Below are 53,355 nucleotides of genomic sequence, written 5' to 3' on the forward strand. Positions count from 1 at the left end.
CCTCCACTCCTTCCCTACACGACGCTCTTCCGACATCATGCGCGGGCTCGGCACATAGCCAGTCACGCTCAGGATAATGCCGTCCGGCCCCAACTGGCTGAAGCGCACGTAAGGCGCCGGCGTCTCCAGAATGGTTTCGTACTCGTTGTAAGCACTCAGCAGGATATTGCGCACCTGCTCCGGATCGATCGAGGTCGGGAACGTCAGCGCAATGGTCACCACGCCTTGCGCGTTGCCCATGGTGGCGTTACGCACGTTCTGTGAGATCAGCTGCGAGTTCGGTACGATCATGGTGGAACGGTCGCTGAGCTGAATTTCGGTGGCGCGTACGTTGATGCGCCGCACGTCGCCTTCCACGCCGCCGATGCCGATCATATCCCCGACCTTCACCGGGCGTTCGGTCAGCAGGATCAGGCCGGAAATAAAGTTCTTCACAATCTCCTGCAAACCGAAACCGATACCGACCGACAGGGCGCTGACGATCCACGCCAGGTTGCTCCACTGGATGCCCAGCGCCGCCAGGGTGATCAGAATGACCAGCACATAGCCGATATTGCTGAACAGCGTCACCAGCGAGGCGCGAATGCCGACGTCCGAAATGGTCTTCGGCAGCAGCTCAGAGCCCAGCCAGCGCCGCACCGCGCGCAGGATGTAGATGCCGATCGCCAGGCAGATCACGGCGTTGAGCAGGTTGCCTGGCACGATGTTGAAACGCTGCAACCCTTCGCCGGTCAGGATCGAGACGATTTTCTCCATCAGCGAGCCCGGCGTGGTGCTGCCGAACGAGCCGTTGAACAACGCGACGATCATCAACAGCAACAGTGAACATTTGGCCAGCGCGGTGGTGATGATCGCCACCTGCTCCAGATGGCGATCCTTGAAGCTGAGCGTTTTCTTCAGCATCTTGCCGCTGACGGTCTGCGGCGAAAACAGCGCGGCGCACAGGTCAGTGGCGAACAGCACCATGAAGTAGAACGCCATCAGCACCAGCACCACCCAGATGAGCTGGTAGGTCAGGAAGCGGGCAAAAGCGATATAGCCCACGAGCAGTGAAAGCAGGATCACCACCGAACACACCAGGGTGACGATATGCACCAGCCCGCCGACCAGCGTGCGTTTTTCCAGGTGCGCGCCCTGCTGCTCCAGACGGCGACGAATGCGCTGGCCGCGCAGCGGCGCCGCCAGCAGCACCATACCGATCAGCCCCGCCACCAGGCCGTTACCGAAGATGGTGGTGGCCAATGAGGCGCTGACGACGTTGTTGATCAGCTCCACGGTGCCGAACGCCAGCGCCAGACCGGCCAGCAGCGGCGAGAAGTAACGCAGCCCGGCGGCCACTTCATTGTCCAGCGAAGCCAAACGCCAGGACGGGCGATTCAGCGACAGCGCCGCACGCCCCAGCCCGGCGATCAGCGCGCAGAAAATCCCCAGACGGTTAAAGCCTTCGGCGAAGTCTTCCAGCATGACCGGCAGCGGCTGCACGCGGATAAAGACGTAATACAGCAGATTCAGCGCAATCGAGGTGGTGATCACCGTCACCGCCACGGTGATGATGGCCATAAAGCTGCGGCGCAGGCGCCCGTCCGGCAGGAAGCGAATGCTGACCCAGGCGAGGAAACGCTCGGACAAATAGCGCCCCCAGGACCAGACGATCACCGCCAGCGCCAGCAACGCCAGCGTGCCGTACCGCCATTCGTCCTGCCAACTGGCGTCCCAGGCCGCTTTCATCTCGGCGTTGAACTGGTCCAGCCGCTGCACGTCATCCGCTGACGGCTGCACGACCGGCGTCCAGAATTTGACGCCCAAAATGCTGCCGGTGTTCAGCGCCAGCTGGGTTTTGAACGCCACCCGACGCAGATCGCTGATCTGCTGGCCCAGGTCGAAGGCGCTGGTCTTGATGGCCTGCGCGCGTTTTACCGCATCGTCCAACTGCTTCTTGCTGCTGTTCAGCGCATTGCGCTGCTGGGCGACGGCCGGGGTTTCCGGCAGCGCACCGGCCGCCGGGGCCGGCCCCAGCACGTCCAGCTGCGCCTGCAGTTTTTCCTGAACCGGCTGCAGATCGGCGGACAATTTATCCATGCTGGCGACCAGATCGTCCGTCGCCAACCGCAGCTTGCTGAGCTGGGTGTCGGTCGTCGCTTTGGAAACCAGCTGCTTCATGCTGTCCAACTGCTTTTGCGCGGCTTTCAACTGCGTAGCGGGATCGGGCGCGCTTTCGGCGGCGGGATCATCCTGGGTGGCGGCGACGGCGGCGAACGGCGTCAGTTGCATACCCAACAGCAATAATAACAACAGCAGGAACGGGCGAGGCTTTAACATAAATTCAGTGCTCAGCATCATTATCTGATAGACAGACGAACAGGCGGCGGATGAACCGTCGCTTAACCATAAACGCTAATTATAATAGCTGCTTAATGTCGGCCGAAATACAGTAATTATTCCCATTGTGTGCCACGCGCCCGCGCTCGCCTTAGCTTGCTGATTATTCAGGCGCTTTTACACTGGCGATACGGCATGAAGCGCTCTATAATCCAGCCACCGATTAACCTGCAACCAATAAAAGGAGACTTACTATGCTGACGTGTGAATTGGTTTTTCACTCACACTTCTTTGGTAATCGTCGCCGCTCAAGCATTACCGGTATCGCGCTGCGATAACCCAGCTTGAGCGAAGCTTACTAAAATCCAGGATCTTCCCTCCGGCTTACCGGGTTATCGTCAGCAATGTTTGACGATAGGCATTGTCATGCCTGTAACTCTTGAGTAAGCAATGAGCACATTACTGTCTGCACAATCTGTCGGTTACGACAACGCGTTCGGCATCCTGCTGAGCGAGATTTCCTTCAGCCTGAAAAAAGGCGACCGCATCGGTTTGATCGGCGATAACGGCTGCGGCAAAAGCACCCTGCTGCAAATTCTCAGCGGCGACCTGCCTGCGCACACCGGAACGGTGACATTGTCACATCAATGTCTGATGGCGCGCATCGAGCAGCACCTGCCGCCGGAACTGCACGCCAGCACCCTGCTGGATGCGGTTCTGGCGCGGCTGCCTGCGGGCCAACACCTCAGCGAACGCTGGCGCTGCGAAGCGCTACTGGCCGAGCTGGGGTTTGAACCGGCGAGCTGGACGCTGACCGCCGGCACCCTCAGCGGCGGCCAGCATACGCGGCTGTTGTTGGCGCGCGCGCTGATCCGCCAGCCCGATCTGCTGCTGCTCGACGAACCCAGCAACCACCTGGATCTGCCCACGCTGCTGTGGCTGGAACAGTTCTTGCGTAACTGGATCGGCAGCTTCGTGCTGGTGTCGCACGATCGCTACCTGCTCGACCAGGTAACCAACTGCACCTGGATCCTGCGCGACAAAACGCTGCAGTTCTTCCGTTTGCCCTGCTCTGCGGCGCGCACCGCGCTGGCGGAACAGGACGCCGCGGACGAACAGCGGCGCCACGCCGAGCAAAAGGAAATCGACCGGGTGGAAAAAAGCGCCAAGCGCCTGGCGACCTGGGGCAAGGTCTACGACAACGAAGATCTGGCGCGCAAGGCCAAGCAAATGGAGAAGCGCGTCGATCGGTTGAAGGAAGAACAGACCACCCTGACCGCCGGCAGTCCATGGCGGCTGCGGCTGCAGGGAGAAGCGCTGGACGCCGATCGCCTGCTGGCGCTGCCGCACTGGGCGGTGCGCCCGGCACCGGATGCACCGGTGCTGTTCAGCCTGGAACATCTGCGCGTGAAAAGCGGCGATCGCATCGCCATCGTCGGGCGCAACGGCTGCGGAAAATCGTCGCTGTTGCGCCTGCTGTGGCGCGAGTATCAGCAACAAACGCAGCGCCCGGCGCTGTTCCATCCGCGCGTGCGTATCGGCTATTACGATCAGAGCCTGCAACAGCTGCGCGATGAAGATACGTTGAGCGAAGCGCTGGCGCAGTTTGCGCCGCTGACCGAGGAACAGCGGAAAATGGCGCTGATCGGCGCCGGGTTCCCTTACCTGCGCCACCATCAGCAGATCCGTTCGTTGAGCGGCGGCGAGCGTTCACGGCTGCTGTTTGTCGGCCTGACGCTGGCCAACCATTCGTTGCTGCTGCTGGACGAGCCCACCAACCACCTGGATATGGCGGGCAAAGAGGAGCTGGCGGAAACGCTGCGTCAGTTCCCCGGCGCCGTCATGCTGGTCACCCACGATCGGATGCTGATCGAACAGAGCTGCAACCGCTTTTGGCTGATAGACCAACAAAAACTGGAGGAGTGGCACGATCTGGCGCCGGTGTACCAGCGTCTGGCGGGCGAAACGCCGGCGCTGCCGACGGCGCACGAGGCCAACGCAGACGCCCCGACGCCAAACCCGCAGTTGGAAGGCGAAGAGGCGTTGCTGACCGCCCTGTTTGCCCTCGAAAGCAAACTGGAGGCCGACCTGGCGCGTAAACCGAAGCATCAAAAACCGGAGCTTCAGGCGCGTTGGCGCCGCGAGATTGCCGACATCACCGCCCGGTTGCATCTGGGCTAATCCCACAGGCCGCCGCCCGACGGCCTGTCAGGCTATTGACAAAGAGGGGAAAAAGCGTGGTTTTTCCCCTCTTTGTGGTGATCAGCCGAAAATCAATAAATTGATTTTCCTTGTTTTTTATTCGGTGCTCTCTGCCAACCCGGCAAGGGTATAAGGTTTGTCATCAATCTCACAGGCCGCCCGGCGGCCTGAGGCGCGACACGCAGCGCTTTTGTTATCCGCAGCGCTGAGCGACACATTACTTTCATCATTCTCTGGCAGGCTATTGCCATTCCTTTTTTTCGTTATCAGGCACTCCATGACGTCACTCTCTCCACGGGACATCGAGGCGCGCTACCGCTTCGCGCGTGAGATCGCCCGCGCCGCCGCCGATCTCGCCTTCAGCTTTTACCAACGCCGGCAAAGCCTGGCCGTCGAGTTTAAACAGGGCCTGCAGGACGTGGTCAGCGAGGCCGACCGCCGCGTCGAGGCGCTGATCCGCCGCATGATTAACCGGCGCTTTCCCCTGGATGGGTTTCTCGGCGAAGAGAGCGGCAGCACCAACGATAGCGCGGCCTGCCTTTGGGTCGTCGATCCGATCGACGGCACCGCCTGCTTCCTGAACGGGCTGCATACCTGGTGTATCGCGATAAGCGTGGTGATCGACGGTGAGCCGACGATCGGCGTGGTTTACGATCCCAATCACCGCGAGATGTTCCGCGCCTGCCGCGGCCAAGGCGCTTTCCTCAACGGGGAACCGATCGGCGTGCATGCCGGGCGCAGCGTCGCGGATGGCGTGATGGGCGTCGGGATATCACCGCGCGCCTCGGCGGCGGAATTCAGCGGTTTTCTCTGTCGCCTGCTGCAGGCGGGCGGCATGTTCGTGCGCAGCGGTTCCGGCGCGTTGATGACCGCCCAGGTGGCCGCCGGTCGGCTGCTGGGCTATTACGAACCGCACATGAATGCCTGGGACAGCCTGCCTGGGCTGGTGCTGACGCGCGAAGCCGGCGGCGTGGCGAATGACTTTATGCACCACAACGGGCTGCGACGCGGCAACCCGCTGCTGCTGGCCAACGCGGCGCTCTATCCGCAATTGGCCGAGCTGATTCAAACGCCGGGCTTGATCGGCTCGACGTGCCCTATCGCGCGTGAGATGGCCGGATAAAGCGCGCGCAGCCGCCGCTCGACCCGATCGACCGCATCGTGCGCGGCGGCGATGGTTACCGCCGGCGACACCCGGCAGTGGAAGTTGACGATGATGCCACCGTTGGTTCTGCGCGCCCGGATGTTGTGCACGTCTTGCACCTTATCCCCCTGCTCCAGCGCCGACTGCAAAATCAGCCTGATATCGGCCAGCTCGGCGGCGGAAACATCCTCGCTGGCCAGCCAGTGCGGCGTCTGCGGCTCCAGATGGGTCTCTATCTCGGTGTCCTCGCCGATCGCCTGACGCAGGATCCCTTCTATCTCCGTGGCGATATCATGCGCCTGCGCCACGCTGGCGTTGGCCGGCACCGCCAGATCCATGCCGATCGCCATGTGCGTCGGCAACTGCTGCAAGGTGACGTTCTGCACCTGCGCGCCGTGATTGGCGGCGATCGCCCGAATGCGCGTCGCCATGTCTTCGTCGCTGCGGGTCTGCGGCACCGCGATGACGGTAAACTCCGCCTTGGCATACTGCTGCCGCAGCCGTTCGACGATTTCTCGCTTCAACGCATCGATGCGCTCCAGCGGCAAGGTGCGGCACACCGCCACCGTGATCTCGACAAACAGTACGGCGCCGGCGTTGCGAATACGCACGCTGTCGCAGGCCAGCACCGCCGGGAAGCTGTCCAGCGTGGCGCGAATCGCCTCGGTGGCCCCGGCGGGCGCAGCATCCATCAGCGAGTCGAAGGAACGTTTACCCAGTTTGATTGCCGCGACAAAGATAAAACCGGCGACGATCAGCGCGGCGATGGCGTCCGCACGGCCAAAGCCCAGCAGCACAAACACCATGCCCAGCAGCACCACGCCGGACGAAAGCATGTCGGAGAAGAAATGCAGCGCATCCGCCTCCAGCGCCGCGCTGTCGGTCGCCTTGGCGACGCGGTTGAGCGCCCGCACGCGGAAAAAATCGACGCAGATGGAAATCAGCAGCACCGCGATCACCACCGGCGCCGCGACTATCTCATGCGGTTGTCCGAGCAGGCTGCCGCCCGCCTCGTAGACGATCCAACCGGCGGCGCCGAGCAACAGCAACACCTCGAACAGCGCCGCCAGGTTTTCCACCTTGCCGTGGCCGAAGTGGTGATCGTCATCGGCGGGTTTATCGCTGATGCGCACCGCCAGCCAGGTGATGCTGGTGGCGATAAAATCGGTGAAAGAGTGGATCCCTTCGGATATCAGGCCAATACTGCCGGTAAAAATGCCGGCGACGAATTTGCCCGTGGCCAGTAACCCGCTGGCGATCATCGAGTTTCTGGCCACGGCCTGTTTTTCATTTTGCATTATGCTGCTCACATTCGGACGGTGATTTATTTTTTTACTTTAGAGGATAATTGCCAGACAAAGGCGATCAGCAGCATACTGCCAGAGAAAGTCAGCATGAGGCTAGTAAGAAAATTGGATTTTCCGGTGGAATAAAAATAAATCTCATTCACCCCCACCGAAATCATTAAAATGGCGTAGAGCAATCCCAGAATAAGAATCGTCATTATTATCAACTCCCGTATCAGGCCGCGCGTTCAGCGCGCCGCTAAATCCTCCCCATAATAAATCGCGGTTACGGGGAGGATGCATCTAGGCGGATCTTTAGCGTTCATCAATCATCCCATTTGGTGCTCATATAGGCCGCCAACAGGCCCAGTGAGCTGATCATTGCCAGGAATCCCATAAAAATAGTCATGTTTCCCATTGTTTTGTCCTCAAGTTAAATGTTATCGATAAAATCCCCTTGCGTTAAATATCGGGGTTGGTCGGTATCCATGGTTTTTTAACGTCCTCCTCTTTTTTCAACATTCCCGCGCTTTCAAGCGCGGGACCCGTTTAAATTCCCAGGACGTGCTGGGCAATTTTGAAATAGATAATCAGGCCGGTGCCGTCGATAAAGGTGGCGATAAACGGCGCCGACACCACCGCAGGATCGATACCGAGCCGTTTCAGCAGCATCGGGATGATCGACGAAACAATGGCGCTCCATACGGTGATCGCCACCAGCGACAGGCTGACCACCAGCGTCACCTCCATGCCGACGCCCATGATCCAGGCGCGCACCCAGGCCGCCAGACCAATGGTGACGGCGATCAGCAGCGAGGTCGTGACCTCTTTGCGGATCACCGCGCCCAGATTGCGCAGGCTGACCTCGCCCAGCGCCATGGCGCGCACCAGCGTCGAGGTGATCTGGGTGCCGCTGTTGCCGCCGGTGCCGATCAGCAGCGGGATGAAGAACGCCAGCGCAATCGCCGCTTCGAGCTGATCTTCAAACGCTTTCAGCACGTTGCCGGTGTATGCTTCGGCCACGAACAGCATCAGCAGCCACACCGAGCGTTTGCGCCACAGCGCCCACGGGCTGGTCTCCAGATAAGGCTTGTCCAGCGGCAGGCTCGCGCCCTGACGCTGCGCGTCTTCGGTGTTTTCATCTTCGACCAGCCGAGCGATCTCACGCTCGCCCAGCACGCCGACCAGCGTGTTGTTCGCCACGACCGGCACCACGTCCAAACCGCCTTTGCCCAGCAGATGCGCCACGTCGTTGCGATCGTCGTCCGGTGAAACCTGGAAATAGCTGTAATCCATCATTACGCCGACCGCTTTATCCTGTTCTTCGCACTGCAGCAGTTTTTTCACCGACAGCGTGCCGCGCAAATGATAATCGTCTGCGGTAATAAAGACCCGGGTGGGAATTTCGTCCGTTTTTAGCTGTGAAAGTAAATATTCCCGGGCATGCGTGACCGTCATCGTCGCGGGAACGGTAATAAAATCGGCGTTCATATAACCGGCGACCGAAGTTTCATCGAGAGTTTCAGTCGCGCGCAGCGCCGGAGAAGAAGAGTATTGATGTGACTTGATCATTTTGTCAGTCCCTATTTCTGTTGTGAACTTCAACAGCGAATCGCATAGGGGCGTAACCACAGAGGGAGTGCAGACTGCCTATCTCCGCGTCCAGGTTTTAGCACTATACAACGTATCCGAATTGTTGCTCGGAAGTTACTTTGGGCTGAACCTTAATCCGATAAAGCCTGTCTTAACCTTGGGCATCTCTCGATGTCGTCAGATCAGTAACCTGTGTTTGTATAGGAGCCTCGCCAAACGAGATACTGCATATAAACTACCGGCGCAGTATAGGCGTTGTTTTATCCGGCGGGAAGAAAAGATTGCCCGTCGTTTATGGAGTATTTAGGATATTTTTATTAAACGCGAATCTATAAAAACGGCTGATATAAATCAGCCGTTTTTTATTTATCAGTGCGCGAGAATGTAGACGTTTTTATCGTATAGGGCGCCCTGCCGGGTGAAGTCGATCCCCTTGACGTAGGGTTTGATGAGCGTGGCGTTGGCTTCGTAGTACACCGGCGCGACCGGCGTATCGACGGCCAGCACCGCCTCGGCCTGCTGGAAATACTGCTGCACCTGCTGCGGTGTCGGCGCCGCCGTCGCCTGATGCAGAATGCGATCGTATTCCGGGTTGCGGTATTTGGGGCTGTTCTCACTGCTGTCGGCGCGGAACACATTCAGGAAGGTAGAAGGATCGTCGTAATCCGCCAGCCAGCGGGTAAAGGCTACGCTGTACTGGCCGCGGTTGATATTATCCAGCGTCACTTTGCGCTCCTGGCTTTGCAAGCCGGCCTCCACCCCGAGGTTCTTTTTCCACATGGCGGCGGCGGCGATGACGATCTTCTTGATGGTGGCGTCATTGCTGTACAACACGGTAAAGCGCAGCGGATGCTCGGCGTTGAAACCGGCCTCCGCCAACAACTTTTTCGCCTGGGCGTGGCGTTGTTCCGGCGTCAAACCGGCCGCGGCGCCGGCCTGCAGGCGATAGCCCCCCGCCCCCGTTGGAGTAAAGGTCCAGGCCGGCTGCTGGCCGTATCCCAGCACCTTGCCGGCGATAATCTCTTTGTCCAGCGCCAGGTTCAGCGCCTGGCGCACCCGCACGTCGTTAAACGGCGTCTGGCGGTTGTTGAAGGCGAAATAGCTGGTGGAGAGCAGCGGATAGGTCACCAACTGTTGATCCCCGAGCGTTTTTTTCAGCTGCTGATACAGTTCCGGCGGCGTGGTATAGCCCAATTCCACCTCGCCGGCGCGGAAACGCGCCACCTCCGGGAACCCCTGAATCGGCAGGAAGGTCACCTTGTTGAGCACGGTGTTGGCGTTATCCCAATACTGCGGATTGCGTTCCACCACCACTTTTTCGTTCACCACCCACTCGCTGAGACGAAACGCGCCGTTGCCGACAAAATGCGCCGGTTGAGTCCAGTTTTTGCCGTATTGCTCAACCACCTTGCGGTTGACCGGCAGAACCGGAAAATGCACCAGTTGTTTGAGCAGGTAGGCGTTGGGCTCAGACAGCGTCACCTGCAAGGTGTGCGCGTCCAGCGCTTTAACGCCCAGCTCGCTCGGCGGTTTGCTGCCGGCGTTGATCGCCGCCGCATTCAGCACATAGGCCGAGGCCAGATAGCTGCCGTAAGGCGACGCGGTTTTCGGATCGGTGAGGCGCCGCCAGCTGTAAACGAAATCGTCGGCGGTCACCGGATCGCCGTTCGACCATTTGGCCTGCGGCCGCAGATGGAAAGTCCAGACGTTGCCCTGGTGCTCCCATTTCTGCGCCAGCGCCGGGATCACTTCGCCCTCTTTTCCGACTCGCAGCAGACCTTCGAACAGATCGTTGAAGATGTAGAACTCCACATTGCTCTCGGCCAGGTTCGGATCCAGCGTCGCCGGTTCATACCCGTTGGCGCGCACCAATTCCTGTACCGGCGCCAGTTTAGCGCCCGTTGGCACCTCCGCCGCCTGAGCGATCGTTGCGTTTAAAGCCAGGAGGATTAAACCAGCCAGTTTCTTGCCATTGAATGAATATTTCACGTCGATATCCCTGATGAGTGTTTTATCGTGTTCAATATGCAATGTGGCAGTGGAATAAATTAAATCATTAATTGCTATGAGTCATAACCAAAAGCGGTGTTGAATTTCTTTCATTATCAAAGAAGTACTGGATAAAGGATGGCGATAAACAACAGAGCGGGTGCAAAGGCCGGCATGGCCGAACCAACATCTTGAAAGCAGGGAGAGAAATAATGCGGGCAATCAGTACAGATTATTCCAGCCGAAGCTTAACGTATCCTTAGGGCAATTCATTTTGTGAGCGATCGTCAAAAATAATTTAATACGAATCGTTTTCACTATCATTATGGATGTTCTTGGCTAAAATCGGGCTGCTTGCGCTTGCCAGGCGATATTCGTTTTCCTCATTCGAACGCTAAAAAGGATAACTGCATGAAGCTGCGTATTTCATCCCTCGGCCCCGTGGCCCTGCTCGCCTCCTCGATGATGCTGGCCTTCGGCGCTCAGGCGGCCCCCGCCGACCAGGGCATCGTTATTTACAACGCCCAGCACGAAAATCTGGTGAAATCCTGGGTCGACGGTTTTACCAAAGACACCGGCATCAAAGTCACGCTGCGCAACGGCGGCGACAGCGAACTGGGCAATCAGCTGGTGCAGGAAGGCAGCGCCTCGCCTGCCGACGTGTTCCTGACGGAAAACTCCCCGGCGATGGTGTTGGTGGATAACGCCAAGCTGTTCGCCCCGCTCGACGCCGCCACGCTGGCCCAGGTAGAGCCGCAATATCGCCCAAGCCACGGCCGCTGGATCGGCATCGCCGCCCGCTCTACCGTATTCGTCTATAACCCGGCCAAACTGACCGACGCGCAGTTGCCGAAGTCGCTGCTGGATCTGGCCAAGCCGGAATGGAAAGGCCGCTGGGCCGCTTCGCCATCGGGCGCCGATTTCCAGGCGATCGTCAGCGCGCTGCTGGCGCTGAAAGGCGAGCAAGCAACGCTGGACTGGCTGAAAGCGATGAAAGCCAACTTTACCGCCTATAAAGGCAACAGCACGGTGATGAAAGCGGTCAATGCCGGCCAGATCGACAGCGGCGTGATCTATCATTACTACCCGTTCGTCGACGGCGCTAAAACCGGCGAGAACAGCAAAAACATCAAGCTATATTACTTCAAACATCAGGATCCGGGCGCATTCGTCAGCATCTCCGGCGGCGGCGTGCTGGCTTCCAGCAAGCATCAGCAGCAGGCGCAGGCGTTCATCAAGTGGATCACCGGCAAACAGGGCCAGGAGATCTTGCGCACCAATAATGCCTTCGAATACGCCGTCGGCGTCGGTGCGGCTTCCAACCCGAAACTGGTGCCGCTGAAAGATCTGGACGCGCCGAAGGTAGACGCCGCGCAGTTGAACAGTAAGAAAGTTGTCGAACTGATGACCGAGGCCGGCCTGCTGTAAGGCCCGCCGGCAAACCGAGAGTTTTTGATCGTTATGTCAAACCTGAGTACCCACGCCGCGCAGACCGCGCGGCGTTATTCCACTATCCCTCGTCACCCGCGGCCGGGGCCGATCGTGGTGGCCTGCGCCGTGTTGCTGTCGTTGCTGGCGCTGCTGCCGCTGGGATTCGTTATCGGCGTGGCGTTTGAAACCGGCTGGCAAACGGTCAAAGCTCTGGTTTTCCGCCCGCGCGTGGCGGAACTGCTGTTGAATACCCTGCTGTTGGTGGTGCTGACACTGCCGATCTGCGCCGTGCTGGGGGTGGCCCTGGCCTGGTTGACCGAACGCACCACGCTGCCGGGCCGCCGTCTCTGGGCGGTATTGGCGACCGCGCCGCTGGCGGTGCCGGCCTTTGTGCAAAGCTATGCCTGGATCAGTCTGGTGCCGTCGATGCACGGCCTGGGCGCCGGCGTTTTCATCTCGGTGCTCGCCTATTTTCCGTTTATCTACCTGCCGGCCGCCGCGGTCTTGCGCCGTCTGGATCCCGGTATCGAAGACGTCGCCACCTCGCTCGGCTCCCGGCCGCCGGCGGTGTTTTTCCGCGTGGTGTTGCCGCAGCTGAAGCTGGCGGTCTGGGGCGGTTCGCTGCTGATCGCGCTGCACCTGCTGGCGGAGTACGGCCTGTACGCCATGATCCGTTTCGATACCTTCACCACCGCCATCTTCGATCAGTACCAGTCGACCTTCAACGGCCCGGCGGCCAACATGCTGGCCGGCGTATTGGTGCTGTGCTGCCTGGGGCTGCTGTTGCTTGAGGCGATAAGCCGCGGCCGCGCGCGCTATGCCCGCGTCGGTTCCGGCAGCGCCCGCAGCCAAACGCCGCGTCGCCTGTCAGCGCCGCTCGCCGCGCTGGCGCTGCTGCTGCCTATCGCGCTGACCGCGCTGGCGCTGGGCGTGCCTTTCATCACCCTGGTCCGCTGGCTATGGCTGGGCGGCCTCGACGTATGGCGCAACGCCGATCTGTGGCCCGCGCTGTGGCAAACGCTGTCGCTGTCCGCCTCTGGCGCGCTGCTGATTACGCTGTGCGCCATTCCGATGGCCTGGCTGTCGGTGCGCTATCCGGCCCGCCTGTACCGGGTGCTGGAAGGCTGCAACTACGTGACCAGTTCGCTGCCCGGCATCGTGGTGGCGCTGGCGCTGGTGACCATCACCATTCACAGCTTCCGGCCGATTTACCAAACCGAGATCACCCTGCTGCTGGCGTATCTGCTGATGTTTATGCCGCGAGCGTTGATCAACCTGCGCGCCGGCATCGCGCAGGCGCCGGTGGAATTGGAAAACGTGGCGCGCAGCCTGGGCAAATCGCCGGCGCAGGCGCTGTGGAGCACCACGTTGCGGCTGGCGGCACCGGGCGCCGCCGCAGGCGCCGCGCTGGTGTTCCTGGCGATCGCCAATGAATTGACCGCCACGCTGCTGCTGGCGCCGAACGGCACCCGCACGCTGGCCACCGGTTTCTGGGCGCTGACCAGCGAGATAGACTATGTCGCCGCCGCGCCTTATGCGCTGATTATGGTGGCGCTGTCGCTGCCGCTCACCTGGCTTCTTTACTCTCAATCTAAACGTACGGCGGGACTATGAGCACGCTCGAACTGCACGGTATCGGAAAATCTTACAATGCCATCAGGGTGCTGGAACACATCGACCTGCAGGTTGCCGCCGGCAGCCGCACGGCGATCGTCGGCCCTTCCGGCTCCGGCAAAACCACCCTGCTGCGCATCATCGCCGGTTTTGAAATCCCCGACGGCGGACAAATTCTGCTGCAGGGGCAAGCGATGGGCAACGGCGGCGGCTGGGTGCCGGCGCACCTGCGCGGCATCGGCTTCGTCCCGCAGGATGGCGCGCTGTTCCCGCATTTTACCGTCGCCGGCAACATCGGTTTTGGCCTCAAAGGCAGCAAGCGCGAGAAACAGCGTCGCATCGATGCGCTGATGGAGATGGTGGCGCTGGATCGTCGCCTGGCCGCCCTGTGGCCGCACGAGCTGTCCGGCGGACAGCAACAGCGGGTCGCATTGGCGCGCGCCTTGTCGCAGCAACCGCGGCTGATGTTGCTGGATGAGCCGTTCTCGGCGCTGGATACCGGCCTGCGCGCCGCCACCCGCAAAGCGGTGGCCGAACTGCTGACGGAGGCCAAAGTCGCGTCGATCCTGGTCACCCACGATCAGAGCGAGGCGCTGTCGTTCGCCGATCAGGTGGCGGTCATGCGCAACGGTCGGCTGGCGCAGGTGGGCGCGCCGCAGGATCTTTATCTGCGCCCGGTCGATGAACCGACCGCCAGTTTCCTTGGCGAAACGCTGGTGCTGACCGCCGAGCTGGCGCACGGCTGGGCCGACTGCGCATTGGGGCGCATCGCCGTCGACGATCGCCAACGCAGCGGCTCGGCGCGCATCATGCTGCGTCCGGAGCAGATTCAAATCGGTTTGTCCGATCCGGCGCAGCACGGCCAGGCGGTGATCACCGGCATCGATTTCGCCGGCTTCGTCTCCACCCTCAATCTGCAAATGGCCGCCGACGGCGCGCAGCTCGAGATCAAAACCGTCAGCCGCGAAGGCCTGCGGCCCGGGGCGCAGGTCAGTCTCAACGTGATGGGGCAAGCGCATATTTTCACCGGCTGAGAGTGTGGGGAGCGACCCTTGACGTTCCCCTCGCCACCGCGCATTATCAATGGCATGAATCGCATCGCGCACGCCCTCACCACCACCACCGCAACCGCCACGCAATGGCGGGCTGCACGGGTGCGCAACAGCTAACGACGTATCCCCAAGCCCCGCCAGCCATGGCCGGGGTTTTTTATTTCTCCGTGCCCGCCGGCAATTTCATTACGGAGAAGACCTATGCCAACTATCCCCGCACCGCGCAGCGCCCTGCTGGTTATCGACATGCAAGTCGGCCTGTTCGCCTCGCCGGACGATCCCCCGTTCGCCGCCGAAACCCTTCTGGCGAAGACCCATGCGTTGATACGCGCCGCACGCGTGGCGAATGCGCTCGTGGTGTTTATTCGCCACACCGGCCCGGCAGGTTCACCTATCGCCGTAAACAGTCCGCTGTGGCAAGTTCACCCCGATCTCGACACCGATGCGCAAGCCGACTGGTTCATCGATAAAACCCATCCCAGCTGTTTTTACCGGACTGGCCTGGCGGAGCGGCTTAAGCAAGCCGGCATCGGTCGGTTGGTGATTTCGGGAATGAAAACGCAATACTGCGTAGACACCGCGTGTCGGCGCGGCGCGGAGTTGGGATTTGACCTGGTGTTGGCCGCCGATGCCCATAGCTGTTCGGACACGGCGGCGCTCGGCGCCGACGCCATTATTCGTCACCATAACCAGACCCTGTCGGGGCCGTTCGTGACGCTGGCGCTGGCGGAAGAGGTGAAATTCTAAAACACGCGCGATTTGCCTGTCAGGCCGGGCCAACGCCCGGCCTCCTCAGCGGCAAACCTTGTCGCGGCGCGGCTTTTTCGGCGCCAGCAGATACTCCACCACGCTTTCGTCGACGCAGCTGTCGATGCCGTTCAGCGCCAACGTATGTCCGTCGCGTTCGCGGGTGATCAGCGGGCTTTTAAAGGCCGAGGCCATCACCTGGGCATTGCGGTACGGCGTGGTTGGATCGTAGCGCTGGGCGACGAACAGCAGCGGCGGCAGCGCGGCGGACGCCACCGGCATGTGCGGCCGATCTTTGCCGCGGTACGGCCACAGATCGCACATTTCCAGCGGATACTCGTGCAGCGGCAGATAGTGGGCATATAAAGCGGCGGTATTGATCTCCTGCCGCTGCCTGCGCAACAGCTGCGGATCGGCCGTTGGGTTGGCGACGTCGGCGCAGGTGATGACGTTCAGGGCATCATCGGCATCCGGAGAATAGCTTTCGTCGATCAGATCGGAAACCTGTTGCCCGGCGATGCCGGCATCGAGCTGACGCAGTACGGTGGCCAGTTCATGCCAGCGCTCCGGCCACAACAGCAGCGAACGCGTCACCGTCAGCACATCGGCGGCGGAGATCTCATAGCCCGCCGCAGTGACGAACGGCTGCTCATGCAGCTTGCGCAGCAAAGCGTGATAACGCTGAAGCGCCTGATTGGCGCCGCCGCCAAGCTGGCAGCTGTCGGTTTTTCCGCAATAGGCGGCGAAACGCAGGAAACTTTGCTGGAAGCCTCGCTCCTGATTCATGCGCTGGGTGAAATCGTCCTCCGCCAGATCCACCACCCCGTCCAGCACCAGCGCGCGCGTTTTCTTCGGAAAACGTTCGGCATACAGCGCCGCCACCTTGGTGCCGTACGAGTACGCCACCGCCGTCAGCCCCGGTTCGCCCAGCGCATGGCGGATCGCGTTCAGATCGTTGACCGCCTCGTCGGTGCCGATGTGTTGCAGCACGTCCGCGCCGGTCTGTTTGATGCAGGCGGCGATCAGGGTGCGCGTCTGGTTCTCCGCGCCGGCCACGTCGTTGTCGTCCGGTTCAGGGAGTTCGTCACCTTCGGCCACCTGGCAGGAAATTTTTGGCGTCGATTGACCGACGCCGCGCGGATCGTAACCGATGATGTCGTAGGATTTACGCAGTTTGGCGACGTGGGCGTCGTTGCCGAGATAAGGGTTGATCCCCGGCAGGCCCGGCCCGCCGCTGATCACCACGACGCTGCCCTTTTTCGGCCCGGTGGCGGGCAGCAGGGTCAGCGCCAGACGCACGGTCGGTTCCCCCGCCTGCGCCGAATGGGCGGGAGGCGTAGCGTAAACCAACGGCACGTCGAGGTAGCCGCAGCGCAGCCCCGCCGGCGGCGCTTCATCGAACCAACGCTGAAAGCCGCTGTTGAGACAAGATTGCCAACGAACGCCGTTCTCGGGCGCCGCGCCGTGAGCCGCAGGTTTGGCCTGGGCGGGCAACGCGGCGGCGGTCGCGGCGAGCAGCGCCAGAATACGCAGTACTGACATGGGGAGTCCTTTCAACTCAACGAATCGGTCAAAGGGTAACGATACTCGGTTAAACCGCTAGCCAATAGAACATAAAAAAACGCGCGGGTGAAGCCGACGCCGTGCGTATGGAAAGACTTTTCTTTGCTCGGATTGATCTTATAACGCACAGAATGCTGCAAAAAACGCCGTTCACCTGCTAGGCTTAGAGTTCGTTAACCCACAAGGAACAGGAGAGCAGCATGTTTGGTAAAGCGGAAGACAAAGCCAATGAAGCCGCAGGCGCGGTAGAAGAAGCGTTTGGTAAAGCCGTCGATTCGCCGGAGCATCAGGTACGCGGCGCGGCGCGCAAGTACGCCTCCCAGGCCAGCTATGCCGCCCGTGACGCAGCGGACAGCGTAAGAACGCAGGTGGAAGCCAACCCGCTGGCCGGCGTGGCCGTTGCGGCGGCAGTCGGCATCGTTTTCGGCTTCCTGCTGGGACGCAAATAAGCGGCGGATGCGCCGTTCGACAATAGGCCCGTTACGGGCCTTTTTTTCGCCCTTTTCTGCGCCAGCGCCGTTGTGCGTGCAAACTTTCATCTATCACAACCATCGCTTAAAAAAACCAACGCCTTCAACTACGATTAGTTTGTGACCAGAGCAAGGCTCTGCGATCCGGCGGATAACCCTATGAGGATTATCATCATTATCCATGCTGTTTAAGCCGCTCTCCTTCACGCGGCTAAGAAAGGTTGATTATGGCTCGCACCACCCCTATCGAACGTTACCGCAATATCGGCATCTCCGCGCATATCGATGCCGGCAAGACCACCACCACCGAGCGGATTCTGTTTTACACCGGGGTCAGCCACAAGCTGGGCGAAGTGCATGACGGCGCGGCGACCATGGACTGGATGGCGCAGGAACAAGAGCGCGGCATCACCATCACCTCGGCGGCCACTACCTGCTTCTGGAACGGCATGCAGCATAATTATCCACAGCATCGCATCAATATCATCGACACCCCCGGGCACGTCGATTTCACCATTGAAGTGGAGCGCTCGATGCGCGTGCTGGACGGCGCCGTCATGGTCTATGACTCTGTGGGCGGCGTCCAGCCGCAGTCGGAAACCGTCTGGCGCCAGGCCAACAAATACAAAGTGCCGCGGCTGGCGTTCGTCAACAAGATGGACCGCATCGGCGCGGATTTTTTCCGCGTGCGCAAAATGATGATCGAGCGCCTCAAAGCCAACCCGGTGCCGATCGTTATTCCTATCGGCGCCGAAGACCGCTTCAGCGGCGTGGTGGATCTGGTGCGGATGAAAGCCATTCTGTGGGACGAAGCCTCGCAGGGCATGAACTTCAGCTTCGAAGAGATCCCGGCCGACCTGCGCGAATCGGCGCAGGAGTGGCGTGAAAACATGATTGAAGCGGCCGCCGAAGCGTCGGAAGAACTGATGGAGAAATACCTCAATCAGGTGCCGCTGAGCGAAGAGGAGATCGTTCACGGGCTGCGGGTGCGCACCGTCGCCGGCGAAATCCAGCCGATGCTGTGCGGATCGGCGTTCCGCAACAAAGGCGTGCAGCGCATGCTGGACGCGGTGATCGAGCTGATGCCCTCGCCGCTCGACGTGCCGCCGATGGAGGGCCACGGCGAACACGATGAAATCATCACTCGCAAAGCCGACGACAACGAAAAATTCTCGGCGCTGGCGTTTAAGCTGATGACCGACCCGTTCGTCGGCCAACTCACCTTCGTGCGCGTCTATTCCGGGGTGCTGGCCAAAGGCAGCAGCGTTTATAACCCAATCAAGGGCAAAAAGGAGCGCATCGGCCGCATCGTGCAGATGCACGCCAACGATCGTAAGGACATCGACGAACTGCACGCAGGCGACATTGCCGCCTGCGTCGGCCTGAAGGACGTCACCACCGGCGATACGCTGTGCGATCCCGGCGCCATCATTACGCTGGAGCGCATGACCTTCCCCGAACCGGTGATCGCCCAGGCGATCGAGCCGAAGACCAAGGGCGATCAGGAGAAAATGGGCATCGCGCTGCAGCGGCTCTCTTCGGAAGATCCGTCGTTCCGCGTGCGCACCGATGAAGAATCCGGCCAAACCATTATCTACGGCATGGGCGAGCTGCACCTGGAGATTATCGTCGATCGCATGCGCCGCGAGTTCGGGGTGGAGACCACCACCGGCAAACCGCAGGTGTCTTACCGCGAAACCATCCGCAAACAGGTGGCCGACGTGGAAGGCAAGTTCGTGCGCCAATCCGGCGGTAAAGGGCAATACGGCCACGTGGTGCTGACCGTCGAGCCGAACGAACCCGGCAAAGGCTTCGAGTTCTTCGATGAGATCAAGGGCGGCGTCATTCCCGGCGAGTTTATCCCGGCGGTGAAAAAAGGCGTGCTCGAGGCGCTGAATAACGGCGTGCTGGCCGGTTATCAGGTGGTGGACGTCAAGGTGCACCTGACCTTCGGTTCTTACCATGACGTCGACTCGTCGGAACAGGCGTTCCGCATGGCGGCGATCTTCGGCTTCAAGGACGCCTGCCGCCTGGCGGATCCGGTGATCCTCGAGCCGATCATGTCGGTGGAAGTGGAAACGCCGGAGGATTACGCCGGCAACGTGATGGGCGATCTCTCCTCACGCCGCGGTCTGGTGCAGGGCATGGAAGAGATCCCGGGCGGCGGCGGCAAGGAAATTCGCGCCAAGGTGCCGCTGTCCGAGATGTTCGGCTACTCGACCACCCTGCGTTCGATGTCGCAGGGCCGCGCCACCTACACCATGGAATTCAGCCACTACGCCGAAGCGCCGCACAACGTGGCCGAAGAGATCATTCACCACAGCAAGCGTTAACCCTCACGCCCGCCGCCACGGCGGGCGTCACCTCGGCTTGTCCTCCAGCGCCACCACCACCGGCTGCGGTTTGATGCGCATGGCGTACACCACGCCGGCAATCAGACAGACGATGCCCGCCAGCGTCAGCAGCGGCGGCCAGGCCTGGCGCAACAGAAAGGTATACGCCAGCCCCGCCAGAATTTCGAACACGATGAGCGGCCCCACCAACACCGTCGGCAGCCGCTGGCTGGCTTCGTTCCAGCACAGCGCCCCCAGCCAGGAACAGAACACGCCGATGATCAGCATCAGTGGGATAAACACCTCAGGGCGCGGGCCGAACGGCAAGGCGAACGCCGGTTCGCTCAGCGCCAGCTGACCGCAGACAGCGAGATAACCCAGCAGCGCCAGCGGCAGCGTCACCAGCCCTTGGGCCGTGGCCCAAGTGGCCGGACGCTGCGTCGGATTCTCTCGCAGCCAGCGTGAATTGCGCAGCGGGAACCAGGTCCAGCACGCCACCGCCAACACGGCCAGCCCAAGACCACTGAGATAGCGCCAGCCGTCGATCGGCACCGCATTGCCGCGCAGCTCGGCGACGTTCACGCACGCCAATCCACAGACGATCAGCAGCAGCGCCGGCGCCAGTTTGCCCCAGGCCAGGCGCCCGTCGTGCCGGCCGTAAAACAGATTGGCGCAAATGGCGATCACCACCGGCAAGGTGCCGATGATCATGGTCGATACCGGCGCACCGGTGCGCTGAATGGCGCTGGCCAGGCACAGGTAGTACAACAGATTGCCGATGGCCGTCAGCTTGAGCGCTTCCCGCCAATCCTGGCGCCGCAGCTTGCGTAGGCGGCGTCGATCGAACCACGCCAGCGGCAGGGTAATCAGCCCAAAGGCCAGATAGCGCCCGGTGGACTGCAGCGCGGCGGGATAGTCCGGCACCAGCAACGGACCGACGAAAATCAATCCCCACATCAGCCCGGCGGCCAGGGCAAACACAACGCCAATGAACATAACGACTCCGACAAACGGCCGGTGCGGCCAACCCGCCCGACAAGACAGCGGCAGAGTAACGAAAACGCAGGGAGGAATTATTGTAGCAGGTTGCTGTTTTAGCCCAATTTCACCTGTTTCTGGAAACGCACTGGCGTGACGCCGTAACGGTTGGCGAAGGCGCGAGTCAGGTGCGCCTGATCGGTCAGCCCCGCCGCCGCCGCCACCTGTGCGGCGGGCATGCCGCGCTCCAGCATGCGTTTGGCCTGCGACAGCCGGATCGCCATCAGCATCTGCTGCGGCGAGACGTGATATTCGGCCTTGAACTTGCGCAGGAAATGGTACGGGCTGAGCGACACCAGCTCGGCCAGTTGGTTGAGCGTTATAGCCTCGGCGAAGTTATCGTGCAGGTAGCTTTTCACCACCTCGAAACGGTGCGCCGCCTCGGCTTTCTCCCGCCGTCCTGTGCGGATGTGCGGTTGCAGCAACGCCACCGCTTCCAACAGCAGGCCGTCGAGCGTGAGCGGATCGTCGGTTTGCCACAGCGCGGCGAGAATGGCGGACAGGCGCTGCGCCGCCCGCGGATCGTGGCGCACCGCATCGGTGAACCACTGGCTCCGATCGCCGGACAGCTGCTCCAGCGCCTCGGGCGCCAGATAGAGCATGCGGTAACACCAACCGCCCGGCGTTTCGGCTTCGCCGGTATGCAGCTCGTCAGGATTCATCAGCACCAGCGCGCCCGGCGCCGCCAGGTGCTGCGCCCCGCGATAGCGAAAACGCTCGGCCCCGGTGTCCACGGTGCCGATGGCGAAGGCGTCGTGGGTATGCGGCTCGAAGGCATAGCGTTCGATATGCGCCTGATAGAGTTCGACGCCGGGCAGATGCGACAAATGCCGGAACTGCGCGCTGTCCTTCTCGAACGGAAACTGTTGTGGAACCCCTTGCACCCGATCTCCTCATCCGTGCTGACAATCTGCTCAGCATAGCCAAAACATCGCCGGTTGAGTAGCCGCCCTGGTCCTTTCGTGCCCCTCGCCTGGACGATCGGCGCCATTCGGCGTAGGGTTAAGGTCCCTGTCCCTTTCAGACGGGCCGCATCGCGAAGCTCATCGGCCCCTGACACTCCGTAAACAAGAGGCAACAATGTATCCGGATACTCAACTGTATATCGATGGACAATGGCGCAGCGCGCTGGCCGGAAAAACCCTGCCGGTCTCCAACCCCGCTACCGACGAGATCATCGGTCAAGTGGCGCACGCCGCCGCAGAGGATCTCGATCTGGCGCTGGCCGCCACCGAACGCGGGTTTAACGTTTGGCGAAACACCGCCGCACACCAACGCGCCAACCTGATGCGCAAAGCCGCTGCGCTGCTGCGCGAACGCGCCGACGCCATCGCCGCCATCATGACGCAGGAACAGGGTAAGCCGGTGGCGCAGGCCAAAATCGAAATTCTCAACGCCGCCGACGTGATCGACTGGTTCGCCGGCGAAGCCACCCGCACCTACGGGCAGATTATTCCGTCCCGCGCTCGCGACGTGCAGCAGCAAACCCTGAAACTGCCGGTCGGCCCGGTGGCCGCCTTCACGCCGTGGAACTTCCCGATCAACCAGATCGTGCGCAAGCTGTCCGCCGCGCTGGCGGCGGGTTGTTCAATCATCGTCAAAGGCCCGGAAGAAACGCCGGCCTCACCGGCTGAGCTGATCAAAGCCTTCGCCGACGCCGGCATTCCGGCCGGGGTGATCGCGCTGGTGTACGGCACCCCGGCGGAAATCTCGGAATACCTGATCCCGCATCCGACCATTCGCAAGATCTCCTTCACCGGCTCCACCCGCGTGGGCAAGCATCTGGCTGCGCTGGCCGGCCAGCATATGAAAAAGGCCACCATGGAGCTGGGCGGCCACGCGCCGGTGCTGATCTTCGACGACGCCGATCTCGACGCGGCGGCCAAAGAGCTGGCGCAATCCAAGTTCCGCAACGCCGGCCAGGTCTGTATCGCCCCGACCCGCTTCCTGATCCAGCAAGGCGTTTATGAAGCCTTCGTGGAGAAATTCACCGCCGCAGTGCGTGAACTCAAGCTCGGCAACGGGCTGGAAGACGGCGTGACGATGGGGCCGATGGTGCTGGGCCGCAGCGTCGACAATATCGAGGCGCTGGTGCAAGACGCTATCGCTCACGGGGCGAAGGCCAGCACCGGCGGCAAACGCGTGGCGGGCAAAGGCAACTTCTTCGAGCCGACGGTGCTGCGTGACGTGCCGCTGAGCGCGCGCGCCATGTCGGAAGAGCCGTTTGGCCCGGTCGCCCTGCTGCGCCCGTTCGCCACCTACGACGAGGCGATCGCCGAAGCCAATCGCCTGCCGTACGGGCTGGCCGCCTACGCTTACAGCCGCAACATCGCCACCGTCAATGCGCTGGGGCGCGACGTGGAGAGCGGCATGCTGAGCATCAACCACATCGGTTTCGGCCTGCCGGAAACGCCGTTTGGCGGCGTGAAGGACTCCGGCCACGGCACCGAAGGCGGCAGCGAAGCGATCGAATCCTACCTGGAAACGCGCTTTGTCACCGTCGCCGGCCGTTAATCGCACGTCGGATGAATAGCCAGAAGCCCCGCAATGCGGGTAATCCTGGTTAGTTAGCGTTTTTCTGAACGTATTTGTGCAGTTTTCGGTCGATAAAGGTGAGATGCGCCATGAAGCTCATACGCTTCGACCGAGCCAGGGGCCGAAGGCGCGGCCCCTGGCAACCCGCGCCTTTGCCCTATCAGACGGTTGGCTTTGCCAACTTCCCTCTCTCCGCCATACCGCATTGAGGCCGGTTGCGACAGGCGTCCCTGCCTGTCTCACCTGAAACCGCCGTCCATGGCGGTTTCTCCTAATGCGCTATGCCTGCGTTCGGCGTCTTCAAGGGCGCCCAACACCCTGCTTATCTCACTATTTTCATTGCCTTTCATAACACAACATCAAACGAATGGGATAAGAATGGTTCATCGCGTCTTAGCGTGAACTTTTTACTCGCGAGCCAGCTCGAACAGGCGCCGCGCCGCCGGGGTCAGCCCCAACATGTGAATGCAGGCATGCACCATGCCCGGCAACCGTTCACAGCGTACCGCCACACCCGCTTCACGCAGCCGCTGCGCATACAGTTCGGCCTCATCGCGTAGCGGATCATATTCGCAGCTCAGGATAGTGGCCGGCGGCAATCCGCGCAGCGTGGCGGCGTGCAGCGGCTCGGCGCTCGGATCGCGTCGCTGGGCCAGGTACTGCTGCCAACAAAACACCATCGCGTCGCGCGTCAAAAAATGCCCCTCGGCGAATTCGCGATAGCTCTTCGTCGCCATTTCGCGGCTGAGCGCCGGGTACAGCAGCAGTTGACGTTCAATGTGCGGGCCCCCGCGATCCCGCGCCAACAGCGCGACCGCCGCCGCCAGATTGCCTCCGGCGCTGTCACCACCCACCGCCAGATGGTCAGCGTCAATCCCTAACTGCGGCGCCTGTTGCGCCGCCCAACAGAGCGCCTGATAGACATCTTCCAGCGGCTGTGGAAAAGGAAACTCCGGCGCCAGTCGATAATCGACCGACAGGATTATCCGATCGGTGGCGTTAGCCAGCGCCTGACAGGGCTGGTCATACAGCGACAGCGAACCGAGGCACCAGCCGCCGCCGTGGGCGAACAGCATCGCCGGTTGTGCGGCAGCGCGCCTTTCCCCCGCCGGTAGATAGGCGCGCAGCGCAATCCGGTGCCCATCGGTGGCGACCAGCGTAAAATCCCTGACGCCGCCGCTCGGTTGCGGTGCGCCCTGCAGCAGACGCAAACCGCTTTCCGTGGCCGCCCGCATGTCCGCCAACGACGCGGGTGGCGGCGCGTCGGCCGAGGCCGCCAAAAAGGCGGCGATGCGTTCATCAAGCGGCATGTTGCTCTCCCGCCAGGAACGGCGCAATCAGCGCGATAAACGCCTCATGACACTCCTCGGTGATGAAATGGCCGCAGCCGGCGACCGTTTCGCCCCGCAGATCGCGCGCATTGCCCCGTAGCGTCGTCAGCGGCGCGTCGCCGGTGGCGTGCTCCGCTCCCACCGTCAACACCGGCATCGTCAACGGCGTGGCGGCGCGCAGCCGGTTCTGGCGAACGGTCTCCGGGATCGCCCGGTAATAGTCGAATCCGGCGCGCAGGCCGCCCGGCGCCGAATAGGCGGCGATATAGACCTTAGCCGCCACCCGATCGCGCCGATAAGACCAGCGGTTGAAGATATAGCCAAGATACTCCCGCTCGCGCCCTTGGGTCAGGGTCTCCGGCAAATCCGCCAGCTGGTTGAACATGAAATGCCACAGGAAGATATTCTCCTCCGGCGCGACGAAAATCGGCGGCGGCGGCGCCAGACCGGGGATCACCGCCTCCGTCAGTACCAGACGCTCCACCGCCTGCGGGAAATCGCTCACCATGGCGTAACCGATCCACATGCCGATATCGTGGCCGACCAGTTGGTAACGTTGATGGCCCAGCTGCGCCATCATCGCGTGCAACGCCGCACCGATGCTGCCGGTGTCGTAGCCGCCGGCGGGCTTGTCAGAGTCGCCGATGCCCGGCGGATCGACGGCGATCGCCTGAAAACCGGCCGCCGCCAAGGCACGCATCACATAACGCCAGGTGTACCAGGTTTGCGGCCAACCGGGGATCAGCAGCACCGGCCGCCCTTCGCCGGCCACCACGCAGTGAAGGCGCCGGCCGTTGACCTGGGTATAGACGTGTTCCGCCGCGAGATCCTGCAACAGGATCTCGTTTTGACTGTGTTTCATGGGGTTAACTCCCTGTGGGGTCAGGCTCAGCGAATGCCGAGCAATGCATTGATCTGCTGAGGATTGACCGGCGCACCGGCGAAGTCATCAAACACTTTGTCGGTGACACGGATAATGCGCTCGCGAATGAAGGCCGCGCCTTCGCGAGCGCCGTCCTGTGGATTTTTCAGGCAGCACTCCCACTCCAGCGTCGCCCAGCCCGGATAGCCATACTGCGTCAAACGGGAGAAAATGCCGTTGAAATCGACCTGGCCGTCGCCCAGCGAGCGGAAACGGCCGGCGCGATCGATCCAGGACTGATAACCGCCGTATATGCCCTGACGACCGGTTGGATTGAACTCGGCGTCCTTAACGTGGAACATGCCGATAACGTCCTTATAGATATCGATAAACTCCAGATAGTTAAGCTGCTGCAGCACCATGTGGCTCGGATCGAACAACACCCGGCAACGCGGATGGTTGCCGACGCGCTGCAGAAACATCTCAAACGTCACGCCGTCGTGCAGATCCTCACTCGGGTGAATTTCATAACATAGATTGATGCCCTGCTCCTCGCAGGCGTCGAGCACCGGCAGCCAGCGTTTGGCGAGCTCGTTGAACGCGGTGTCAATCAATCCTTCAGGGCGCTGCGGGAACGGGAACAGATAGGGCCAGGCCAGCGAACCGGAAAAGGTGCCCAGTTCGCTGAGCCCCAGCCGCGCCGACGCCTTCACCGCCAACAGCATTTGCTGCCGCGCCCACTCGCCGCGGGCCTTGGGATCGCCCTGCAGCGCCGGTGGCGCAAAGCTGTCGCACAGCGCATCGTAAGCCGGGTGCACCGCCATCAGCTGGCCGAAGATATGGCTGGTCAGTTCACTGACCACCACCCCCTGCTCCGCCAACATGCCGGTCAAATCGTCGCAGTAGGTTTGGCTTTCCGCAGCGGTGGCCACGTCGAATAAACGCCGATCCCAGGCCGGGATCTGCAAGGCGGTAAAACCGGTCCGCGCCGCCCACTCGGCAATGGCGGGCAAGCTGTTGAACGGCGCCGCGTCATCGCTGAATTGCGCGAGATGCAGGCTTGGACCTTTGAGGGTTTTCATCGTAAACTCCTATTGGTTGTCGATTGGCAAACAATAGGAGCAAAGCGCGGCGACCGCAAGCGAAATTTATAAAGGCATTGGTATTCCCGCCGATTTAAGCGATCCTATGTCGCTGAATGGCAGGTAAATTGGAGCAGCGAATGGCAGGCAGACCGCGCGAGTTCGATCGCGAACAGGCGCTATTGAAGGCGCGAAACTTATTCTGGCGGCAAGGTTACGAAGGCACCTCGATGTCGGATCTGGTGGCGGAGTTGGGCATCGCTTCCGCACGCATCTACAAAGCGTTCGGCTCCAAAGAGCAGCTGTTCCGCGAGGCGATTGCCTGTTATGAAACCGCCGAAGGGGGCTTCGCCGATCGCGCCTTCGCGACGGAAAGCGGCATTCGCCCGGCGCTCAAACGCCTGCTGGAAGACGCCGTGCGGCTCTATAGTCGGCCCGATCTGCCGCAAGGCTGCATGGTGGTCTCCGCCGCCGCCAGCGTCAGCGCGGAAAACGACGGGCTCAAAGCCTGGCTGGCAGAGCATCGGCTGCAGCGCACGCAGCAGATCGTCGAACGGCTGCGGCAGGCGGTGCAAACCGGCGAATTGCCGGCCGACACCGACGCCGACAGCCTGGGTGACTATTTCGCCGTCTTCCTGCACGGCCTGTCGATTCAGGCGCGTGACGGCGTCACCGAGGCGCGGTTATTGGCGGCGGTAAACGTGGCGCTGACGGCGTTAGGCGACGCTTAATCCTCCGGCAAATCGACAATCACCAGCGTACCTTCGCTGCCCGGCAACACGCGGTGCGGCACGCCGGCCGCGGCCTGATACAGCTGACCGGCCCGCACCACCACTTCTTCCCCCGCCACCTGCAGCCGCAGGTGGCCGCTGATCACCAGCAACCCTTCGCTGTAATCATGCACTTCATCCGCAATGCTGCGCGCGTCCATGCGCAGCACTTTGATATTGGCCGCACCGACGCGGCCCAGCACGGCAGAGCGCCAGGCCTCAGGCAGTTCGGCCGCCTGCTGGTTTAAATCGAACAGCATCGGAATCCCCCAGGTGCATGAAAAAACGCACTCTAGCCTGATTCTGCGCCGCAGGGAAAGACGCTTTGGTTGCAGGTTATGACCGTTGGTTCTGAGGCGAGACGCGCCGGATGAACGCTTAAGGCAGCAGCGCCGCGGCCTCCCGATCGGCGATAATCAACAGGTCCGGATGCAGCATCAAAATGCTGGCGGGCACCCTGCTCTCCACCGGCCCGCTGACAATGCGCCGCAAAATGTCCGCTTTGTGCGAACCGTTGACGAGCAGCACCAGCTTTTTGGCGGCCATCACGCTTGCAGGCCCCAGGGTGATGTAATGATCGGGCAACCATTCAGTGCGGCCGCCCACCTCTTTGAGCAAAATGTCCGCCATATCCGGCCTGGCGGAAACCGGCACCCGACAGGTGTGGTCTTCGAAGGCGGTGGTGCCCGGCAGATTGCCGCAGAAATGCCCGTCTGCTCCGACGCCCATCACGATCGCATCCAGCCCGCCATCTTCGGCGATACGCCGATCGTGCTGGAGGTAGTTGTCCGAATTCAAGACGTGCAGTTGCCGCTCGGGGATCGCCGCCGGGCCAAAGAACATACGGTGCAGATTCTCCATGGTGACGCCATAGCCCGATCGGCCAGCGTAAGGAATTTCATCGAAATTATAGTAATGCGCGTTGGCGAATTCCGCGTGGCCCTTGACGCGCGGAGCCAACAACTCATACATCCGTTTAGGCGTCGAGCCGGCGGTGATAGCCAGATTGACGCGCTGCGGGCGCAGCATGTAACTCAACAACAGGCTGGCGGCCAGCTCACTCATTTCCTGGTAATCATTAGCGACGACAAGTTTCATTCCCTTCTCCTTTTTGCAAAAAAAAAACCTAACCGCCCATCCGGCCATGTTCGATGCCGGGAGAGAAGTTAGGTTTTGCCTGATCGCGTCAGTAACAATCCGTTTCTTGTCAGGTTATGGCGGCCAGGAATGAAATGCAAACCGCGTTGTGTGATGCAAGCCGCAATTGCGGCGATGCCTTTTTCGCGCCCTATACCGGCACGCGGCGGCTAATCTCCACCACCTGATCGCTGGGCAGGTAGTAATAATCCGTGACGTGCATGCCGTTGCGCACCATCAGCGCGAACAAGTTGCGCTGCCAGGATGGCAACCGGTCGTTCGCTTCGCGGCGCACCACGGTCTCGTGCCCGAGATAGTAGGTCGCCTCGTCGAAGTTCAGACCGGATTTCTGCGCCTCGACATGCTGCAACAGCTGCGGGATGTCAGGCCGCTCCATAAAGCCATAGCTGGCCACGCCGCACCAAAAGCCCGGCGACAGCTCGCGCATCACCAAACGTTCAGCATTCGAGACCCGCGGCTCATTGACGATGGCAATGGTGAGCGCCAGCACGTTGGCGTGCAGCGAACCGTTACGCTTGACCTGCCATTTCATCACCGGCGGCGTCCCTTGCAGGCTGCGAGTCAGGAATACCGCGGTGCCCGGCACGCGCGGCACGGATTCGCGGCGGATTTTCTCCAGGAAATCCTCTACCGGCACTGTCGTTTCACCGAGGGTGCGCGCGGCCGCCAGCACCCCGCGATGCCAGATCAGCATCACGGTATAGACCGCGGCGGCCAACAGCAGCGGGATATAACCGCCCTGCAGCACTTTAGTCATGTTGGCCGTCAGGAAGCTCAAATCGACCACGAAGAAACCGCCCGCCACCAACAGGCTGGCGATCGGCCCCCAGCGCCACACCTCGCGCATGGCGACGAACAGCAGGCCGGTGGTCATGATCATGGTCAACGAGACGGCGATGCCGTAGGCGGCGGCCAGATTGTCCGACGATTTAAAGAACACGGTCAGGAACAGCGTCACCACCATCAGCAGCCAGTTGATGGCGCCAATGTAGATCTGCCCGTAACTTTCCTCGGTGGTTTGCCTGACCCGCAGCCGCGGCAGCCACCCCAGTTGGATCGCCTGCCGGGTCATGGAAAACGCACCGCTGATGATCGCCTGGCTGGCGATGATCGTCGCCAGCGTGGCCAGGATCACCAGCGGGATCAGCAGCGCCGGCGGGCATAAACGGAAGAAGATGTTCTGCGTGACATCGGCGCCGCTCAGGATCAGCGCGGCCTGACCGGCGTAGTTAAGCAACAGGCTGGGAAAAACGATGCCGAACCAGGCCAGCCAAATCGGCCGTTTGCCGAAATGCCCCATGTCGGCATACAGCGCTTCGGCGCCGGTGACGCACAAAAACACGCCGCCTAGCACCAGGAAGCTGGTCAGTCCGTTGGAGAACAGGAAGTGAATGCCATAGAGCGGGTTCAGCGCCAGCAAAACCGCCGGATGCTGGATGATGCCCCACACGCCCAACGCAGCGATCGACAGGAACCACAGCGCCATGATCGGCCCGAACACGCGGCCGATGCGCGCGGTACCCAGCGGCTGAATGGCGAACAGACTGAGCAAAATCACCACCGCCGCCGGCAGAATATAGGGCTGCGACGCCGGCAGCACGATGTTCAGCCCTTCGAGGGCCGAGAGCACCGAAATGGCCGGCGTGATGGCGCCGTCGCCGTAAATGAGCGCGGCGCCGAACAGGCCGGCGAACAACACCAGCGGCCGGGATTTTCGCTTGCTTACCAGCAGCGACATCAGCGCCATGATGCCGCCCTCGCCGCGGTTGCCGATGCGCATGGCGAACATGGCGTATTTGAGAGAAGTGACGATCACCAGCGTCCAGAATATCAGCGACAGCAGGCCAAGGATCACCGGCGCCGAAGGCGCGTCGCCGGAGAGAAACAACACGGTTTTCAGGGTGTACAGCGGGCTGGTGCCGATATCGCCGAACACCACGCCCAATGCGCCCAACGCCAGCGGCGCCAGCCCCGTCTTATTCACGGTTTCCGTATCATTGCCGACAGACATCTGCTCGCTCCTTGACGTTGCGCTGAGAGTGGGAATTATTGTCACTTTGTGGCCGTCGCGCCACGTGATCGGCAAGTTAAGCATAGCCGTCATCTTCGCCAGTGACAGCATCGCGCGTTGAAGCTTCAGCAATCATCGCCGGTGAGCAACGGTTTAAAAACGCCCACCCCGGAGGGCCTATTACTTTCCTGTTGGCGTGGCGCGCGTCGTGGGAAAGTGAAATGAACGTCCGGCTCCCCCCTGTTTCCGCCCGGCGTTACGCGAGCCGGCTCTCATCGGCTTCGCGGCGCAGCCACTGCCGCAGATTTTCGCCTTCCTGCGACAGCTCGCTATCCAGTCGAGCGCACAGGTAATAATCGCGGCCGTCGTCGATCGGCAGATCGAACATTTTAATCAACTCACCGCTTTCAAGGTACTGGGCGATTAACGGTTCACGCATCAACGCACACCCTAGCCCCGCCTGCACCGCCGCCAATGTCAACAATCCGTCCTCAAACATCGGGCCGATACTGCGCAGCGGGCGCTTGACGCCGGCCTGCTGAAACCATTGCATCCAGGTATTGCGCTCCTCGTCGTGCAGCAGCGGCAGCGTCGCCAGCTGCTCCGGCGTATCGAGCAAACCATGCAGTTTACTGAATGCCCGGCTGCACACCGGCACCATTTTGCCGGACATCAGCTTCTCGCTGCGATAGCCGGTCCACTGCCCGACCCCGAAGCGGATCGACAGGTCGGCGGCGTCGCTCAGGTAATTGCGGTGGTTGGCGTAGACCACATTGATGTCGATATCCGGATTTTCGCGCAGGAAACCGCGCAGCCGCGGAATGAACCAACCCATGCCGAACAGCGGGATCAGGCTGATGGTCACCTGCCGCGACGCGGATTGCTCGCGCACGTGTTCGGTCGCCTGGCGCAGCACGTTGAACGCCGAGCGAATCGAACGGTAATACTCCCGCCCCTCGCTGCGCAGCACCAGGTTACGCCCCTGCCGTTCGGTCAACGGCATCTGCAAAAATGCCTCCAGCGTTTTGAGTTGATGACTGACCGCCGAAGGCGAAATCATCAGCTCGTTAGCCGCCGCGCTGATGCCCCCCAGGCGCGCGATGGCTTCGAACGCCCGCACGGCGCGCAGCGGCGGATCGTTCGGCAGCATCGGCAATGGCTCATCGTACTGTTCTGTTTTTTTCATATATTGACTGTTTTTGGGAAATCGACACTGAAGGAATGGATTCAATATACATAAAAATCAACGCATTAAAATCACTCGTTTTTTGTATAAGAAAGTATTTTTCCGTATTTTACAATTTTTTTAAATTCTCTACTGTGACCCTCCTGACTCATTATCTCCGGACTCTCTCTATGGATACGCTGGTACAGCAAACCGTCAACGGTTTGATGCTCGGCAGCATCTATGCGCTGATCGCGCTCGGTTACACCATGGTGTACGGCATCCTGCGCATCATCAATTTCGCGCACGGCGACGTGCTGATGGTCGGTGCGCTGAGCGCGTTGTCGGCGATAAGCCTGTTGCAACACCACTTTCCCGCGTTACCACCGTACGCCACGCTGCTGCTGGCGGCCCTGTTCGCCATGGCGGTCTGCGCCATCACCTCGATGGCGATCGAGCGTCTCGCCTACCGCCGGTTGCGCAATGCACCGCGCCTGGCCCCGCTGATCAGCGGTATCGGCGTCTCGCTGCTGCTGCAAACCCTGGCGATGCTGATCTGGTCACGCAATCCCCTGATGTTTCCGCAGCTGCTGCCAATGACCCCTATCGCACTGACCGCAGGCAGCGGCGGGCATGCGCCGGCGGTGATCACCGGCACGGCGATCGTCACGCTGGCGGTGGCCGTCGCGGTCATGGCCGGCTTATGGCTGCTGGTCGAACACAGCCGTTTCGGCCGCGCCATGCGCGCCACGGCGGAAAACCCGCAGGTCGCCGGCCTGATGGGCATCAGTCCTGACCGCATCATCGTTCTGACCTTCGCGCTCGGCGGCGCGCTGGCGGCGGTGGCCGGCATCATGATGGCCAGCAACTACGGCAACGCCGGTTTCTCGATGGGCTTTCTGCCGGGCATCAAGGCGTTTACCGCCGCCGTGCTCGGCGGCATCGGCAACCTGCGCGGCGCGATGCTCGGCGGATTGCTGCTGGGCCTGTTCGAATCGCTGGGCACCGGCTATCTCGGCGAGCTGACCGGCGGCGTGTTCGGCAGCAACTACCAGGATGTATTCGCATTTCTGGTGCTGATCGCCGTGCTGGTCTTCCGCCCCTCCGGGCTCTTGGGCGAACGCATCGCCACGCGCGCATAAGGACATCACCATGACCGTTTTGACTCCCCCCGTTCCTCTGGCCACGCCGCGCCGCGCCAGGCTGGGGCTGACGCTGTTCATTCTCGCGCTGCTGCTGGTGCCCTGGGTGGCGGGCGCCGCCGGGGGCAACTACTGGGTGCGGGTCGTCGACTTCGCCCTGCTGTACCTGATGCTGGCGCTCGGGCTGAACATCGTGGTGGGCATGACCGGGTTGCTGGACATGGGCTTTATCGCCTTTTACGCCGTCGGCGCCTATTTGGCCGCGCTGCTGTCGTCACCGCATCTGACACAGCAATTCCCGCTGCTGCTGCAGTGGTTCCCCGACGGGCTGCACCTGTCGATGCTGGGTCTGATCCCGCTGGCGGCGCTGCTGGCGGCGGCGTGCGGCATCCTGCTCGGCGCGCCGACGCTGCGGCTGCGCGGCGATTATCTGGCGATCGTCACGCTCGGTTTCGGCGAGATCGTGCGCATTCTGATGCGCAATCTGGATCGCCCGGTCAACCTCACCAACGGCCCCAAAGGCATTTCCGGCATTGACCCGGTCAGCCTGTTCGGCCTGAAGTTTTCCGGCATGCATGAGTGGTTCGGCGTGCGTTTTTCCGGCCTGTACCTGTATTACTACCTGTTCGCCGCCCTGCTGCTGGCGATCCTGTTTATCAGCCTGCGGCTGCAGAACTCGCGCATCGGCCGCGCGTGGACGGCGATCCGCGAAGACGAGGACGCCGCGCGGGCGATGGGCATCAACACCCGCAACTTCAAGCTGCTGGCCTTCGCCATCGGCGCCACCTTTGGCGGCGTGGCCGGCGCGCTGTTCGCCGCGTTTCAGGGCTTCGTGTCGCCGGAATCGTTCACCCTGCAGGAATCGATCGCCGTACTGGCGATGGTGGTGCTCGGCGGCATGGGGCACATCCCCGGCGTGATTCTGGGCGCGCTGCTGCTGGCCGCCCTGCCGGAGCTGCTGCGCAGCAGCATGGGGCCGCTGCAGCAGGCGCTGTTCGGCCAAGTGCTGATCGACCCGGAAATCATCCGCCAACTGTTTTACGGCCTGGCGCTGATCCTGGTGATGCTGTATCGCCCGGCGGGCCTGTGGCCGGCCCGCCACGCACGGGGGAACGCCGCATGACGCCGCTGCTCGCTTTACACCATATCAGCAAACGCTTCGGCGGCCTGACGGCGGTGGATGACGTCAGCATGAGCATCCGCCAGGGGGAAATCTACGGCCTGATTGGGCCGAACGGCGCCGGTAAGACCACCTGCTTCAACCTGATCACCGGCCTGTATCGCGCCGACGCGGGCGAGTTCCGCCTGGCGGGCCAGCGCTATAAGCCCCAGGCGATCGACAAAGTGGCGCAGGCCGGCATTGCCCGCACCTTCCAAAACCTGCGGTTGTTCAATGAAATGAGCGTGCTGGAAAACGTGATGGTCGGCTGCCACGTGCGCACCCGCAACGGCCTGTGGGCAGCGATCGCCCGGCACCGGCGCGCGAAAGAGGAGGAACAGGCGGTGCGCGATAAATCTCATGCGCTGCTGGAGTACGTCGGCATCAGCCAATTCGCCCATTACCGCGCCGGCGATCTCGCCTACGGCCATCAGCGGCGGCTGGAGATCGCCCGCGCGCTGGCGACCGAGCCCCGGTTGCTGGCGCTGGACGAACCGGCGGCCGGCATGAACGCCGGAGAAAAAGTGGCGCTGCGCGAACTGCTGCTGCGCATCCGCGACAGCGGCAAAACGCTGCTGCTGATCGAACATGACGTCAAGCTGGTGATGGGCCTGTGCGATCGGCTGACGGTGCTGGATTACGGCAAAGCGATCGCCGAAGGCGAACCGGCTCAGGTGCGGCGCGAACCGGCGGTCATTCAAGCCTATCTAGGAGGCGGCGCGCATGTCTGAAGCCCTGCTGAGCGTTAAACGACTCAAAGTGTCTTATGGCGGCATTCATGCGGTCAAAGGCATCGATTTCACGGTGAGCGCCGGCGAACAGGTGACGCTGATCGGCGCCAATGGCGCGGGCAAAACCTCGAGCCTGCGGGCGCTGACCGGCCTGCAGCCGTTTGAGGGCGACATCCTGTTCGACGGCCGTTCGATTCGCGGCATGCCGCCGCACCGCTTGCTGCAGCAAGGGCTGGTGATGGTGCCGGAGGGACGCGGCATTTTCACCCGCCTGACGGTGCGAGAAAACCTGCAGCTGGGTGCCTATGCGCGGCGTGACGCATCGGCGGTGCGGCAAGATTTTGAACGCGTGTGCGCCACCTTCCCACGGCTGAGCGAGCGCCTGCATCAACCGGCCGGGCTGCTTTCCGGCGGTGAACAACAGATGGTAGCGATGGGCCGCGCGCTGCTCAGCCGCCCGCGGCTGCTGATATTGGACGAACCGTCGATGGGGCTGGCGCCGATTGTGGTGGAGGCCATTTTCTCGGTCATCAAGCAGCTAGCCCGTGACGGCGTCACGCTGCTGTTGGTCGAGCAGAACGCCCGCCTGGCGCTGACGTCCACCGATCGCGCCTACGTATTGGACAGCGGCAGCCTGAGCCACAGCGGCCGCTCCGCCGACATGCTGGACGATGAAAAAATCAAACGGATCTATTTGGGTGAATAACCGTTGTTACCTTTAACCGCACCAGGAGTATGACATGCAGCAGAACATTCGCATCAAGCCGTTGGCGCTGGCCGCCATGACAATGATCCTGAGCCTCCCGGCGCTGGCGGACGACACCGTATTGATCGGTCTTGCCGGGCCGCTGACCGGCCCTTCCGCGCGCATCGGCAAAGATCTCGAAAACGGCGCACGGCTGGCGATCGCCGACGCTAACGCACAGAAACCGACGCTGAACGGCAAACCGGTCACCTTCAAGCTGGTGTCCGAGGACGATCAGTCCGACCCGCGCACCGCCGTGGCCGTGGCGCAGCGTTTGGTCGACGAAGGCGTCGCCGGCGTGGTCGGCCACTGGAACACCGGCACCAGCATCCCGGCGGCGCGCATCTATCACGACGCCGGCATCGCTCAGGTGGCGCCGGTGGCGACCGGTCACGGCTACACGCAGCAAGGTTTTGACACCAGCTTTCGCGTGATGGGCCACGACGACGACGGCGGCAACTACGCCGGGCAATATGCGGTGAAGACGCTGAAAGCCAAGCGCATCGCAGTGATAGACGATCGCACCGCTTTCGGCCAGGGGCTGGCGGACGAGTTTATCAAATCGCTGCAGGCCCAGGGCGTGCAGCCGGTCACCCGTGAGTATGTGGATGACAAGACCGTTGATTTCAGCGCCGTGCTGACCACCGTCCGCAGTAAAAACGCCGATTTGATCTTCTTCGGCGGCGTGGATTCGCAGGCGGCGCCGCTGGCGCGCAAACTGAAACAGCTGGGCATGAACGCGCAGCTGATGGGCGCCGGCGGCTTCGTCAGCCAAACCTTCCTGACGCTGGCGCAGCGGGAAGGCGAAGGCGTCGTCGCGCTGGAGCCGGGGCTGCCGCTGGAACAGATGCCGGGCGGCAAGGCGTTTGAACAAGCCTACCGCGATCGTTATCACACCCACATCGAACTGCATGCGCCCTTCGCCTACGACGCCACCCGGGTGCTGATCGCCGCCATTGAGCAAGCCGATTCGGCCAATCCGGCCGATTATCTGCCGAAACTGCGCGCCATACATTACCAGGGCGTCACCGGCGACATCGCCTTCGATGCGCAAGGCAACCTGCAACAGCCGAGCTTCACCCTGTACCGGGTGGTTGACGGCAAATGGCAGCCGCAAACCGTGTTGGGCGGCGCCAAGTCACAATAAATCAAGAGGAGCAAGGCGATGAGCTGTGCAAAAAACGAATTGGGCATTTTGGCCCGCAGAAAGATCGAGGCGGAGATCATCAAGCCGATCTACCAGATTCTGGTGCGTGAAATCGGCAAGGCGCGCGCTCAAGCGGTGATCGGCGAAGCCATCGAGAATGCCGCCATCGAGGCGGGCAAACAGTTCGCCGCCCAGGAACCGAACGGCGCGGATCTGCGCAGCTTCGCCGCCTTGCAGTACCTGTGGGAAAAAGACGATGCGCTGCGCGTCGAGGTGATCAATCAGGACGCGCAGCACTTCGACTATAACGTCACCCGCTGCCGCTACGCCGAGATGTATCACGAGATGGGGCTGGGGGAGATCGGCCACCTGCTCTCCTGCGCTCGCGACAGTCAGTTTATCGTTGGCTATGCCCCTGACGTCGACCTGCAGCGCAGCCAGACCATCATGTCCGGCGCCCCCTGCTGCGATTTCCGCTACACCGCTAAAACGCCGGGAGAAGATCAATGACGTATCGAGTCAACGGCGAGCGCCTGTGGCAAAGCCTGCAGACGATGGCGCAGTTCGGCGCCATCGCCAATAACGGCGTCACCCGGCTGGCGCTGAGTGAAGAAGATCGGCAAGCGCGCGATCAGCTGCGCGCCTGGGCGCTGGAGGCGGGTTGTAGCGTACGCGTCGACAAAATGGGCAACATGTTCCTGCGGCGTGAAGGCGCTCGCCCCGAGCTGGCGCCGGTCGTCACCGGCTCGCACGGTGATTCGCAGCCCCGCGGCGGCCGTTTCGACGGCATCTACGGCGTGCTGGCCGGATTAGAGGTTATTCGTACCCTTAACAATCGGCAGATCGTCACCGAACGCCCGATTGAAGTGATCAACTGGACCAACGAAGAAGGCGCGCGCTTCGCGCCGGCGATGATCGCCTCGGGCGTGTTCGCCGGGGTATTCGACCTGGAATACGGCCTGACGCGCCGCGACGAGCACGGCGTCAGCCTCGGCGACGCGCTGGAGCGCATCGGCTACGCCGGCGAGTATCCGGTGGGCGGTACGCCGATCCATGCCGCCTTCGAGTTGCACATCGAGCAGGGGCCGATTCTGGAAGCGGAGCATCTCGACATCGGCGTAGTCACCGCCGCACAAGGGCAGCGCTGGTATGAACTGGAGGTCGTCGGCTTCAGCGCCCATGCCGGCACCACGCCGATGGATCGGCGCCGCGACGCCCTGATCGGCTTTGCGGCGCTGGTCACGGCGGTCAACCGCATCGGTTGGGATTTCGCGCCCGACGCGCGCGCCACGGTGGGCATGGCGCAAATCACCCCCAATTCGCGTAACGTGGTGCCGGGGCGCGTCTTTTTCAGCGTCGAATTCCGCCATCCGCAAGAGGCTATTCTGGCGCAGATGGAGCAGCGCCTGCTGACGGCGGTAAATGAGGTCAACGGCGGCGGCCTGGCCGCCCGGGCCGAGCGCATCTTCCAGTATCCCCCGGTCGCTTTCGATCGGGGCTGCATCGACAGCGTGCGTCACGCCGCGCAGGCATTGGGCTATCGCCATCGCGACATGATTTCCGGCGCCGGCCACGACGCCTGTTACCTTAACCGCGTCGCCCCGACCGCCATGATTTTCATTCCCTGCGTGGACGGCATCAGCCACAACGAGCGGGAAGATATCATCCCCGCCTGGGCCGCCGCCGGCGCCGACGTGTTGCTCAACGCCCTGCTGGCGCACGCCGACGCCTGAGCCTCGCCCCGGTTTGGCGCCGGGGCAAAAAATATTCAACAAAACGGTTGAATATTAGCCTGCCTGATCTATATTCAACCATATGGTTGAATTATCTTCCTCACAGCTGGACGCCATTTTTCATGCGCTGGCCGACCCGACCCGCCGCTCGATGTTACGCGCGCTGGCCGGCGGTGAACGCAGCATCGGCGAACTGGCCGCGCCGTTGCAGATGTCGTTCGCCGGCGCCTCCAAGCACGTGAAAGCACTGGAACATGCGGGCCTGGTGCAACGCACCGTGCAAGGAAGAAACCATATCTGCCGGCTCGAACCCGAGCCTATGGCGCAGGCCATGCACTGGCTGCAAACCTATGAACATTTCTGGACTGAACGGCTGGATGCGCTCGAACAGGCGCTGCTGCAGCCCGAACAGCTTCCTCCCAAGGAGTGAACCATGAATGATTACGGCATGATTATCGAACCCGGCACGCTGCGCATCCAGCGGTTGCTGCCCGGCCCCATCGAGCGGGTGTGGGCTTACCTGACCGAATCCGACAAGCGCGCCACCTGGCTGGCGGCCGGCGCCATGAAGTTGGAAAACGGCGCGCCGCTGGAGCTGGAGTTTCGCAACTCCGATCTGGCGGGCGAGCACGAGCAACCGCCGGCCAAGTACAAACAGCATGGCGGCTGTGTCAGCAACCGCGGCCACATCACCTGCCTGTTCCCGCCGCGCCTGCTGAGCTTTACCTGGGCCGAACAGGATCAGGGGCGCCCTTCCGAAGTGACCTTCGAGTTGACGGAACAGGGAAACGCGGTGCTGCTGACGGTCACCCACCGGCGCCTGGCTAACCGCGACGAGATGCTCAGCGTCGCCGGCGGCTGGCATACCCATCTGGATATTCTGCTGGATCGCCTGCACGATCGGGCGCCGCAGCCGTTCTGGAGCACCCATGCCCGGCTGGAAGAAGAGTACCGCGCCCGCCTGTAATTACGACTCGTCCCTGCGCCTGAACGCCAGATAACCGGCGATCAGCGTGAAACTGCCGACCAGCAACACCAGCAGGATAAAACCGTGGTGATTGCTGGCCAGCGGTATCCCTCCGACGTTCATGCCGAAAAAACCGGCGACGATGTTGATAGGCAACGCCAGCACGGTGATCACCGTCAGGGTGTAAAGCGTGCGGTTATTCTGCTCCATCAGTTTGGCGCCCAGCTCTTCCTGCAGCAGCCGAATGCGTTCGGTCAGGCTGGCGAGATCGTTCAACACCACGGTGAACTCTTCGGTAAACTGCCGCAGATCCTGCACCACCTCACGGCTCAGCCAGCTCGGCGGCCGGTTCAACAGGCGAAACAGCGCGGCCGGCTCTGGCGCCAACAGGCGCTGAAAGCGCAATAGCATGCGGCGCATGCGCCCCAGCTCGGCGCGGTTGCGTTTAACGCGGCTCGTCAGCAGACGATCCTCGATGGTATCGACATACTGGTTGGCCTGCCGCACCACCTGCTCCAGCACATCCTCCTGCTCTTCCAGCAGGTGCGCCAGCAGTTCGGTGGACGACGCCAGCTGCAGCGCCGTCAGGCGGCCCAGCAACCGCTCGATCAATCGCACCGGTTTATGACGCACGGTCACCACCAGCCCACGGCGGCAATACAGCCACAGCGTCGCCGTTTCCGGGTTGTTGTCTTCAGGGTGGAAGATCACGTCGTTGAGCACGGCGAACAGATCGTCGCCCTGCCGCTCGATGCGGGTAGTGTGGGAACCGTGGCGAATTTCGTGAAAGAAAAAATCGGAAATGGCGAAATGGTTTTTCAGCCACTTCTCCGCCGCCGCGTGGTTGAGATTGAGGTGCAGCCAGATAAAACCGTCGCCGGGCGACAACGTTTGGTAAGCCAGGCAAACCTGCTGCGAGTTCAGGCGCGCCGGCGGCTCGCCGGAGCGAAACGCATGGCCGTAGATCAGCCCGGTCACTTCATCATCAAAATCCAGCTTGTGCATCTTTTCCGCTGCCCTTTGCACCATAACGCCTTATCCTGCCTATTGCCGTTAGCCCAGATCGTCCACGCTGTTATAACAATCTTTATCGCTCGGCGTTAATGATTTTCAACGCTCTTGCTCATTAATATTTCCGTCATAAAAACGTCATTTCATTTTAAAAAGTTTTCATCCCTTGCCCGTTCAGCAACCGCACAATGGCTAAATGAATATAGCGGCTGATACCCTCCATCATGCAAGACACATTCATTTAAGGAACACGCTCAATAAGGAGACAACGACAATGAACAAGTTTATTACGGGCGGATGGAGCCAGTCTCTGGCTGGCCAACCGCATAAAGCGTTCGATTTCATGATGTACGGCATGGTAACCAACCTTGATGGCTTAACCACAGGCACCTCAGCCCAGCCAGGATGGAGTCCGGAAAAACAAAACAAACCCGATACGCTTCCCGGCTTTAACGGAAAGACGCTATGGGTTTACGGCGGCGGCGGATGCTCCCCGCAGCAAAAGCCGGCCAATGAGGATGAAGTGTTGAGGATCGTCGCGGCCACGGTCGGTCGGGGCTGGGATGGCGTCGATTTTGATGACGAATGCAATATGAACACCGAACGGGTCATCGAAGCCATGAAACGGCTAAAAGAGGCCGGGAAAGAGACCAGCTTGGGTTTTATTGCCGGTTATTCTTACAACCACCCCAATACGGAAAATGGCAACAAGCTCAACGAGAAAGTCAGAAAAATCATTCAATCAGACCAATGCGACCGCTTTATCCATTACTGTTATGCGGCAGCGATGTGGAGCAATGACGATATTCTCGCTAATGTGATCCCGGCATTAAAACAATCGTTGGCGAACGGGGCCGAAAATAAAAAATGCATTCTGGCCCTGACGACCAAAGGATTGACCGACTGGAGTTTAAATTACTTTATCGATCAGGTTTTGGACTTTAACCTTGGCGGATTATTTATTTGGAATTACGCTAACCTGACGGATGAGCACGATAAAATTATCCAGCGCCGGCTAGGCAATTAGCGCAGTTCGATTTGTCGCCGCACAAAAAGCGGCCGCATTCGCGGTCGCTTTATCAGCTAAAGAATGGGCTATTCAATAAATCCCAGTGTGAACTGCGCCTTGCCCGCCAGCGACATCAGGCTGGCATCTTCAGGATAGGTCGCCAGCAGCGGGAAAAATACTGCGCCGCCGATAATGCTGCGGCGCTTTGAATCTGCCGGGCGCAGCCCCCAGATATTCTGGTACGTCATCGGCACAACCTGGCCGTCAATGAGCGCATTGCCGATATACAGCATGATATGGCCCGGAATGTAAACCAGCGTGGTGAAGGGTTTGCCGTGATCTTTGAGATAGCGCAGCCGTTCACTGGTGTTCGCTTGAGCAAGATCAACCACGCGGGTGGCCGCCTGTATCTGCGCGGCGGAATTTCTGGGAAGAAAGAGGCCAAAAGGCATCAACAGACTGCGCAGTTCGGCGGAGCAGTCATTATTGAAGTTATAGTTCCCCCAGCCATAAGGCCTGCCGCTCATTGACCGCATCAGTACGGCAAGATGTTCGGGCGTCATTTTCCACGGCATGGCGGCAAATTCCCCCTTCTTGACAACGACCCGGCGCATCTGTGCGCGGCCATCCTCTCGGCGTACCGGCACGGCGACCACAAAAAGGCCCTGTCGGTGACGGTAAAATGGCAGAATCGTGCCGTGGCGCGCCGTAAAATAAAACTGGCCGCCCGTTTGCACCGAAACCGGCTGTTTAATGAATGCCCCCAGATTTTTCCCCGCCAGCGCCAGCCATTCGGAGACAAACCGCTGATCCGCCGCCGCGATGTCTTCGCTATGCACCCAACCGATCACCGTAGGCGACATGACGTATTTCCAGCGTTTATCGCGGCTTTGCGTAATAACGTATACCGGAGTGCCGGGGCGGATAGACGAATCCTGCAAATTATCAAAGGGATAACCTTGCCCAGCCAGGCGAGGGTCGTCATAGGCCGGATCGTCCGTCGGCAGGATCCTGACCAGCGTCTCCCTGACCGCAATGCCTCGGGCCGAAGAATGATAAACCTGGCTAATGTCCGTAGAAGCGTTATCTCTGACTTGCTGTTTCCAGCGGTCGGTGTGAGTCCTGAAGTTTTCCCCCCAGGAGACACTTCCACGGCCAAGGTATTTATCCATTGCGGCATCACGGTGGCTTTCCGCTTCGCGGTTCAGGACGGCAGCGATGTAATGCGGATTCCAGGGGGATTCATCGTTCGGCTCCATGCCAAAATAGTGAGATTTAAGAGCGGAAAAATGACGTTGCTGCGTGGCGGCATCCATCACGGGCACCCGCCGCTGCGGAGCGGGCGGCAACCATTTATCGACAGACTGCGAATAGTTCCCCAGCGGGAACAGCGATTTGGTGGCATCGATAGGGGCTGTCGCCGTGGCGTCTTGAGGGGGCTGGCTGACCGGCGCGCTGTGGCAGGCCGACAGCAGCAGCAGAGTCATCAGGCACAGCGGTTTTATTCCATTAGGCATACGTTATCAACTCCATGATAGGTTAAAATCCCTGCTTTATCCTGACGCGAAATTATTCGAATTAATACTTAATAACATCTGCGATTGATTTCCCGTTGAAGAAAACAAAGCCGGAGGCAACCCCATGACAAATGCCGACCGGATTTCCCGCCGCCGCACAGAATGCGATCGACCTTCCCGCCCTGCGCCGCCAAATCTGCTATCCTGCGGCTTTGCTTTCTGACAGGAGTCCTCCATGCGCCAACGCATCATTGTCTGCCCGCTGATTGAAAACGATAACGCCTTCCTGCTGTGCAAAATGGCCGCGCACAAGGGCGTATTTCCCGGCCAGTGGGCGCTGTCCGGCGGCGGCGTCGAGCCGGGTGAGCGGATAGAGCAAGCGCTGCGGCGCGAAGTGCGCGAAGAGCTGGGCCCCGCGCTGATCCTCGAGCGCATCACGCCCTGGACCTTCCGCGACGACGTGCGCATCAAAACCTACGCCGACGGCAGCCGGGAACAAATCTACATGATTTACCTGATTTTCGACTGCCACGCCGCCAACCGCGACGTGACGATCAACGATGAATTCGACGACTACGCCTGGGTGCCGCGCGAACGCCTGGCGGACTACGATCTGAACGAAGCCACCCGCTTCACGCTGCGGCAAAAGGGATTGCTGTAACAGTTTGAGCGATTATCACCCTATTTCCTTCACATTTGCCGGGCAGACTCTTTTGATATTTTTTAATCACTTAGGGTCACTATTGCCGTCGCTATGCTTTTATTTCTCCCTGTTCTCCGTCTGTCCGTCCGGCGCTTCGGCGCCGCCGCCCTGTTCAGCCTGCTGTTCGTTTTGGCACCCGCCCATGCCGCCGCGCCGCCATTGGTGTTGAATGCCAAATCGGTGCTGGTCGTCAATCAACGCACCGGAAAGACCCTTTATCAGAAGCAGCCGAACCGCGTGCTGCCGATCGCCTCGCTCACCAAACTGATGACCGCCATGGTCGCCCTGGACAGCAAACGCCCGATGGGCAGCAAGCTCAAAGTCACCGCCGCCGATCGCGATCTGCTGAAGAAAACCCATTCGCGGCTGACTATCGGCTCGGTGCTCAGCCGCCGCGACATGCTGCACATCGCCCTGATGTCTTCGGAGAACCGCGCCGCCGCCGCGCTGAGCCGCAGTTATCCCGGCGGGCGCAAGGCCTTCGTGGCGAAAATGAATCAGAAAGCGCGCGCCATCGGCATGAAACGCGCCCGCTTCTACGATCCGACCGGGCTGACGCCGCGCAATGTGGCGACCGCCAACGATCTGCTGAAGATGGTCAATCACGCCTATCGCTATCAGTCGATTCGCCGCTTCAGCACCGACAAGCAGCAGATCGTGCGCCCCGGCCGCGGCCAGCTGGTCTATCGCAGTTCCAACGGTCTGATCAACAACCCGGCCTGGAAGATCCAGCTGCAGAAAACCGGCTTTACCGACGAGGCCGGCCACTGCCTGGTGATGCGCACCACCATCAAAGGGCAGCCGGTGGTGATGATCTTGCTTGGCGCGCAGCCGCGCTACGGCCACTACCGTGACGCCATTCGTCTGAAGGCCTGGCTGGAGCGGTAAAATCGCGGCGCTTTACCGTTATGCGCATATCCAAATCCGTTTTGGATCAATGGAATATCCTATCGCCAATCAGTATTAAGCCGCGCGCCGCCCGCATGGTATTTGTCAGGCATATCTGATGATGAAAGGAGCGGGAAAAATGGCTTATGCCTTGAGCATATTGGAAAAAAGTCCGATCGCCGACGGGGAAAGCGCCGCGCAGGCGCTGGCGCGCACGCTGCAGCTGGCGCAACGGGCGGAACGCTGGGGGTATCGGCGTTTCTGGCTGGCCGAGCACCACAACACGCCGCAGCTCGCCTGCCCGTCGCCGGAAGTGCTGATCGGCTACCTGCTCGGCCAGACGACGCGCATTCGCATCGGCTCCGGCGGCGTGATGCTGCAGCACTACAGCGCCTACAAGGTGGCCGAAAACTTCAACCTGCTGGCGGCGCTGGCGCCGGGACGCGTCGATCTCGGGGTGGGTAAAGCGCCCGGCGGGCTGCCGCTCGCAACCCAGGCGCTGCAGGCGGCCCACGATCGGCAACGCAAGCCGGACTTTCCTCAGCAGCTGTCGCAGTTGACCGCCTATCTGAACGACGACGCCGAGCCCGGCCTGAGCGCCACACCGCTGCCGCCGCAGGGCGCGCAGCGTTTTCTGCTCGGTGCCAGTAAAGAAAGCGCAACGCTGGCGGCCGAGTCCGGCTGGGCCTTCGTGTTCGCCGCGCATTTGAACGGCAATCCGCAGGATATCCGCGACGCGCTGGAGCACTACGCCGCACACAGCGGCGGCCGCAAGGCGCTGCTGGCGGTGGCGGCGATCGTGGCCCCCAGCGAGGAACAGGCCGCGGCATTGGCGGCCGACATTCGGCAATACCGCGTGCACGTTGCCGGTGAGCAGAGTGTGACCGTCGGCAGCCTGGCGCAGGCGGAGAGTTTCGTGCAGCAGGCCGGCGCCACCGACTACCGCATCGAGCCGCGGGAAAGCCATATTCTGCTCGGCACCGCGCAGCAGGTGCATCAGCAACTGGCGCAGCTGCAGCAACAGTACGGCGTGGAAGAGTTCATCATCGACACGCCGATCGCCGAACCGGCCGCCCGGTTAGCCTCGCTGCAGTTACTGGCGGAGGAGAGTTTGACGCCGGCTTAGTTGATCGCCGCCGCCGCCCGCATGGCTTCGGACAGATCCTGTGCCAGCGGCGCCAACTGCGACGGCGTGACGTTCGCCAGGCTGACGCGGAGCGCCGGACCGCACTTCAGGCGAAAAGGTTCACCGCCCTGCACCAGCCACCCCCGCTGCGCCATCAGCTGCGCGGCGGCGGTTTCCGAACGCACCGGCACCCACAGATGCAGCCCTTCACCTACCGCCAGCGCCGTGTGATTCAACGCATTGAGCCGCTGGACCAGCTCGTCCCGTCTGGCCTGATACGCCTGTTGCGCCCGCTGCAATTGCCCTTCCTGCAAGGCTTGTTCCCACAGTCTGGCGGCGATCTGCTGCAAGATATGGCTGACCCAGCGTTCGCTGATGTACTGATCGGCGCGCATCGCCTGCAGCAAGGTCGGGCTGCCGCAGGCCAACGCGATGCGCAGATCCGGGCTGAGAAACTTGCTGAGCGACAGCACGTACAGGCCGCGATCGCCGTCGAACGGCAGATGCAGCGGCTGTTGCGACAACGGCCCCCAGAAATCGTCGACGATCGCCAGACACTGCGGATGGCCGCGCAGAAAACCTCGCCACTGCTGCGCACGTTGCGCTGAAAGCGAAGCGCCGGTCGGATTATGGGCGCGCGGCGTCAGGATCACCGCGTCGGCCGCGCCACTCTCCGGCAGCCGACAGCCCTGTTCATCCACCGCCAGCGGCAACGGCCGCAGGCGCAGGTGACGCAGCAGCGTCAATAGCGGCGGCCAGCAGGGATCTTCCACCCACACCGCCGCCCCAGGCTGGGCATGACAGCGCAGCGCCTTTTCCATCGCGTCCAACGCGCCGGAAAACACCGCCGGTTCCCCCAGGGCCACGCCCTGGCGCCCGAGCCACTCACGCCCGAGACCGGTCAATACCGGCAGGTCGCCGCTGATGTCATAGCCGTTTTGCTGAGGGAACACCTCCGCCGCGCCAAGCCTCAGCGCCGGCAGCAAAGCGGCATCCAGGTTGCCGCTGGCCAGATCGCACATCCCCGCCGGCACCTGGCGCGGCGCATAGGCCGCACTCACCGCCGCCAGCGGCGGCTCCAGCACCACCGTACCCGCCCGCCCGCGCGTCGCCACCAGGCCGGCATCGCGCAATCTGGCGTATGCGCTGGCCACGGTATTCGGATTGACCTCCAGCTCCGCCGCCAGCTGGCGTACCGGCGGCAACAGTTCGCCCGGCCGCAGCGCGCCGTTTTTGATGCGTGCTGCGATCTGCTCGGCAATCTGGACAGCGCCGCCGCCTTTTGCATACAATGAAGTCATACATAAATCCTTTTGTACTAGTTCAAATAAGATTAGCAGCTTCTGCGGCCAAAAGTAAGGGGTTCCATGGATAAACATTACGTGCTCGACATTCAGTATGCAGGAAAAGCCTTTGCCCGCCTGCAGCTGTTCACCCCGTGGGCAGCCGATCAGCTGGAGCAGGCCTGCGCGCTGTTCCCGGCCGCACAGGGTTATCAGGTGCAGCTCAGCCAAGTCAGCGAACGCCGCATCGTCTACCAGAGCGGCGCGCAAGGCATCACGGTGCTGGGCGAGTCGCTGGCGCTGATCCCCTTCACTCACGCTAGCGAGGTTAAACAATGAAAAAAGCCGTCGCCATTCGGCACGTCAACTTTGAAAACCTGGGCATCCTCGGTTCCCTGCTGTCACTGCGCGGCTATCAGATCGATTATTACGATGCCGGCCGCGATGATATTCGTGCTATCAATAATGAAGAGACCGATCTGTTGGTGGTGCTCGGCGGGCCGATCAGCGCCGCTCAGCACTTTTCCGGCGAGCAGCGATATGATTTTCTCGACCATGAATTCGCGCTGGTCAAACAGCGCCTGGCGCAGCGGCGGCCGACCCTCGGGGTTTGCCTCGGCGCGCAAGTGATCGCCCAGGCGCTGGGCGCTGAAGTTATTTCGCTCGGCGTGAAAGAGATAGGCTTCGCCCCGCTGACCACGCCGCCGGCGGAAGAGGAGTCGGTGCTGGCGCCGCTGGCCGACACGCCGGTACTGCACTGGCACGGGGATATGTTCATGATCCCGGACGGCGCCCGCTGCCTGGCCGGCACGGCGGTATGCCCGCATCAGGCCTTCGACTATCAGGGGTTCGCGCTCGGCCTGCAGTTCCATTTGGAGGCGGATTATCGCGATATCGAACGCTGGCTGATTGGCCATGCCTGCGAGCTGGAACTGGTCGGCATCGCGCCCCAGACCCTGCGCGACCAGGCCGCGCGCCACGGCGCGCAGCTGGAACAGCGCGCGCGGCAGGTGTTCGCGCGCTGGCTGGATAACAACGAACCAAGGAAGTAACTCATGCAACAGGCTTCACCTTTGCGGTCACCGTCTATCGACGTGATCAGCATTCAATCTCAGGTGGTCTACGGCAGCGTCGGCAACGGCATCGCCTACCGCGCTCTGCTGAAAAAGGGACTGGAGGCGCTGCAGGTGCCCAGCGTGCTGTTCGGCTGCCCGCCCTATTACGGCAAACCGCACGGCGGTGTCATCTCCGGCGATTGGTTCGGCGGTTTTCTCGACGACCTGATCGCCCGCGGCGTCATGAAGCGCGCACGGGCGGTGATCGTCGGCTACCTGGGCGACGTGATGCAGTGCCATATTCTGGCCAACTGGCTGCAGCGGGTGCGCTCGCTCAATCCGCAGATAAACATCTATATCGATCCGGTGATGGGCGATTACGGTGAGGGGATCTACGTGGATGAGCGCATCGTCAACTGCTATCGCTCGCCGTTCCTGCGGCTGGCCAACGGCCTGACGCCGAACGGTTTCGAACTGGAGCAGCTGTGCGGCCGGCAACTGAGCAGCCGCGAGCAGACACAACACGCCGCGCAGGCGCTGTTGAACGACACCACCGAATGGGTGTTGGTCACCAGCGCACCGGGCGTAGCGCAACACGAAGACGAAGTGGGATTGATGCTGGTCACCCGGCAGGAAACGCAGTGCTTTACTCATCCGAAGGTCAAATCGGCGGTCAAAGGCACCGGCGATCTGTTCACCGCGTTGCTGGTCAGCCATCTGCTGCAGGGCGCTGCGCTCGACGCGGCAGTGGTTGCCGCCGGCGATGAAGTGTGCGGCGTACTGGCCGAAGCGGCGCATTTCGGTTGGGAAGAGATCGGCAGCCTGCGGGCGCTTAAACCCTAAGGCCGCAGGCGAGTCAGAGGGGCAGCGCACTGCCCCTGATACCTATCAGCGTTTTTTCTTTTTGTTGAAATCCAGCTCGAAGGCGAACACCGCGCTCTGAATTTTGCGCTCCATCGCCAGCCCGAGCTTAAGAAAGCGGCATGACAGGCGCGAGAAGTGCACCACCTGGTCGTTATCGTCGGTTTCCTGATCGTCGTTGACCACCACCAGCTCCATGTTGACCTTGAAGCTGCCGTAGCTGCCCAGATCCAGCTCCGCTTTCTTGAACTGCAAGCCTGGCTGGAAGAAATCCGGCAGCGGGCCGTCGAAGCGTAAACCGACGCCGCCGGCGGAGAGATCGTGGATCCGCAGCTCGTACGGCGTGCCGTTCGGGTATTCGCCGGTACAAAAGAATTGGCGCCAGTGCGGCGTAGTGATGCGGAATTGACGGCGACGCTGGATATAGACCAGCTCCTGCGGCAGCCGGGTCGAACAGGCCTGTACGCCCTGATGTTCGGTCAGCTCCGCCTGGGGGACGGAAAACTCGATTTTGGCGTCGTTGCTTTCAATCACGATGGTGCAAGCGCCGTCGATGGCGCTCGAGGCTTCCTCACCGCTGAACACGATATTGTCCGGCCCGACGCTCAATAACAGACTTTGAAACCGGTGCTGCTGATTTTCTACGCGCAGCGGCGTGCGTTGTTTGCAAATTTCTCGCAGAATCGCCAGAACTTCAAAACGCTCCCGTTTGATAAACAGTCCGTTATCGCTGTGCTCCACACGTGTCTCCTGACTTTTTTTCTAATGACGTCTTACGTATTCCTTACGGTTATCATCTCTGGGAATATTCCTAAAGTCAAATTTGCCAGCGTTGCCAGGCCTGCGGCAGCAGGCGCGCGAAACGTTTCGCCCATGCCTGTTGCCCGCGTTCGTCAGCGACCAAATCCTGGCGAATTTCGATGCCGACGTAAGGCAAACCGCGGCGCTCCGCGTGCACCGGCAACGTGTAATCGGTGGCGTCCGTCATCGCATAAGGTTCGTTAATACCCACCTGCAGATCCCCCTCTTCACGCAGCAGTTCAGCTAACAGCAGCGCAAATTCCGGGTAGCGGTTAAACAACAGCCCCACCTGCCAGGGGCGCGGTTGCCCCTTGAACACCGGCGTGAAGCTGTGCATGGCGATCACCGCCGTCGGCAGTTCGCGCAGTTGGCGTTGCCCCAGATGCTCGTCGATGGCGTGGTGATACGGCAAAAATACCTCGCGCTCACGCGCCAGCGCGTGTTCGGCGTCGATGCCGATATTGCCGGGGATGGGCGTCAGTTCAGACAAATGCGGGATCGAGCTGGCGATGCCGGGCGCCCGGTTGCAGTCGATCACCAACCGTGAGTAACGCTGATGAATCAGCGTGGCGTCCAGTTGGCGGCTCAGATGGCGCGATACGCCCAGCGCGCCGATATCCCAGCCGATGTGGCGCTCGATCTCCCCCGGCGGTAAGCCGAGATCCCCGAGGGATTGCGGTATCGCCTTGCCGGCGTGATCGCACAGCAGCAAAAATGGCGCTTTGCCGCGCGGGGTTTCAACGGCGGCGGCGGGCGGTTCATCGGCGGACAATAACGGCGGGATAAACGAATGAGGCATGAAAGGCTCCGGCGGTGGAAAGCAAAACGTTTATCGTAGCGCTATCCCGTCGCCGGCCCCAAGGTCGTGCTTAGATCAAAAAGGCATGAGTCAGACGCCGATCATGCCGTCTCGGCTTCCTGCGGCTGATGCACCGCAATATAACGTTGATAACGCGACGGCTTGAGCCGCGAGGTATCCACCAGCACCAGGCCGTCGATGCAGTTGTTGAAGGCCGGATCGGTGCCAAAGTCGATAAACTGCACCCCGCCCGGTTCGCACAGCTCGGTGTACTGTTTGTACAGCGTCGGGATCGAGCAGCCGATGTTGCTGAGCAGGCTCTTCAGCCGCACCAGATCTTCCTGGTAGTTATCCCCGGCAAACTGCGCCAGCACCTGCGGCAACGACGCCGGATAAGGACGACGCGACTGCGCGAAGGCGTGGTCCGGCGAGAAATAGAGTCGATAGAAGGCGATCAACAGATCCCGCGCCGCCAGCGGCATGCCGCCGGAAATGGATACCGGGCCGAACAGATAGCGGTACTGCGGGTATTTCGACAGATAGGCGCCGATGCCCAGCCACAAATAGTCCAGCCCGCGCTTGCCCCAATAGGCCGGCTGAATGAAGCTGCGCCCCAGTTCGATGCCCTGCGCCAGGATCGGTTCCATATCGCGGTCATAGTGGAACAGGCTGTTGCTGTAGATGCTCTCCAGGCCCTTACGCGCGATTTGTTCGGCGGTGGGGATAAAACGATAGGCGCCGACGATCTCCAGCTCCTCTTCATCCCACAGCACCAGGTGATAATAATCGTCGTCGTAGCTGTCCAGATCGCGGCGGCGGCCGGATCCTTCCCCCACCGCGCGGAAAGCGATCTCGCGCAGGCGCCCCAGCTCGCGCAGGATCGGCGTGCGCGCTTCATCGTGTCGGCGATAGAGATAGATGGTTTTGCCGTCCGGCGTCACCCCCAGTCTTTCGCAGTTCGCCAGCGCCTTTTTCAGCTCCAGACGCTCTTCCGGCAACGCGATCGGCGATTCGCTGGCGAACAGCCCCGGTTTGCCCTGGCCCAGGCGATAAACGTGGCGGCGAAAGCGCTCCGCCAGATCCTTGGCGCTGGTGTGGCCGTCGTGCCAGTTGGCGAACGGCACGCGGCCGCCGATGCGGATCCTGATGCGCCCGCCCCGCTGCTGGAACATTTCACGCACCAGCAGCAGCGTCGACAGCGGACGGTAGACCAGCGACGTAAAGTAGAACAGGTTGCTGTTGCGCGCGCTGATATGAATCGGCACGATCGGCGCGCGCGCCTTGGCGGCCAGACGCAGAAAACCGGTATGCCAGTGGCCGTCGCGGATGCCTTTCGGGCTCATGCGCGACACTTCGCCGGCCGGGAACAGGATCAGCGCGCCCTGATTGTCCAGCTGCTGCTGCATGCCTTCTATCTGCTTGCGGCTGGTTTTATAAGCGACGTTATCCACCGGCACGAACAGGTTGCGCAGCGGTTCGATGTAGGTCAGCAGTTGGCTGGCCACCACTTTCACATCCGGACGCACCGCCGCGACGGCGCGCAACAGCACCAGTCCGTCGAGCGAGCCGATCGGGTGATTGGCCACGAGCACCACCGGCCCCTGGCTGGGGATGTTTTCCAGATCGCCGTCCACCAGCTCGCAGCTGAGGTTAAAGTAGTCCACCACCTGCTCGATCAGATCGAGCCCTTTCAGGTGGGGATAGTCGGCGGCGAACTGTTTGAATTCTTTTTCGAAGAGAAGGGTTCTTAGCAGGCTGCGCTGCCAGGCAGGGGTATTGCGGTGTGGAAATGCATCTTGCAACAGAGAATCCAGGCTGAACATCGCGTTATCTCCTGACGTAGTCGCTGCAAACTTAAGCCAGAGCCATGACTCTGACATGTCAGTCACATGACAATAAAATGAATCCATCGACTATCAGGTATAGCAAAGTAATGGCGATTTGGGAGCGAAAGACGCATTTTCGCCCCCACTTCCCCTCACATCGGCGCCAGCAACGCTTCAATGCGGCGGTTCACCGCTTCACGCAGGCGCTATCGGCTGCAGATCCTCGCCGGGATGGGCCACGAACGGATCGCCGGAGGGAAACGCATGGCCGCTGTCGTTCACCCTCACCCGCTGCAATGCGGCGCTATTACACGCGCCGGCATAAAAAAACAGTGAAAGCCCGGCGGCTGCCGAATTATCGCTGCGGCTTTCGGCCTCGACGGACTGAATAATTAAATGCCGGGAATTGTCGACTGAAAAATAACGAATTTGCCGTTTTCACTTTGCGTTGACGCTGCTTTCGGTTGGCGCTCAAACGAAAGCAAAAACAAATATAAGCAACTGATAGATATGGATATTTTAAAATTAATCGATTGCATTTCAGTGTTTCGTTTGCTGTAATTCGCCACGAACAACTGAAAGCGCTCCGGTCGGTATTGCTGCGGCTTATTAAGCCGCGGTCGGGCACGGCTACAGGTAAATCAGGAGTCTGCGTTAATGATCACTACCGCAAAACGCCGGGAATTAATTATCGACCCGCTGTGCCGCGAAGGCGCGTCGCGCGTGGAACCGCTCAGCCCGCTGCTTTCGGTCTCCAGCGTCACCATCCGCATCAATCGCGACGTCAAACACACCCTCGCCGACGCCAGCAAGTTCGGCCGCACAAGTTTTTGCACGATCGCGACATCGGCCAGATCCACCGTCTGGTCACCGACAGCCGCATTCCGGAACACTGTCTGCAGGCGCTGCACCATTTAGGGATCGACGTGATTATCGCCGACCGTTAACCGAGGCTTTTTAAGGAGCTGTCATCATGAACGCGTATTTCTCTTATGAGGCGAATTGGCTGAAGCAGCGCAACGCCTGGCACACCGCCGCAGTTCAGGTTGTCGGTCGGCTCGCCGAAGATGCTGGCCACGCCGACGTTTGGCGTGCCGGCGATCACCGTGGCGCCCAGGTTGCTGACGCTGCCGATCTCCAGCAGTTCAGGCAGCGGT

General features: G+C 61.3%; 47 protein-coding genes, 2 pseudogenes and 1 riboswitch. Of the genes and pseudogenes, 27 read left to right on the plus strand and 22 right to left on the minus strand.

Annotated features, from left to right (window positions below; all coding sequences use genetic code 11):
* The first annotated feature begins 2,769 nt into the window (after positions 1–2,769).
* Positions 2,770–4,500 (plus strand): ABC-F family ATP-binding cassette domain-containing protein, encoded by a 1,731-nt coding sequence (locus tag H7A77_RS21865; protein WP_147880480.1) that lies wholly within the window; start codon positions 2,770–2,772, stop codon positions 4,498–4,500.
* A 298-nt stretch (positions 4,501–4,798) separates the two neighbouring features.
* Positions 4,799–5,644 (plus strand): inositol monophosphatase family protein, encoded by an 846-nt coding sequence (locus H7A77_RS21870; protein WP_182074645.1) that lies wholly within the window; start codon positions 4,799–4,801, stop codon positions 5,642–5,644.
* Here H7A77_RS21870 and H7A77_RS21875 read toward each other — a convergent pair.
* The 5 genes from H7A77_RS21875 to H7A77_RS21895 all read right to left on the minus strand — a co-directional run bounded on the left by H7A77_RS21875 (position 5,587) and on the right by H7A77_RS21895 (position 10,533).
* The gene (locus H7A77_RS21875) at positions 5,587–6,963 is read right to left on the minus strand and encodes a cation diffusion facilitator family transporter (protein WP_182074646.1); all 1,377 of its coding nucleotides are present in this window, start codon (positions 6,961–6,963) and stop codon (positions 5,587–5,589) included. The two genes, H7A77_RS21870 and H7A77_RS21875, sit on opposite strands and share 58 nt — an antisense overlap.
* A gap of 26 nt (positions 6,964–6,989) precedes the next feature.
* Positions 6,990–7,169, minus strand: coding sequence for a hypothetical protein (locus tag H7A77_RS21880; protein WP_004938106.1), 180 nt, complete (start codon positions 7,167–7,169; stop codon positions 6,990–6,992).
* A 107-nt stretch (positions 7,170–7,276) separates the two neighbouring features.
* Positions 7,277–7,369 (minus strand): protein MgtS, encoded by a 93-nt coding sequence (mgtS, locus tag H7A77_RS21885; RefSeq protein ID WP_004938109.1) that lies wholly within the window; start codon positions 7,367–7,369, stop codon positions 7,277–7,279.
* Positions 7,370–7,500: 131 nt separating this feature from the next.
* The gene (locus tag H7A77_RS21890) at positions 7,501–8,523 is read right to left on the minus strand and encodes a magnesium transporter (RefSeq protein WP_033643160.1); all 1,023 of its coding nucleotides are present in this window, start codon (positions 8,521–8,523) and stop codon (positions 7,501–7,503) included.
* Positions 8,524–8,598: 75 nt separating this feature from the next.
* A riboswitch (M-box (ykoK) riboswitch) is annotated at positions 8,599–8,772 on the minus strand.
* Between the two features lie 141 nt (positions 8,773–8,913).
* Entirely contained in the window at positions 8,914–10,533 is a 1,620-nt protein-coding gene (locus tag H7A77_RS21895; protein WP_046687093.1) for an ABC transporter substrate-binding protein, read from the minus strand.
* A 411-nt stretch (positions 10,534–10,944) separates the two neighbouring features.
* On the opposite strand from H7A77_RS21895, the gene H7A77_RS21900 reads away from it, so the two are divergent.
* From H7A77_RS21900 to H7A77_RS21915, 4 genes are all read left to right on the plus strand, one after another.
* Positions 10,945–11,961 carry an iron ABC transporter substrate-binding protein gene (locus H7A77_RS21900; protein ID WP_147837957.1) on the plus strand — a complete coding sequence of 339 codons (1,017 nt, stop codon included), beginning with the start codon at positions 10,945–10,947 and terminating at the stop codon, positions 11,959–11,961.
* A 33-nt stretch (positions 11,962–11,994) separates the two neighbouring features.
* The gene (locus tag H7A77_RS21905; protein ID WP_182074647.1) at positions 11,995–13,578 is read left to right on the plus strand and encodes an iron ABC transporter permease; all 1,584 of its coding nucleotides are present in this window, start codon (positions 11,995–11,997) and stop codon (positions 13,576–13,578) included.
* Positions 13,575–14,612, plus strand: a complete 1,038-nt coding sequence (locus tag H7A77_RS21910; RefSeq protein WP_182074648.1) for an ABC transporter ATP-binding protein — start codon at positions 13,575–13,577, stop codon at positions 14,610–14,612. The genes H7A77_RS21905 and H7A77_RS21910 overlap by 4 nt, the downstream gene beginning before the upstream one ends.
* A gap of 219 nt (positions 14,613–14,831) precedes the next feature.
* Positions 14,832–15,377: a cysteine hydrolase family protein gene (locus tag H7A77_RS21915; RefSeq protein WP_033650334.1), complete on the plus strand. Its 546-nt coding sequence runs from the start codon at positions 14,832–14,834 to the stop codon at positions 15,375–15,377.
* A 45-nt stretch (positions 15,378–15,422) separates the two neighbouring features.
* Here the strand turns inward: H7A77_RS21915 and H7A77_RS21920 are convergent, their stop codons facing one another.
* Positions 15,423–16,919 carry an alpha/beta hydrolase gene (locus H7A77_RS21920; protein ID WP_182074649.1) on the minus strand — a complete coding sequence of 499 codons (1,497 nt, stop codon included), beginning with the start codon at positions 16,917–16,919 and terminating at the stop codon, positions 15,423–15,425.
* A 221-nt stretch (positions 16,920–17,140) separates the two neighbouring features.
* Here H7A77_RS21920 and H7A77_RS21925 point away from each other — a divergent pair, with 221 nt between their 5' ends.
* Together H7A77_RS21925 and fusA are read left to right on the plus strand one after the other, a co-directional pair.
* Positions 17,141–17,389 carry a DUF883 family protein gene (locus H7A77_RS21925; RefSeq protein WP_004938127.1) on the plus strand — a complete coding sequence of 83 codons (249 nt, stop codon included), beginning with the start codon at positions 17,141–17,143 and terminating at the stop codon, positions 17,387–17,389.
* A 248-nt stretch (positions 17,390–17,637) separates the two neighbouring features.
* On the plus strand, positions 17,638–19,743 hold the full coding sequence (gene fusA / locus H7A77_RS21930) for an elongation factor G (RefSeq protein WP_182074650.1): 2,106 nt from the start codon (positions 17,638–17,640) through the stop codon (positions 19,741–19,743).
* A gap of 27 nt (positions 19,744–19,770) precedes the next feature.
* Here fusA and H7A77_RS21935 read toward each other — a convergent pair whose 3' ends face one another.
* Both H7A77_RS21935 and H7A77_RS21940 read right to left on the minus strand, forming a co-directional pair.
* On the minus strand, positions 19,771–20,739 hold the full coding sequence (locus H7A77_RS21935; protein WP_182074651.1) for a DMT family transporter: 969 nt from the start codon (positions 20,737–20,739) through the stop codon (positions 19,771–19,773).
* Positions 20,740–20,837: 98 nt separating this feature from the next.
* Entirely contained in the window at positions 20,838–21,665 is an 828-nt protein-coding gene (locus H7A77_RS21940) for an AraC family transcriptional regulator (RefSeq protein WP_163965373.1), read from the minus strand.
* A 196-nt stretch (positions 21,666–21,861) separates the two neighbouring features.
* On the opposite strand from H7A77_RS21940, the gene H7A77_RS21945 reads away from it, so the two are divergent.
* Entirely contained in the window at positions 21,862–23,295 is a 1,434-nt protein-coding gene (locus H7A77_RS21945; protein ID WP_042784596.1) for an NAD-dependent succinate-semialdehyde dehydrogenase, read from the plus strand.
* Positions 23,296–23,723: 428 nt separating this feature from the next.
* Here H7A77_RS21945 and H7A77_RS21950 read toward each other — a convergent pair whose 3' ends face one another.
* The 3 genes from H7A77_RS21950 to H7A77_RS21960 are packed head-to-tail and all read right to left on the minus strand — an operon-like array spanning position 23,724 to position 26,591.
* Entirely contained in the window at positions 23,724–24,626 is a 903-nt protein-coding gene (locus tag H7A77_RS21950; RefSeq protein ID WP_182074652.1) for an alpha/beta hydrolase, read from the minus strand.
* On the minus strand, positions 24,616–25,509 hold the full coding sequence (locus tag H7A77_RS21955) for an alpha/beta fold hydrolase (RefSeq protein WP_182074653.1): 894 nt from the start codon (positions 25,507–25,509) through the stop codon (positions 24,616–24,618). Before H7A77_RS21955 ends, H7A77_RS21950 begins: the two co-directional genes overlap by 11 nt.
* Before the next feature lie 26 nt (positions 25,510–25,535).
* Positions 25,536–26,591 carry a sugar phosphate isomerase/epimerase gene (locus tag H7A77_RS21960; RefSeq protein ID WP_182074654.1) on the minus strand — a complete coding sequence of 352 codons (1,056 nt, stop codon included), beginning with the start codon at positions 26,589–26,591 and terminating at the stop codon, positions 25,536–25,538.
* Positions 26,592–26,731: 140 nt separating this feature from the next.
* On the opposite strand from H7A77_RS21960, the gene H7A77_RS21965 reads away from it, so the two are divergent.
* Positions 26,732–27,322: a TetR/AcrR family transcriptional regulator gene (locus tag H7A77_RS21965; protein WP_033650324.1), complete on the plus strand. Its 591-nt coding sequence runs from the start codon at positions 26,732–26,734 to the stop codon at positions 27,320–27,322.
* On the opposite strand, the gene H7A77_RS21970 is transcribed toward H7A77_RS21965, so the two are convergent.
* The 4 genes from H7A77_RS21970 to H7A77_RS21985 form a co-directional block, all read right to left on the minus strand.
* Positions 27,319–27,621, minus strand: coding sequence for a cupin domain-containing protein (locus H7A77_RS21970; protein ID WP_047026060.1), 303 nt, complete (start codon positions 27,619–27,621; stop codon positions 27,319–27,321). The two genes, H7A77_RS21965 and H7A77_RS21970, sit on opposite strands and share 4 nt — an antisense overlap.
* A 118-nt stretch (positions 27,622–27,739) precedes the next feature.
* Complete coding sequence (locus H7A77_RS21975; protein ID WP_108680797.1) at positions 27,740–28,459, minus strand: glucosamine-6-phosphate deaminase; 720 nt, start codon at positions 28,457–28,459, stop codon at positions 27,740–27,742.
* 190 nt (positions 28,460–28,649) lie between these two features.
* On the minus strand, positions 28,650–30,530 hold the full coding sequence (locus tag H7A77_RS21980) for a potassium transporter Kup (protein WP_182074655.1): 1,881 nt from the start codon (positions 30,528–30,530) through the stop codon (positions 28,650–28,652).
* Between the two features lie 256 nt (positions 30,531–30,786).
* Positions 30,787–31,716: a LysR substrate-binding domain-containing protein gene (locus tag H7A77_RS21985; protein WP_033643182.1), complete on the minus strand. Its 930-nt coding sequence runs from the start codon at positions 31,714–31,716 to the stop codon at positions 30,787–30,789.
* A 170-nt stretch (positions 31,717–31,886) separates the two neighbouring features.
* On the opposite strand from H7A77_RS21985, the gene H7A77_RS21990 reads away from it, so the two are divergent.
* The 9 genes from H7A77_RS21990 (at position 31,887) to H7A77_RS22030 (ending at position 39,319) form a co-directional block, all read left to right on the plus strand.
* Positions 31,887–32,837, plus strand: coding sequence for a branched-chain amino acid ABC transporter permease (locus H7A77_RS21990; RefSeq protein ID WP_047026056.1), 951 nt, complete (start codon positions 31,887–31,889; stop codon positions 32,835–32,837).
* Between the two features lie 10 nt (positions 32,838–32,847).
* Complete coding sequence (locus H7A77_RS21995) at positions 32,848–33,960, plus strand: ABC transporter ATP-binding protein (RefSeq protein WP_182074656.1); 1,113 nt, start codon at positions 32,848–32,850, stop codon at positions 33,958–33,960.
* Positions 33,957–34,727, plus strand: coding sequence for an ABC transporter ATP-binding protein (locus tag H7A77_RS22000; RefSeq protein WP_096242285.1), 771 nt, complete (start codon positions 33,957–33,959; stop codon positions 34,725–34,727). The genes H7A77_RS21995 and H7A77_RS22000 overlap by 4 nt, the downstream gene beginning before the upstream one ends.
* Entirely contained in the window at positions 34,720–35,433 is a 714-nt protein-coding gene (locus H7A77_RS22005) for an ABC transporter ATP-binding protein (protein WP_147837967.1), read from the plus strand. Before H7A77_RS22000 ends, H7A77_RS22005 begins: the two co-directional genes overlap by 8 nt.
* A 76-nt stretch (positions 35,434–35,509) precedes the next feature.
* Entirely contained in the window at positions 35,510–36,619 is a 1,110-nt protein-coding gene (locus H7A77_RS22010) for a branched-chain amino acid ABC transporter substrate-binding protein (protein ID WP_346405209.1), read from the plus strand.
* A gap of 18 nt (positions 36,620–36,637) precedes the next feature.
* Entirely contained in the window at positions 36,638–37,129 is a 492-nt protein-coding gene (locus tag H7A77_RS22015; RefSeq protein ID WP_033643188.1) for an L-2-amino-thiazoline-4-carboxylic acid hydrolase, read from the plus strand.
* Complete coding sequence (locus H7A77_RS22020) at positions 37,126–38,352, plus strand: Zn-dependent hydrolase (protein WP_182074657.1); 1,227 nt, start codon at positions 37,126–37,128, stop codon at positions 38,350–38,352. Before H7A77_RS22015 ends, H7A77_RS22020 begins: the two co-directional genes overlap by 4 nt.
* Positions 38,353–38,434: 82 nt before the next feature.
* Positions 38,435–38,782 (plus strand): helix-turn-helix transcriptional regulator, encoded by a 348-nt coding sequence (locus H7A77_RS22025; protein ID WP_004938187.1) that lies wholly within the window; start codon positions 38,435–38,437, stop codon positions 38,780–38,782.
* A 3-nt stretch (positions 38,783–38,785) separates the two neighbouring features.
* On the plus strand, positions 38,786–39,319 hold the full coding sequence (locus H7A77_RS22030) for an SRPBCC family protein (protein ID WP_016927616.1): 534 nt from the start codon (positions 38,786–38,788) through the stop codon (positions 39,317–39,319).
* Here H7A77_RS22030 and H7A77_RS22035 read toward each other — a convergent pair whose 3' ends face one another.
* On the minus strand, positions 39,320–40,348 hold the full coding sequence (locus tag H7A77_RS22035) for a transporter (RefSeq protein ID WP_033643191.1): 1,029 nt from the start codon (positions 40,346–40,348) through the stop codon (positions 39,320–39,322).
* Between the two features lie 256 nt (positions 40,349–40,604).
* On the opposite strand from H7A77_RS22035, the gene H7A77_RS22040 reads away from it, so the two are divergent.
* Positions 40,605–41,357: a hypothetical protein gene (locus H7A77_RS22040; RefSeq protein ID WP_182074658.1), complete on the plus strand. Its 753-nt coding sequence runs from the start codon at positions 40,605–40,607 to the stop codon at positions 41,355–41,357.
* A gap of 68 nt (positions 41,358–41,425) precedes the next feature.
* Here the strand turns inward: H7A77_RS22040 and H7A77_RS22045 are convergent, their stop codons facing one another.
* Positions 41,426–42,856: an SH3 domain-containing C40 family peptidase gene (locus tag H7A77_RS22045; RefSeq protein WP_182074659.1), complete on the minus strand. Its 1,431-nt coding sequence runs from the start codon at positions 42,854–42,856 to the stop codon at positions 41,426–41,428.
* A gap of 235 nt (positions 42,857–43,091) precedes the next feature.
* Between H7A77_RS22045 and nudI the strand changes: the two genes are divergently transcribed.
* The 3 genes from nudI to H7A77_RS22060 all read left to right on the plus strand — a co-directional run bounded on the left by nudI (position 43,092) and on the right by H7A77_RS22060 (position 45,573).
* Complete coding sequence (nudI, locus tag H7A77_RS22050; RefSeq protein WP_047575083.1) at positions 43,092–43,517, plus strand: nucleoside triphosphatase NudI; 426 nt, start codon at positions 43,092–43,094, stop codon at positions 43,515–43,517.
* A gap of 93 nt (positions 43,518–43,610) precedes the next feature.
* Positions 43,611–44,447 (plus strand): D-alanyl-D-alanine endopeptidase, encoded by an 837-nt coding sequence (pbpG, locus tag H7A77_RS22055; RefSeq protein ID WP_182074660.1) that lies wholly within the window; start codon positions 43,611–43,613, stop codon positions 44,445–44,447.
* Positions 44,448–44,586: 139 nt separating this feature from the next.
* On the plus strand, positions 44,587–45,573 hold the full coding sequence (locus H7A77_RS22060; protein ID WP_033650312.1) for an MsnO8 family LLM class oxidoreductase: 987 nt from the start codon (positions 44,587–44,589) through the stop codon (positions 45,571–45,573).
* Here H7A77_RS22060 and H7A77_RS22065 read toward each other — a convergent pair.
* Positions 45,570–46,874, minus strand: a complete 1,305-nt coding sequence (locus H7A77_RS22065; RefSeq protein WP_089191813.1) for an aminotransferase class I/II-fold pyridoxal phosphate-dependent enzyme — start codon at positions 46,872–46,874, stop codon at positions 45,570–45,572. The two genes, H7A77_RS22060 and H7A77_RS22065, sit on opposite strands and share 4 nt — an antisense overlap.
* Positions 46,875–46,940: 66 nt before the next feature.
* Between H7A77_RS22065 and H7A77_RS22070 the strand changes: the two genes are divergently transcribed.
* From H7A77_RS22070 to H7A77_RS22080, 3 genes are read left to right on the plus strand one after another with little or no spacing between them, the layout of a single operon-like run.
* The gene (locus tag H7A77_RS22070) at positions 46,941–47,195 is read left to right on the plus strand and encodes a hypothetical protein (protein WP_033643198.1); all 255 of its coding nucleotides are present in this window, start codon (positions 46,941–46,943) and stop codon (positions 47,193–47,195) included.
* Positions 47,192–47,908 (plus strand): glutamine amidotransferase, encoded by a 717-nt coding sequence (locus H7A77_RS22075; protein ID WP_046687117.1) that lies wholly within the window; start codon positions 47,192–47,194, stop codon positions 47,906–47,908. Before H7A77_RS22070 ends, H7A77_RS22075 begins: the two co-directional genes overlap by 4 nt.
* Before the next feature lie 3 nt (positions 47,909–47,911).
* Positions 47,912–48,754 carry a PfkB family carbohydrate kinase gene (locus H7A77_RS22080; protein ID WP_049210152.1) on the plus strand — a complete coding sequence of 281 codons (843 nt, stop codon included), beginning with the start codon at positions 47,912–47,914 and terminating at the stop codon, positions 48,752–48,754.
* A gap of 45 nt (positions 48,755–48,799) precedes the next feature.
* Here the strand turns inward: H7A77_RS22080 and H7A77_RS22085 are convergent, their stop codons facing one another.
* From H7A77_RS22085 to H7A77_RS22095, 3 genes are all read right to left on the minus strand, one after another.
* Entirely contained in the window at positions 48,800–49,513 is a 714-nt protein-coding gene (locus tag H7A77_RS22085; protein WP_182074661.1) for a flagellar brake protein, read from the minus strand.
* Positions 49,514–49,589: 76 nt separating this feature from the next.
* Positions 49,590–50,372, minus strand: a complete 783-nt coding sequence (locus tag H7A77_RS22090) for an N-formylglutamate amidohydrolase (protein ID WP_033650300.1) — start codon at positions 50,370–50,372, stop codon at positions 49,590–49,592.
* 101 nt (positions 50,373–50,473) lie between these two features.
* Entirely contained in the window at positions 50,474–52,195 is a 1,722-nt protein-coding gene (locus H7A77_RS22095; protein ID WP_033643203.1) for a lysophospholipid acyltransferase family protein, read from the minus strand.
* 798 nt (positions 52,196–52,993) lie between these two features.
* On the opposite strand from H7A77_RS22095, the pseudogene H7A77_RS25790 reads away from it, so the two are divergent.
* A pseudogene (locus tag H7A77_RS25790) lies at positions 52,994–53,145 on the plus strand (DeoR family transcriptional regulator); the annotation flags it as partial.
* Between the two features lie 86 nt (positions 53,146–53,231).
* On the opposite strand, the pseudogene H7A77_RS22105 reads toward H7A77_RS25790, so the two are convergent.
* Positions 53,232–53,355: pseudogene (locus H7A77_RS22105) on the minus strand (cytoplasmic protein); the annotation flags it as partial.

The sequence above is a fragment of the Serratia sp. ME47 genome (genome assembly GCF_903970925.1).
Taxonomy (GTDB): domain Bacteria; phylum Pseudomonadota; class Gammaproteobacteria; order Enterobacterales; family Enterobacteriaceae; genus Serratia; species Serratia ureilytica.

Bases quoted from the DNA above. Each gene is read 5' to 3' on its own strand.
- H7A77_RS22025 (WP_004938187.1), top strand. From the start codon at position 38,435: ATGGTTGAATTATCTTCCTCACAGCTGGACGCCATTTTTCATGCGCTG.
- H7A77_RS21890 (WP_033643160.1), bottom strand. From the start codon at position 8,523: ATGATCAAGTCACATCAATACTCTTCTTCTCCGGCGCTGCGCGCGACT.
- H7A77_RS21975 (WP_108680797.1), bottom strand. From the start codon at position 28,459: ATGAAACTTGTCGTCGCTAATGATTACCAGGAAATGAGTGAGCTGGCC.
- H7A77_RS21995 (WP_182074656.1), top strand. From the start codon at position 32,848: ATGACCGTTTTGACTCCCCCCGTTCCTCTGGCCACGCCGCGCCGCGCC.
- H7A77_RS22010 (WP_346405209.1), top strand. From the start codon at position 35,510: ATGACAATGATCCTGAGCCTCCCGGCGCTGGCGGACGACACCGTATTG.
- nudI (WP_047575083.1), top strand. From the start codon at position 43,092: ATGCGCCAACGCATCATTGTCTGCCCGCTGATTGAAAACGATAACGCC.
- H7A77_RS21950 (WP_182074652.1), bottom strand. From the start codon at position 24,626: ATGCCGCTTGATGAACGCATCGCCGCCTTTTTGGCGGCCTCGGCCGAC.
- H7A77_RS22060 (WP_033650312.1), top strand. From the start codon at position 44,587: ATGGCTTATGCCTTGAGCATATTGGAAAAAAGTCCGATCGCCGACGGG.
- H7A77_RS21915 (WP_033650334.1), top strand. From the start codon at position 14,832: ATGCCAACTATCCCCGCACCGCGCAGCGCCCTGCTGGTTATCGACATG.
- H7A77_RS22090 (WP_033650300.1), bottom strand. From the start codon at position 50,372: ATGCCTCATTCGTTTATCCCGCCGTTATTGTCCGCCGATGAACCGCCC.
- H7A77_RS21990 (WP_047026056.1), top strand. From the start codon at position 31,887: ATGGATACGCTGGTACAGCAAACCGTCAACGGTTTGATGCTCGGCAGC.
- H7A77_RS21960 (WP_182074654.1), bottom strand. From the start codon at position 26,591: ATGAAAACCCTCAAAGGTCCAAGCCTGCATCTCGCGCAATTCAGCGAT.
- H7A77_RS21910 (WP_182074648.1), top strand. From the start codon at position 13,575: ATGAGCACGCTCGAACTGCACGGTATCGGAAAATCTTACAATGCCATC.
- H7A77_RS22045 (WP_182074659.1), bottom strand. From the start codon at position 42,856: ATGCCTAATGGAATAAAACCGCTGTGCCTGATGACTCTGCTGCTGCTG.
- pbpG (WP_182074660.1), top strand. From the start codon at position 43,611: ATGCTTTTATTTCTCCCTGTTCTCCGTCTGTCCGTCCGGCGCTTCGGC.
- H7A77_RS21945 (WP_042784596.1), top strand. From the start codon at position 21,862: ATGTATCCGGATACTCAACTGTATATCGATGGACAATGGCGCAGCGCG.
- H7A77_RS21880 (WP_004938106.1), bottom strand. From the start codon at position 7,169: ATGACGATTCTTATTCTGGGATTGCTCTACGCCATTTTAATGATTTCG.
- H7A77_RS21900 (WP_147837957.1), top strand. From the start codon at position 10,945: ATGAAGCTGCGTATTTCATCCCTCGGCCCCGTGGCCCTGCTCGCCTCC.
- mgtS (WP_004938109.1), bottom strand. From the start codon at position 7,369: ATGGGAAACATGACTATTTTTATGGGATTCCTGGCAATGATCAGCTCA.
- H7A77_RS22095 (WP_033643203.1), bottom strand. From the start codon at position 52,195: ATGTTCAGCCTGGATTCTCTGTTGCAAGATGCATTTCCACACCGCAAT.
- H7A77_RS21970 (WP_047026060.1), bottom strand. From the start codon at position 27,621: ATGCTGTTCGATTTAAACCAGCAGGCGGCCGAACTGCCTGAGGCCTGG.
- H7A77_RS22015 (WP_033643188.1), top strand. From the start codon at position 36,638: ATGAGCTGTGCAAAAAACGAATTGGGCATTTTGGCCCGCAGAAAGATC.
- H7A77_RS22070 (WP_033643198.1), top strand. From the start codon at position 46,941: ATGGATAAACATTACGTGCTCGACATTCAGTATGCAGGAAAAGCCTTT.
- H7A77_RS21920 (WP_182074649.1), bottom strand. From the start codon at position 16,919: ATGTCAGTACTGCGTATTCTGGCGCTGCTCGCCGCGACCGCCGCCGCG.
- H7A77_RS22065 (WP_089191813.1), bottom strand. From the start codon at position 46,874: ATGACTTCATTGTATGCAAAAGGCGGCGGCGCTGTCCAGATTGCCGAG.
- H7A77_RS22005 (WP_147837967.1), top strand. From the start codon at position 34,720: ATGTCTGAAGCCCTGCTGAGCGTTAAACGACTCAAAGTGTCTTATGGC.
- H7A77_RS22030 (WP_016927616.1), top strand. From the start codon at position 38,786: ATGAATGATTACGGCATGATTATCGAACCCGGCACGCTGCGCATCCAG.
- H7A77_RS21905 (WP_182074647.1), top strand. From the start codon at position 11,995: ATGTCAAACCTGAGTACCCACGCCGCGCAGACCGCGCGGCGTTATTCC.
- H7A77_RS21965 (WP_033650324.1), top strand. From the start codon at position 26,732: ATGGCAGGCAGACCGCGCGAGTTCGATCGCGAACAGGCGCTATTGAAG.
- H7A77_RS22000 (WP_096242285.1), top strand. From the start codon at position 33,957: ATGACGCCGCTGCTCGCTTTACACCATATCAGCAAACGCTTCGGCGGC.
- H7A77_RS21875 (WP_182074646.1), bottom strand. From the start codon at position 6,963: ATGCAAAATGAAAAACAGGCCGTGGCCAGAAACTCGATGATCGCCAGC.
- H7A77_RS22035 (WP_033643191.1), bottom strand. From the start codon at position 40,348: ATGGTGCAAAGGGCAGCGGAAAAGATGCACAAGCTGGATTTTGATGAT.
- H7A77_RS22020 (WP_182074657.1), top strand. From the start codon at position 37,126: ATGACGTATCGAGTCAACGGCGAGCGCCTGTGGCAAAGCCTGCAGACG.
- H7A77_RS21955 (WP_182074653.1), bottom strand. From the start codon at position 25,509: ATGAAACACAGTCAAAACGAGATCCTGTTGCAGGATCTCGCGGCGGAA.
- H7A77_RS21935 (WP_182074651.1), bottom strand. From the start codon at position 20,739: ATGTTCATTGGCGTTGTGTTTGCCCTGGCCGCCGGGCTGATGTGGGGA.
- H7A77_RS21925 (WP_004938127.1), top strand. From the start codon at position 17,141: ATGTTTGGTAAAGCGGAAGACAAAGCCAATGAAGCCGCAGGCGCGGTA.
- H7A77_RS22040 (WP_182074658.1), top strand. From the start codon at position 40,605: ATGAACAAGTTTATTACGGGCGGATGGAGCCAGTCTCTGGCTGGCCAA.
- H7A77_RS21870 (WP_182074645.1), top strand. From the start codon at position 4,799: ATGACGTCACTCTCTCCACGGGACATCGAGGCGCGCTACCGCTTCGCG.
- H7A77_RS21980 (WP_182074655.1), bottom strand. From the start codon at position 30,530: ATGTCTGTCGGCAATGATACGGAAACCGTGAATAAGACGGGGCTGGCG.
- H7A77_RS22080 (WP_049210152.1), top strand. From the start codon at position 47,912: ATGCAACAGGCTTCACCTTTGCGGTCACCGTCTATCGACGTGATCAGC.
- H7A77_RS22075 (WP_046687117.1), top strand. From the start codon at position 47,192: ATGAAAAAAGCCGTCGCCATTCGGCACGTCAACTTTGAAAACCTGGGC.
- H7A77_RS21865 (WP_147880480.1), top strand. From the start codon at position 2,770: ATGAGCACATTACTGTCTGCACAATCTGTCGGTTACGACAACGCGTTC.
- fusA (WP_182074650.1), top strand. From the start codon at position 17,638: ATGGCTCGCACCACCCCTATCGAACGTTACCGCAATATCGGCATCTCC.
- H7A77_RS21985 (WP_033643182.1), bottom strand. From the start codon at position 31,716: ATGAAAAAAACAGAACAGTACGATGAGCCATTGCCGATGCTGCCGAAC.